A 57,671-nucleotide genomic window follows, 5' to 3' on the forward strand; every position below is an offset into this window, starting at 1 on the left:
ATTACCATCTCCATCCTGGAAAAGTGGGTGCTGCGTACGTAGAAATGTTGGACGAACGTGTACACGGATTCCGACTGGCTTTACGGTCCAGTAATCCAAGGAATCCAGCGTTCGTTTTGTAGCCTTGCGGGTGCTACTGGATCGCAGGCTCGCCATGACGATGAACATCATCGGGCGATCTGTTGGGGCTGTTACCTGAGGTTGCCAAAGCCGTATGCCTTGACGATTGCAGCGATTGCCGCGTGGAACAGGCTTGCCATCGGGCAGCCTGGCAGTCGGCAAAAACCGGTGTTACGCCGCCGAAGCGGTGATGGAGGGGGTCCCGGGATCGGGCCTTCAGCGAGGTGTCTGGGTCCAGGTTTATTGCCCATCGGGCAAAAGCTTTCATGACCCGGTCGCACATTCCATCAGCAATGGAAAAGCGACTCTCTTGCGAATAACCATGCATGAGCGAAATCATCCTTGAACATCATTTTCTTCCCTGAGACGCAGGTACCCGAACTCCGCGAGTGCCCTGCGACGCCACATCGATAGCAAGCTCTTCAATGTGGCTTTAGGTTTAGACCATGGTCGCTGACACCGCCACGTTATCTTCTAGACCAAGTATTCATATAGATCCGGTGAATACCAACCAATAGATTCTTATGATCCGCAATGCAAAAGGCCCCGAAGGTCATGATGACTTTCGGGGCCTCTTGAATTTAGAGAATTAAAACTGTCGCTGACATGCCCGAATTTACGCGCCCCCATCTAGTGGCGAAGGAAACGCAAAACTGTCGCAATCGTCCAAATCGCCCTTGGCACCACATGCTCTAGAGAATTAAAACTGTCGCAGCCAAACACGCCGCGGCCTTCCGTCCGGTCATGAGCATTCGTCGAGGGAGAGGCTAACCTAAGGTGTCGGCTAGGCGATACGTCCAAATCTGACAGCAAGGTCTGGCGTTAAGTCAAAGCCCTTCTCCACATAGGCCTCGAGCGCAGAAAGCGTTCTTTCCCGGAAACTGCTGCGGTTCAGTGCTTGAATCTCCAACTGGCGCTTCACAGGTTCTTCAACGTCCAGCGCCCAGATTTCGCTAAGCGCTTCATCCACGCGACCACATACTGCTAGCCCTACGTGAGCCAGCACTGGCGCTTTGGTCGGCGCTGGCTATATTCATTTTGCGTCCAAAGCATTTTTCCGAAGTACAGATCAACCTTGGCCCAACAGGGGTACCCCCATGTCCGTGCATACCGCCATGGCCGGCAGCCTGGGATTACTCCTGTGCATGCCGGGTTGTACTGTCGTGAATGTCTATGAAGATGGAATCCGCACCGAGCGGCAGGTCGGGTTGCTCAGCAGTAATCCTGCCAAGGCCTTGTCCGGTGCCCCCGCCTACATCGAAACCCGAGGTTTTGGCGTCGTCCCCGGCGCCAAGGGCCTTTCGATCGGCTATATGGAGGAAACCACCATCAGCCTCGCGGATACGCGCTGTGTCGCCGTGTTTATAAAGCCGACGCGTGAAACGATGGATGCGCTCACCGCCGCCTCTGTCGACTTGACGCGGCTCTGCACTTATCCCTGAATGAGGGTTGGTCCATGTATAGAAAACTGGGTATCGCTTGCGTGCTAGTTTCCGGGTGCTCGCCGTTGCAGCAGGCGCCGTTGATGTATACGTCGAAGCAGACGCTGGGGATTGATTTGACGACGCCGACGGCCGAGTCCCCGAGCCTGACGTTCAATCTGGGGTTCATGAACCTGGACGCGGTATATATTCCGTTGGCGGTATCGAAGAGGCCGGAAAGTACGATGCACTTCGGCATTGAACAGATTTTTGCGACGCATGGGAGTGGGGGCACGGAGGCTGAGGTCAATGCACAACCGACCCCAGCAACCGATAAAGTAGTGGTTAACAACACTCAGAAGGCTGCGGACGTCAAAGCGGCCACTGAAGAATTGCTACGAGCAACGCAGGAGGAGGCCAAAACCACGGCCCAAGTAAATGCCTTGCCGAGCAACTTGCAAGAATACTCCGCTACCGTCCAGTCAGCGGGAGTAAATACTGCACGCATAAAACCGATCGCCGAGAGGCTACTCGCCAATCTCAATGCATTGAAAGTTCCCTCCGCTATCATCCAGAAAGTTGAGACTGGCAAGCCGCTGACTTCAGTCGACAAAGAGGCCAGCATTAGCAAGGCACAGGAGCAACAGTGGTTGGCAGCCGCCGACACGAGCGTAGCGCAAGCCAACTATGGCCAGGTCTACGCTGATATGCAGAAGGACTCCATGTCCGTCTTCAGCACCTTCGGCACAACCTTCGGTCACACGACTGGCGATTCAGGCCTGTCCAACCGCATCGGCAAAGTCTTCTCCACCGGCATCGCCGCACAGAACCTGACCCGGCACCTCGAAACGTCGAGCCTGCTGGAGCAGTGCGCAAAATTACTGGCCCTCGCGAAGAACGAGACCCAGCAAGGCCAAGTCCTCACCCTCTGCACCGCACAGTCGACCAAGCCAGCAGCAGTCGAATAGCCTACTAACCAGCGATGCGGGCCAACGTCAATACTCAATCTGCCCTTGCGCAACAGGCGGCCCCATTGAGTCGATCGGCACTGACCCCATCGCTGTTCTGCCTCTTGCTCGCCATGCTCTGCGGCCCCGCCAAGGCAGAGCCGTACCGGGTCATCAACGAGGAATGGGGGTCGCGGTAGGAATGGCAGTCACCTGCCACCCCCTCCCACAGATCCGTACGTGCAGAATTACCGCATACGGCTCCCGCCTTGGGTTTTGACGCCGAATTGGGTCATGGGTATTGCGGCTGATGCAGAATTGACCCAACTGCCGAAATTTACCTGACCCAAGCTTCTACTTCGTAAAGCGCTAGCAGGTATGACTTTAGGCTGAATGCTTATGGGGCAACGCCAAGTCGGCAGCAGGGTCATCCTAATTTTTAAGAATTGAATCTGTCGCAACCAATGGTGACGCTGTTTTGGGGTTGGATGAGCCCCACGCTCAGTATGCTCCTGCATCTGAAGCATGCAGCCTATCGATGCCGGGATTCAGTGCGGCAGGGCCATAGACGCCAAGTGCCAACGCTTTCTTCGTGGCAGTCTATCGAGACACGAGCTCCAGTTAGTTTGGGCACGAGTATCTATCAGCTTAGAGTGCTTGGGAAACTCACGCTTACCAGTTACGACTAAGCCATGCGCTCCCCTATACTGAGTTCAGCCGATCCAGCGAGAGCCCCTGCGAGGGCATTCTCCTATGCTCGCGATTGACTAGGTGTGGCAGCGCCCGGTTTTCTGTTTTTTCCGCTCAAGGAGGTAGATATGGTGAAATCGCCAGAAACACATTGCTGGGAGCTAAAAATCAAAACGATCCACGACGAATGGATTGAACTGATTCCTTGTAGGAGCAAGCCGGCAGTGCAGCATTTGTATTCAAACCCAGATCGGCAGTTCACATGGGTACGAGATTTATGGCTGCCACTACATGACCTGACTGACGCAGACTATTCACCCGTTTTTCACTTTGAGTATGCCAACCAGGTGTGGAGCTTTGGTCAGAGCTACCACAGCTACGAATACCTTATGACCAATTACAGTGGGGTCTTGAGCGAATACCATGAGGCACGCCGGAAAGAGGCGGAGGATCACGGTTATTACGAGTAACAATCCCGATTTTTAAAATTTGGTTCGGATAACTTGACGTTGGCTCTCGCATACCCGCTATCGTCCACCGGGTATGTTGTCACTTCGCTCCCCTTGTTGACGTTTATGCCGAATTGCCCCGTGTGCCGACGCCGGATTAACCACCTCCAGCTCGGCAAAACCCAGCACAGGCAAGGTTCCGGGAAGAATCAGACTGGGTCAGGGGCATCTCGGCAACAAGGTCAATACGACATTGGCGCCAACAGCGATTTATTAAACTGTCGCGCAGACTGCGCAACTGCCAAACAACATTAGAGTCTTAACTCCACGTTCATGTTGATAGGCGGACACGATTTACAACCAATTCTCATAGTGCCCCGCTAGCGTTTCGGCGCCGATGCCGAGACTTACCTCCCATGTCTGGCTCCTAGTGAATCATTGTCTGTGCTGGATTTTTGCAACTTTGGAGATGGTGCATTCTTGCGTCGGTAGCTAGGTCAATCCAAGGACAGCGCCAACAGTCTACGAAACTAGGGGCAATTTACTTTATAGTTTTAATCACACTACAGGATGTAAGCCAATGGACCATTTAAGCTGACCAAACCTCTTAAATCATCGAGGCTCAGTCGTACAGTTACAATACCATTTGCACCGGCAGCAGCTTCATATTCGGAAAAACACAAATATAAGTAACTGCTGTCGAAATAGTAACATTGATTGTCGGACACCGTCTCAAACCAGTTTCCAGGTATCATCTTCGCCAGTTCAGTGCTAGCCATAGTGTTTATTTGTTTGATATAGCCTGAGCGAAATAAATCTTTAAATTCGACAGGCTCACCGTTTCTTATGTTTATATTTAGACTAACAACTTCATTGTGTGCACCAGCGGCATTGTGACCATAAAAATATCCTTCCGCCACAACACTTAAAATCCCCCCATCAATCATTGCACTTTTTACATGCATGATACGATCCTCAGTGCCGTCGAAGCTATCATTTACGCCTATTCGACGTTGAATTTGAGAATTGATTTTTTTCTCTAAATAGGCATCGCCTAGCCCAGACACCTCAACGTATTCTAATTCAATAGTGGCGACGTCTACATTTGTATCAGGCCTATAATCCTTTATATGTTTACTGACCTTGCGATACTCAAGCTTGGGTTGATAAGGCACAGGAGGAGGCGCAGGCACATGTTGTGCCGGAACAGACTCTTCGGGTTTTATACTCATTATCTTTTCTGCAGGATTCGTCCAGAAAACAGCCGCAAATACAGCCAGTGCGCCACCTGCTCGTAGCCAACTGCCAAATTTTATTTCTATGAAACCAGACATTACAGCTACAACCCCTGCGGCAGACAGCGACGCAACAAGGCGAAAAATTATGTATTGGAAATCGGTCGGGTTCGGTAAAAAAATCGCAATCGCAATAATCGCAATCAGAAACACGACGCCAAAGCCGAAGGAAATCATTATTCGGACGCCAGAAGTCAACGTAAATCCCTCTCTATTATCAAAGCCGTAGGTTGGCAAACTATTTTCGACTAGGCTTTGACGCAGCGAACGAATGAGTGGCGCCTTCAAGTACTTTTTGCAGAGCCGCTGCATATTCGCGTATTCGGTACTGGACGGTCTGTAGCTACCCTCAATATTCAGTCTCTCAAAGCCCGCCTGTAAAAGGCTAAAATGTTGCGGCATGGTTTGTAGTATCGCATAACAATCTTCAGCGAAACCCTGTGCCCACAAACCGTCACCATGAGCGCCTAGCAAACTGCTATTACCAACAAACTCCTCGCAGAAATTATAGTATTCAGAACCTTTACGCTGAATCTCTAAGAGGTTTGAGGTTGCCGGCCCCGGATCCCACTCGCCTTGGGTTTTAATCACATACTGAGTGATAGCATCAACGTAACTTGACTTAAATTCCGCCAGTCTATTTTTGGCGAGAACAACATCTTGCTCTCTCGTACTCAATTGTTCTGCCTACTTGAGACGGTCATCGTCTAGTTTGCTGCAAGGCCAAAGTTAACAGCATCGAGATATCTTTATTATCCACGCCAGCGGTAACAAAAAATTGAGTGCCAGGACATTGCCGAGCAACGATCAATGCGATATCGGTCGATGTGATGATTCTTTTTGACGCCTTTAGAGCTCCTAACTGGCTCTCTATTCTTGCTAGGTCCATCGTACTAGGGGCCCAGCTCCGTATTTTTGCTGTCCGCTCGAGAAACTCCCTGAAATTCCCAGCAATCATTCCGCCCGCCCTTCTGTGACTTGGATGGCCAACGCAAGCAAGGTTCTGATATCGGAGTTATCAAGCCCCTTATAGATCCACTGGCCGGCGGAGGGACAATGTTTTTTTACCAGTTCAGTCCATTTGGCCGCATCCAAAACATTTCCGGATCTAGCGTATCTAACGGCTTCGGACGATATATTGAATGCTTGTGGACGGTTGGGTTCCTGAGGTGAAGTGCCAAATGTCATCCTGATCCTGTAAGCAAAATCCATTAGTCGGTCCCTGGTGAGCAAGTGCCATCATGATAGCACTGGGCCTTCTTCCGATTGAATCCTCTCCGGAGAATCTCTTCCATATCCGGATCTACTTGATTAGCCCCACCGACAGCTGGCTTTGCGCATGGGCCATAGAACGACTAGGGCTGGAGCCAGTTTCGCCGAGAACCTTAAGCGTGGCGTCCCGGGTGGCTACTATCGAGTTAGCTGGTTTACTCTACCAAGTCGGTAAGATGGCCCGAGGGGCGTTCAGGTCGTGCATAGGGACGTTCATGCCCATTACACTCCCGGTGTTAATGGCGAAAGGTTTCCTAATTTCCGGCCACCGGGCTCACACACTGAGAATCCTGGCACCCAGCATCAGCGGTGTGACTCCTGCTGTTCATGTGCTGGAGGCCCCGCAGTAGGTTGCTGTGCATTGAAAGGTTAAGGAGCTGGATTGGAGCTCAGGGATATGAAAGACCTGTGGAACGTTGTGAAGCATTGGCTTGCCAACCTACGAAAGATACCGAGCGTAGTTCCTCTAGCACCTCCGCCGATGGAAATAGGTACAGACGCTCCTATCCGTACTAAGGGCGAAGACCGTCTGCGCAGAGTAGGTTATGCATATCGCATCGCGGACGTGCTGTCGGAGCTTAGCCCTCGTGAAGGGCGTGTTTTTGCTATCCGTGGTGGCTGGGGCTTTGGCAAATCATCCCTCAAGCACCTCGTCATTGAACAGCTTGAGGCCAGAGACAAGCACTCCAATTGGCTGGATTTCAACCCGTGGCAGTGGGGTGACGGAAACGCCATCAGCCGAGCACTTTTCGGTCAGATCGCGGACAGACTGGGCGGCGATAACTCCCAGGAAGCGCTGAAGCGCGCCGCGACCCTTCGGAAATACGGCGCGATACTGTCAGGCGCAAGTGCACCGCTCAAGCAGGCTGGAGGTTTGCAGCAAAAGTTTACGACGATACTCACGAATGCATCTTTGATTTCCATTGCCTCCTCCATCGGCTTCGACTTGCCCTCGGCAGCGACGGTCGCTGGTGTTCTGGCTGGGATAGCTATTGCCATATCACTACTCGGCCGCTGGTTAAGTCACCTAGGACAGGACCGTAGCAACGAATCACTCGATCAAGTCCGCAAAGCCCTAGAGGAGCGCCTCCGCGAATTGAAACGGCCGCTAATCGTCTTTGTCGACGACATAGATCGGCTCGAACAAGACCAGATTCGAGTGCTGCTTCGTCAGGTTAAAGCCAATGCGAACCTCCCCAACATCGTTTTCGTTTTGCTGTTCCAGCCGAGCATCGTGGAGAGCGCACTGAACCCAGTAGCAGACGGGGATGGTCGAGCCTTTCTTGAGAAAATCGTCCAAGCGAGCTTCGATCTTCCCATGGTGCCAACACATATGGTGCATAGGATTTTCACTGAAAATTTGTCGCAATTGGCGCACTCCTACGCCACAGAGAAAAACGGTTTTGATCAGACCCGCTGGGGCAATGCATTAATTGGCTCCATTCAACCACGGCTTCGTAACATGCGGGATGCCCATCGGTTGGTCTCCTCCGTGGCGGTCCATTTACCGCTGCATGCGTCTGGTGATTTGCTCGAAGTGAATATCGTGGATTTCCTAGTTTTGGAAACACTTCGGGTTTTCGAGCCGGATCTGCACGAAACGATTTTTCTGGAAAAATCTCTGCTGCTGCAGGGCGGTCGGCACCTGGGAGACGGCAAAAGGCCGATAGAGAAAGCAGCCATTAAGGATCTACTCAACACCGTGACGGAGGAACGCCGCGAGCTGGCCAAGGAAACTTTAAAGCTGCTGTTCCCTCAGGTCGAGTGGGCAATGGGCGGCCCCCGTTACGACCATGGTTTTCAACAGCAATGGGCTGAAGCGAAGCAAGTGTGCAGTTCTCGATTTTTCCCGCGGTATTTCGAACTGCAGACCGCACTCGGTGAAATTTCAGAACGCCGCTTCACTCAGTTCATCAATGCAGCGCTGACGGAAGAGCAACTGGCCGCTTCGATCGCGGCAATCGAGAAAGACGGGCTGCTCCCTGCGCTCGTGGCGAGGCTCGACGAATCGGTCAATCGGCTGCCGGTCGAAAATGCTGCAGTGCTGCTTCCAGGACTATTTACCATCGCACAAAAATTCGTTGGCGATGACGGTGATCCATTTAGCTCGCCATGGGTTCGCGCATGGAGGACGACATCATGGTTTTTGAAGGCCATCCCCGAGGACAAGCGCGGTAGCCTGGCAGTCGAAGCTTTTCGGGAGACCAAAGCTTTGTCCGTGGCCGCGATCCTCGTTCATCTCAGTGACCCTGCAGATCATAAAGACAAGGCTGACTTCAAGCCTACGCTTGATGTACCGACGGTCGAAGCAATGAAGGCTATCTGGTTGCAGTTGGTTCGGAGTCGAGCAGCAGACAATAACGCCCTGTTGTTAGAGCCAGACCTTGCTTCACTGCTTTATCGATGGAAGAACTACTCCGGATCGGTTGATGAGCCACGAAGGTGGTTACAGGGTGCGATCGGTACGGATCAGAAATTCACGATCATGGCCTCAAATCTGATGAGCTCTGGGACCAGCCACGTACTCGGCGATAGAGTGGGCAAAGTGCAGTACATGTTCAGCAGAGATACGATTGAAACATTCGTCGGACTAGACATCGCCATCGCACGGTGCGAGTCAATCAATCCAGCCGACTTCCCCGGTTACGAACTCCCGCTCACAACGCTGCGACGTCACCTTGAGGCCTGGGTGCAAAACAAAGACGAGCTATTGGATTGGTAAGCCCCTGCTAAGCGGCACAAAGTCGTGCCGCTTTTCACTTCTCCCTGGCGTAGGGCGTACTCACCCACTCACGTGCAGGCAGGATGTATTGGTCAACTAATCTCGGACGCCGCGTTAAGTTTTTCCTCGGCCACAGCGGGCGCCAGCTCGCTGTTCGTTGATGGGTATCTGGAAGCGTCTGGCTGGAAGCAAGCAGATCAGGGCTAATGCCCTTCGGGCCCATCAAACGACTGCTCTGCCAAGCTCTTCACCTTTCCGGCTCGGAAGCTTCTCGGTATCGATGCGTTTCCGATACGAAATCGATAAATGCCACTGCTGCGGCAACCGCAAGCCGAGCATGCCTGGGCTGCAGACCGCGATGTTGGCCATCCTTGCCATGCCCGGTACCGTACAAACCTCTCAACTGCGTGAGATTGCTGGTCAACTGAGTGAGATTGCGGAGAATATTCTTGATGTTTTCCGAGCCCTTAGCTGCTTCACTGACTCCGTCGGGAACCAGCTGCAATGCTTTGGTAACCTTCTTTGTCAGATTGCCTAGGTCATCGGCCTTGGTGAACGGAATTTCTCGTTTCGTGAGAATGGACTTGCAGCAGCTTTCCACCAGTTCTTTGGCTGTCCCGATCGCCAATTCGGGGTCCGAATCGACTGCATATTCCAGACGTTCAATTTGCTTCGCCATCCATCCGGCGCTCAGCGCCTCGACAACAACTCTCGCTCGCATGACCGACCTGGTTGCGTTCGCTTCTGTCGAAGCGCTGCTTATCAACCGGTAGGAAAAGCGCGGGCGGCCGGCGATTTGCTGCTCCTGGTACAACTCCCAGCCGGCATTCTGGAGTTGATCGTTGAAATGCTCAACGAGCTTAATCGCTTCTTCTCGTTGGGGGCGAACTACGGGGTGCACCGTTTCGCAGAGAAACCGGAGAAATGCCTCAGCGCTCCCATCGAAGAGGTTGAATCGGGAGTCGCTGAAGACCCAGTCATCCTCCCAGTCATCGTTGTTGTAGCGATGTTGCCAAATGTCGCCGACGGCGTCTTTGTAGCGATTGTCCGTGGAAGGAAGGGTTTCGAGCTCATACAGGCGACTCAGAAACTCAACATCATTGAGCTCCCCATACCACTTTACGTTCTCTAGACGTAGCCCATCCGTGATGTTTTGCCGCACCGATTTCGGTAGGTTGGAAGACTTCCCGGAACGCCAATCCACCTGATACTCACGTGCAGGCACGATCAGCGCCGAGTACGCATCGCTTTGCTCGTGCTCAGTTACTGTCCTTAGCGCGGTTGTGATCCTTTCCTGGAGCTGGACCCGTTTGACCCCGAGCTTGGCGTACTCCAAAGCAGGAATGATGAAGTGAATTTCCCAATAGTTGGTGCCGCCATTCCAGTTGTCGTTGCCTGTCAGTTCCGCATTCGCAGGATGACCGCGGACTACCTCCGCCGCCTCATCAGCACCCTCTGCGCGGAGAACCGCGTATACCGTCGCCAAAAGCGGCTCAATTTCGGTTTGCTCCATACGGCCCCCTAATCCAGATAACTGAGAGTCATCGTAGCTAGCAGGACGGGCCATCTGCTATCAAAAACTAGATACGTTGGTGAAAAAGCTAAACTCGAGGTATGCCCAGCAAGCCAGGGGCCAATTACATGCCTTTCACTTTTCAGCCCTTTCCATACATTCCCTGAACCTGCAGGCGTGCCTTGATGCCCATCTGAGCAATGCCGCTTGATCCTGGCTACTTGCGGGCAGGAAACTCTTCAAAACCAGCGGCAATCAGATTCGGGCGAAGTGCTTTCAAGCAAGTATGTGGCACGGCCAGCCAGAACAGGTTCCGCGCTCTGGTCACGGCGACATAGCCGATGCGACCTTCCTCGGTAAGGGTGCCGGCAAGCAAGGCGTCAACGTTCGGCTTTTTGGTTACGTACAGAACCGCACCGATAGACTCGCCCTTCACCTGGTGGATGGTTTCCACTCTAATCCCGGGGCCCCGATCTTTCTCCTCTACCGCACCAGTTAGGGGAAGATCCAACAACCCGGTTTTAGCCAGCTTGTTGCCCAGCTTGTCTGCAGCCTTCAACCCAAATTGCCCTTCGGTGGTCGAGAGAAGCTTTTTGAGATTGGTCAGTAATTGGGGATGCCACTCGGTTTTAGCCAAAAGCGTAGATGAAGGTAGCCCGGCCTCAGCGTCGCGGATGAAACCCCACAGCAGTCGTCTAAGCCCAAACATCCATGCATCCTGCGGGGCACCCTGAAGGTGAGTGCTGAGGCCATGCGGTGGCTTATCCATCAAACCCTCCACCGCTCGGCACACAAGCTTGAAGCAATCTTGATAGCGGCCTTGCTGGTCTCGGACCAATGCTGCTTTGGTGAAAAGAGCGACCGTACCTTGACCCGGGGGAGCAGCTTTGCCGGATAGCACTGCCGCCCGGTCAGTCCCCCGGCTGAGGATCACCGCATCTTGATATTGCATGCCCAAGTCATCAATTTGCGCTTTGAACGATTCAAAAAGCTTAGGAAGCTCGGAGTCCTTGTATCCGACGAAGTACGCCCCCCCGTTTTCAGGCTCCCGATCGGCCTCGTCCTCGCGGCCACAGAGTGAATTAGCGATGCTGATGATTGGAGGCAGTGAGCGATAATTGCGCGAGAGCTTGTAGTCATTCACCCCCGCACGGCTGTAATAGGTGCCCAGGAATGAACCGTCAGCTCCTGCGAAGCCGTAAATGCCCTGGTTCACGTCACCAATGAGCGAGACATGGACTCCAGCCTTGATGAGCAATTCCAAAATAGCTTGATGCAAGGTGCCCAGATCCTGGGACTCATCTACCAAAATCTGCGGGTAGCGGGCGGCAAGCGCTCGCAAGACTGCTGGTTGCCCGATCAACGTACGGTACACCCAATACCGGCCAAGCTCGTGCGTGTAGGCCCCAATGCGGCCCAGACGCTTGATCGCATCTAATGCCTTAGCGGTATCGAGCTTCACCAAATCATCGAGGGTACCGGTAAAGAAGTAGAAGTTCCCATGCTCCAGCCCCACTTTGACGTCCTTGATGTGGGTCGGACGTCCTTCCTCAGGCCAGTATTTAAAGTTTGCTAGGAACGGCTCGGTACCGGATACAAGGTACGCAGCTTGGTCTGAGGACATTGTCCGGTAAGCGTGGGGACGCAGCACATGCTGGGTGAAGAAGCCGTCTAGCGTGTCCACTTCCACGCGTTTGCGGTTGGCATCATCTGGAAGGTCTGAAGCGAGCGTGGCGTAGCCTTTGTTGAAGGTATTGACCGCAACATTCGAGAACGACAAAAGTACAACCCGACCCCGACTATTTTCCATTTTTTGCCGGACGGCAATCAGCCGCCTGATCGCTGTGGCCGTCTTGCCGCTACCGGCGCAGGCTGTAACAGCGATAGGTCCAAGAGGCGCATTGATTATTTCCTTCTGCTCATCGGAGAGCTTCATGGCTTGATCGCTCCCTGACAAACATGCTCAATCGCCTTGCGAAGATAGTCAGGTACTTCACACGTTGGCGTGCTGGAAATCTGTTCAGCCAAAGCCTGGGCAAACCGGCCCTTCTGCAGGTTACCGCTACTCGCTTTACGCTCGAACATACCGCAAAACAGCGCTTTCGCCTTCGCAGTGTTGTCTGGCTGAGCATCGACGATCTTGCGTAGCGCTGCCGAAATGATCGGATGAGGGTCTGCCAAAGCCTTGAGCATCGGGTCGCGGTTCGCCTCAAGCAATGCAAGGTCGTATTCCAGCGTTTTCAAACCGTGGAACACTTTGACGAAAGCGTCTTCCGATTCCTTCATCTTGACGGTGTTGCTCGACAGCCTCACTTCGTCTCCCAGCGACGGGTAGACTTCTTTCCGTTTTAGCTTCTTCTTTTTCTTCGCAGGCTCAGCCAACGGATCATCCGCGTCAGGACCGTCGGCGACAGGGGCATCCATTTCTTCGAGATACGCAGCCTCGGCGAGAATGTCTTCGATGTCACCTGCATCCAGCGCACCTTCCGCAAGCCCTTTGGCCTCTTCCTCCTCGAAAGGATCGGCGTCGGTTACGACGGCAACCGGGATCCGAAGTCCGTTTTCACCGAACAAGGGTAGGAAAGAATCGAAATTGAGTCCTTCGACACTGATCAGGCTGATCCCGAACTCTCGCAGGTCCAGCCCCATGAGCGTGGCCAGAGCATCGACGAGCATGAGCTCGGCGGCGCCTTCCACGAATATTACCCGGCGAGCAAAAAAAAGTTCGGCTCGGGTCACGTCCAGATAGCGCTCCAGCTTTTCGCGTTTTCCCTTACCGAACTTGATGTCGCGCGGGAAGAAGGTCTCTACGCCGGCATCGTTCTCAACCAAACACACCAGGGATTCGAGCTTGGAGTTGCTGGCAAAATTGGGGGAATGACTGGTGACGAACAGCTGCACCGCCTTTTCACCTTCGCTCGTTGGCACGCCTGCGAGGTAGCGCAACAACACGCGCTGCAGCTGAGGATGCAAATGGGCTTCCGGCTCTTCAACAATCAAGCTGCGATACGCGGCGTCCGGATTCTTGGCCAGCTCGCTTAGCACTACCGCCATGAAAATCAGGTTGTTGAAACCCAGGCCATTCTGCTCAATGTCCATTGCTTGAGCCGTGAGGGAGAGCCGAGCAGATAACCGCTGAAAGTCCGTCGCGCTAAGCCCAACAGCGAGTGTCTGTGCCAATTGATCGCCCATCATAAGACCGTGTCGGGACGAAATCGCGGTATGGGTGTTCTGGATCGCTTCGGTCTGTTGGAGCTTTTCGTCCAGTTCCTTCAATGCTTGGTTAATCGCGTCACGGCCAGGTTCATCCGTGAGCAAGTGAAGCAGATGTGCCAGCTGGCTGTTGCGGCTGGGTCGAAGTCCCTGAGCGGCATCTCGTAGGGGTTGGAGATAAACGCCCCTAAGGTTTTCCATCATGTCTGAGGTAAGCGCCACGTCTTGATGATCGCCACACCAACGCTTCACCCTGAAGCGTCCTGTCTGATCTGCGTCGGTATAGCGGACATGGATATGGGCGTCCATGGTCTTATCAGCAGTAGGCTTGAGCGCAGCGATAAAGTCCGCTTCATCATCGTGGCTTAAATCACGAAAGACAAAATGGAAGGAAATGTCACCACCCGGCTCGCCCTTAAGCGGACGGTGCCGGTCGGCGATATCAAGGCGGGGATACGGTTCGTCATGACCGGCGAGAAGGGTCCGAAGCGCATCCACTACAGCGCTTTTGCCAACATTGTTTGGACCTACCAGCACATTCAACCCAGGCTGAAATTTCAGCTTGGCGTCACGTAGCTTGCGGAAATTCTTAATAGTCAGCTCAGCGAGGTACATGAAAATCTCCATCCTTGTTGTTCGGATGAAAGCCTATATGAGCTGAAGTGCGCAATAGGGTTTCCTCTCTCCGACTTCGAAGGTCCGCTATTGATGAAGGCGATCGTGCCTTCAGGTGCGAAAAATGGACGCATCCCTACCTCGCCATGCCCCTCTTCCCACACCCTATACCCTGCAGCACGGCGAGCACACTGAGTACGCCGAGCACATTCAGCACATAAGAGCACCGAAAAACAAAAATAAAAATATGAAATTCAGCACGTTATAAATATTCTCTGCGCGATATCACGCAATTCGAATATCTGAACTAGCGTCATATCAGGAATTTGATGGGTCTGTATCGTTCGTTCATGTGCGTAGAAATGCGCGATATGAGCGTGTAATGACGGTTTGCCATCGTCAACAGATGCCCGGAAACTGGACCTAACAGAAAACGGATAAGGGCTGCACAATGGCCAACGCAAAACAATCAGCAAAACGCCGCTTAACGATGGCGGAACGTGCTCAGCAACTGATGCTGGTCCACTTTCCCAACATTCCCGATGCGTTGAAATGGACGCGAAAAACCCACGACGGCTTTAGCACGATTCCTCGAACCCTGCCCATTGCCATGCAAATTATTGACGCCGATTCGAAGGGGCAGCCTGCCGGGCACGTGCTGTTTTGTCTATGGGCGCGTATGCCCGATCATCCGGTCATAACGATCGAGAACCCAAGCACGTTTGCGGCTGAAGCCGGTTTTCTCGGGGAGCGGGCCGTGGACACCTGGCGTCGCCGGATGAAGAAGCTCCGGGAGCTGAACTTCATCACGACCAAGCCAGGCGCATCCGGCGAATTTCACTACGTGATGCTCACCAATCCTAACGCTGCGGTCGAGTGGATGCGCAACCACGGCAAGGTTCAGGATGGCCTGTATAGCCGCTTCATCGAGCGACTTCCGGAGATCGGTGCCTATGGCGACATAGAGGCGCTCCATGCCTATTGGGCCGCGCTCAAAGAAGCAGAGAAGGCGGCTGTGGCTGCTGAAGTTGCTAAGCAGGCATCGAGCCCCTCCGTATTGGACGAGCCGGCCCCAGCTCCACCCACCAAACCCAAGCGGATCAGGAGGACAAATGCTAATGCGTAGGAGAGTACGGAGCGCTAAGTGCTAATTCACCCATCGGCGTCCTCAAAAATAAAGCCCTGGACCAGCTGAGGGTCGAGTCTTGACTGGTCATGGCTGTGGTGGTGCAACGCTTAGCTCATCGATACAACCTAAAGGAGGCCGAAAATGCAGTTACATACGAGAAGAGTCGCGGGCGTCGAGTGCTAATCCACCCACCTCGGCGCCCTCAAAAATAAAGCCCTGGACCAGCTGAGGGTCGAGTCTTGACTGGTCAGGGCTGTGGTGGTGCAACGCTTAGCTCATCGATACAACCTAGAGGAGGCCGAAAATGCAGTTACTTACGAGAAGAGTCGCGGGCGTCGAGTGCTAATCCACCCACCTCGGCGCCCTCAAAAATAAAGCCCTAGACCAGCTGAGGGTCGAGTCTTGACTGGTCAGGGCTGTGGTGGTGCAAGGTTAGGGGTGCTAGATCTCGCAATGAGTCTAGCACCCCTTTACCTTTTTGCTTTGACGCCGGAGCGAGAAGAATCACTCAGAGATTCGTATGGGTACGGCTGAATAACGTTGCTTCAGCATCCGGTCGATTTCGGCTACGTATTTCTCAGGAGCCATGCCGCAAGGCTCGTTTCGAAGCTGGTGCACGGCGAGCACCGTTTCCGCACGGATTTTTTGGGGTCAGGCGATACCGAAGCAGCTCTTGACTGAATCAAAGTGCGAGGCAAAGCAGGTGGCGATCGAAACGATAATGGCGGCCACAGCTAGCCATGCCGTAAGAGGTACTTTGTCTCTCCAAAAACTAAAATTTTTCTGGTTTGCTACCCAGTCAATTTGATACTGCCAGAAGAATTTGTAGTGAGCGTACCAGTCGCTGAAGAGGATCTGTTTGCTGATAGAGGCACTATAGTATTGCGATTCAAATGCCGCCAAGCGCGCCCAGTAAAGGGAAATGTCTGCATTCGGCGCCAGCGCTTCAACCTCTCGGTACAGGTCTCGTAGACCGTTGAAAATCTTGGTTATCTCCACGGCGGACTTTTCATAGTCTGATTTTTTTGAATCGTAAACCGAGATATAAATACCGATAACCCCCAAAACGGCCAGTGCAGCGGAGACGTCTTTGGCTGACAGAGAATCGTAAACTAGAGAAAAAATACCTATGGCTGTGCCAATGAATCCAATCAACCCCGGGATCTTTTCTACGATGTCATAAGTGGCCCAGTGCTTGCGGCCCCCGAAACCAACGTTGTAGCCCGTTTCTGCGATGCTTTTGAGTAAAGACACTTGGCTCATATGCTTTCACTAATAGGTACGGTTATTTCGCTGCGGGCTACGACAACATCATCCTTCAGGATGTAGCACTCAACCAAGTGGTCGCCTTTGAAGCTCGTGGATTCCTGAATTGTCTCATGTCCCTGGTCGGCGGTTATGTAGCCGCGGACGCAATCGCGCTTCTCAGCTTCTTGCCCGATATTGAGCACCTTCCATTTAACGGTGTACGGCTTTGGAACGTCGTTTCGAGTGATTTTAAATTTGAGCGTTTTGCGCGCCTGGAGGGGCAGTCCTAGTGAAATCAACTCACTCAGCAACCGTTCCCGAAAGCCTTTCTGCTCGACGTCACAGTCGACTACCAAGGGGTAGCGAACATCGACAGGTGCGAGATCCTCGATAAACTCCTCGGTGTCCTTGAAGGCATAAAGGGAGTTGGCCAGCGACTCCATAGCGGCACGTGCGACTGTGCGTGTTGTCGGAAAATCGCGACCAAATACTTTCCTCCAGCGCTCGCCCTCAGTTTCCTTACCCGCAGCTTCAATGGCCTTCAGGGAAAGCTCGTATGCTCGCTTGGCCGGCTTTTGAAACTTCTGTTTCACCTTGACGTGCTGGCGACTGCCCAGCGCCGCGTAGCGTTCCTGTTGTGGAAGGTTTGACGCGTAGTGAAAGAAATCCCTGACCATGCAGTCGTAGGAGGCGAAACTTTTGTCAGCGTAATCGTCCGTCTGCGTGAGGAAATTATGCGCCAACGTATCGATCAGCAGCCCCCCAATCCCGATGCCATGTTTGTTCTTCCACGCCCGTAGCATTTTGCAGAGGCGACGCAGGTTTCCATTCTGGTCATCATCGACCTCGCTGGTAGCCTTGATTTCATCTTTGGGTTTGGTGATCTTCCACGATCCGCCGTTGTACGTATCAGGGTAATTGAAGCTGCCGTCGTCTTGCTTAAAAACGGGCTGAACCTCAACGTTGAAGTTCAGGAACTTGACGCAAACCACCAGACGGTCAACCGTAATCGCGGTCGTAGAGTACCGTTCTTGGATGGCGGTTTTGGTGTCTGAAAGTAGCTTCGACTGCCCGCCTTCCTTGTTGTACCTGTCCCAGTCACTGTTGGGCATGATGTACAACATATCGAGGTCGGAAACGCCTTTGATGGCTGTCCATCGGCCATAGGAGCCTACTTGGAGGTTATTGGCGGTCGAGTCCAGCGTCCGAAAATATTTATTGAGCGAGCGCGTGATACCGGAGTAACGATCTTCAATCGTCACGTGATTGGTGATGCGCAAATTGGAGACAAAATCCTTGAAAATAGTAGCAGTTGACATTGTTATCCCTACTCGTCATTTCCCCAATCACGCTCTGTTGGAGTCTCCGCATAGTAGCCGACGGCTATCATCAAGGTCTATCGCCTGACACTTAGTTGTGCTCAGATTAAAAGCGGCCGCAACCGAACGGTCTATGCGTGCGAGCGGCAAAAAACCGATGGCCAAGCGTTCCTACGTCAAACGGAACTTGTTTGATAGCGGGATTTCGATAGACACCGGGGAGAGCAGCATCTACGAGATTTTTCGAGACCTTGCCAGCAGTAGCACAACCATGTCGGCTAAGTTCTTGGCGTCATCGATTCCTCGGTGGTACTGGCCGCTCCAATTTAGCCCAAGTGCTTCTACAGCAGCCCTCAATCCTATTGACGGGCATGCAAATATTTCGCGATAGCTTCGTTCAATATCCAAGTGTTGAACTCCACGTAGCATCGGCGTGCAATTGGCCCTCAGTGCGTCAGCTGCGAGCTGATCAGCGTCGTAATCTCCCCACGATCCCCACAGTGCGTTGGGGTATTTCTGAAGGAATGCAGTGAACTCCGTTGCTACCACCGGGAATGATTGGGCAGCATCCACATCGGCTTGCTTAATGGAGGTCAGATTGGTGCAGAAGTCAGTCAGGGTAGGGTGGAGGACTGGGCGGACATAGCGCTGAAACACTTCTACGGTTTCCATTTTTCGTAGATCAATTACGGCTAGGCCTATCTCGATGGTTTCCATCTCATCTGGGATAACGATCAGAGCTCGAAGATTTTCGGCCTCCATGAGCTCGTCGCATGTCGCCTCAAGGTCGATGCACAACATAAAATCAAAAGACTTTATTGATGTTCCGAACGCCTGCAATAATTGGATATTGGGGATATTTTTCATCTAACCCTCCTGAAGCTCGGACGTCGCCACTACGTTGGCGTAGAGAGTGGCAAGTAGAGTCTTGAAGCGAAGGACTGCTGAATGGCAGAAAAAAGATGACTCATCTGCCAACGTTATTATTGATTAAGACCTCTCCGCGAGCCATTCGTTTACCCCCTTGGAGAAAATGGCGCAATTGAAGTTTTGGAAATTTGCTCATCGACGGAAGGATCGCGGTTAAAACGGAACCAATTTTAGATACTTGCAGCCTGCCAATTGATGTTGATGTTGATGTTGATGTTGATGTTGATGTTGATGTTGATGTTGATGTTGAGGTTGATGTCTCACACATGTAAGGAACGGCTTTCACAGATCCTTAATTTTTTGAGCTTATGTGCGTCTAAGTCGGGTTTTTTGAATTATTCTCCGTCGTAACACCACGAAGTTGGACTTTTTTACCAGTAGAATCAGCTATCGATTGTGGTCTAGTGATGAAAATTATATAGCTACCTCCTTCCATTTGATATGTACATGCCTTGAGACCATCACCGTGAAGTTATCCGCTCAGCACGGGCACATATAACACTGTAGCTCGCGTCTCAATCTTCTAGTGAGCTTGAACTTCGTTTGACGGCTATCCCCTATCCTAGCAAGTTCACGAAATGCGTAGATGGCGCTAAAATGATGTTAAGAATCGCAGCGGAGCTGCACGCTATGGCTTCCCCCAAAACACGTCGTGGTAAGGCGACACCGGTTACGGAGCTCCTCCTCGGTGGTGACGCTGGGCAGTTCAGCCTTGTCGCGGTCTACAAGCTCATTGCTAAAGGCTTTGATCTGGAAGACGTGAAAACGATGCTTTCGATGTCTAGTCTCTACTCAAAGAAAAACATCTTAAGCCGCCTTATGGGTAAGTCCCTGAGGAGCGTCCGTCGCCAGAGCGGCGTTAAGCAACCGGTTCGACTCAACGCCCAGCAGAGCGCTGTAGCCTTTCAGTACGCTTGTGTATTGGAGCACGCGATTAGAGTTTTCGGCGCTCAGCGGTTGGCTGAAGAATGGCTGGAACGGCCTTGCAGATATCTGGAAGGCGACGCGCCTCTTGACGTTGTCGACAACGCTTTAGGATTCCAGGCAGTGAAGGACTATCTGAACCGTATTGAGTTTGCGCTCTATCATTGAACCCATTCAACCGGCCTTGGCTAGTAATGGCAATGGCGCCTAAATTCTGTGGTCTGAAGGGTACTGGCACGGTAGCGTCGAAAAGCTGAAGCTGCAACGCTCTAATGCCGTTTGACAAATAGCTACGCCGCGTAAGGAGGCAGTATGTCTATCAAGTATCTCATCGCACAGAGAGTCAAGCGTCTTGAGAAGGGGCGGCCCTTTTTTATTACAAAATTTTCCTCCGCCGGCTCCCGGTCCGCAGTCAATAAAGCAATTTCGGAACTGGTACTGGCAGGCCTGCTAGAGCGCGTGGCACGAGGCGTGTACATGCGGCCCAAATCAAACAGCTACATCGGTCCGATACGTCCCAATTCACTCACGGTTATGAGGGTAATCACCTCAGCTAAAGGTGAAACGACACAGATACATGGCGCGGAAGCAGTTCGTAGGTTAGGCCTCAGTACACAAATGCAAATACTCCCAACGTTCTATACCAGCGGCTCCACACGGGAAATTCAGATCGGACTTTCCATTGTGCGCCTCAAGCATGTCTCTAAAGACCGGCTTCAGCACGCCGGTACTAAAGTTGGGCTGGTGCTTACAGCTCTTCATTACGTTGGGAAGCAGGGATTGACCAAAGAAATTTTATCGAAAGTCACTGATCAATTAAGTAAAGATGAGTTGCGTGAGCTTCTGGACTGCAGGATGCCAAAATGGATGAGGTCAGTCCTCATGTCCTGGCCCATCAATTGAGGCGCGGTGAACAGTTGAGCTTGAGAAAGATCCTCACCCTAAAATTTACTCTGAAGTGCTACTGGGAGATCAAAAATGACTATGCCGGAAGAGCGCACTCGCGCAGTGATTCAAACTCATGATTTTTTGGTTGAGCTATCTCGCGATAAATCTCTCCCAGAAAAAATTAGGCGCGATGCTAAATTTCTTTTACGACATTACCCAGTTAAAACTGACATGCTGCTAGCTGCGCGACTCGAAGAACAACCGGCATTGTTAACTGAGCTTGTGGGGCCTGTTTTCGGCCTACCTATCGATCTTTAACGCTTAACTATGTGGGCTCTCCTCGCAAAAATAAACAGGCTGGTCTGCACCAATCTCTTCGAATTTATATCTCTCGCGGCCCAATCCACATGAGTGGAATTCCGCGCATGCGCGGGTTTTGGCTTCGCGGCTGCTTGAGAACGCTAGCCAGGTTCGGTCATTTCGATAAAGCCAGGCGAAGGTCGCTGGAGAGCATGTCCTTAGGGCTTTTGGCCCCCTTTTCAGGATGCCGGGAGCCGAGAGCACTCCAAACTCCTCGCTGAACATTCAATTGCAGCTGGAACTGAGCCCTTTCCCAAACAGCTTTGAGCTCAGGCTCAGCACGACGCAGCTTGTTAACGGTTGATATGGTCATTCACTTCGGCTTTTTGGGGATGGATGACGGCGACTCCATGTACTGAAGGAAGGATCGCATTAACTCCTCGTCGGTCGCCTTTGGGACAGACGCACGCCGGGCGGATTTGGCTGGGGTTTTCTCCTCTGGCAAGGCGATATGCTTTAGCACTGAGCGCTCTGTCTCGGTAGCCGACGAATCAAAAACCCTCGCCTGCACACGCTGGTCACGATCTGCCCGGGTGAAGCTCACCACGTTCGACTTGAACTCAACGGGTAAGTCGAACGGACAACGCAGGTCCAAGCTCGTTCTGCTGGATCCTTTGTTGATTGCCTCCAGCTGCAGGTCTTCGACATCCCTCGCGTTGCTGGTGTAAGCGCTGGACCGGTAGGCCTTGTGCAGGTCTTCGACCTCTATCCGATTTCTGCCGGCAGCACGACATTCGATGTAAGCAAGCTTCAGCAACTGCACAGCGAGCCGCTTGATACCGAAGGTAGAGCGGTAAAGCTCAGTCGCAAATTCATCTTTTCCTGCTTTGACACGGCCGCCGCTGACCCTCACGCACTCGTCCACAAAGTCAGCCCAATCCTGGCTCTTGGGATCATCGGGCAGCATGATCCGTGGCTCGGAAAGCAGCCTTTGCTTGTCTTCACTGTTACGACGAAGCAGCTTATGCACGAGACTGTAGTTGGACACAAAGATCATCGGGGGTCCGATGACTGCCATCGTCAGCAGGATGTCGGTCACTTTAGACGCGCCCTCACCGGTGTTGATGTGCTGGGTTTCATCCAGAACGACCAGCGTGACGCCGTCCCGGTTGGCCAGCCGGCGGCACTCCACGAGCAGTTTCTTCAGATTGCCACCTCGACCGTCGTGGCCGTTACCATGAACGAAATCTAGGAGAAGTTGCTTACCACCCGCTTTGCCGCGGGCGCTCGCATACCACAGGGAGGTCAGCTCGACGGTGCCCTGGTATAGGTCACAAGTGAGCTCTACCGGTGGAGGTAGAGCCCTCCACAGAGCAGCAATCGTCTGGCTCTTACCAACCCCCGCCAGGCCGGTAAGGCAGATCGGTGAAACCTCCACCTCTGGAGGTTTGAAGATTCTGGCAGCGTACCCAGCCTCACTGCTGAACACTTTGAGGTTGTGCAGATACGCCAAACCGGTCATTTCATGAATAAAGTTGAGAGAGAATTCGTTAGGGAGGTACATCTCCATCAGCCTCTCAGCGAGGAGATGAGCGCCAACCGAGGGGTGAAGCGTCTCCAAATCCGGCACAGGCTCTGGTCGCACGACAACTCGTTTACGGATGCTTTCAATGTCCATATAACCGTCGAAACGAGATTCGATGGTTTTGTTCATTTCGTTGCACCTCTGAAGCGATTGTAATCGGCAGTGTCGCGCAGTGCAGCGCCGCCTTTCGAGGGCCGTCCTATTTTCCGCTCACCAGCGTCCCAATCCTCGCCTGTGTTCAGTTTGAATCTGTCTTCGAAATGTTGATCATGGGCAGGCCGCTCTTCTCTAAGATCAGCAGCGGCGTCTCGGCGCATCTGGTCAATTTCCTGCAGTTGGCGTAGTGAGATATCGATGGTGCCCAGAGACGTACGCGCCGATCTCACAAAATCTAACTCATACAAAATCCCTTTAACTTCTATCCATATGTGGCGAACGCACATGACCAGAACATATGCTGAAGTGTTGATAACCCCTTGCCGAGCTACCAAGTCAAACACTCCCGTTTCTTCCAGAGCACGGGATCTATATTTCCGTCCGTAGAAATAGACGCCATCTTTTCTTATCGCAGCTGATCGCACATCAAGAAACTGCCTTACAGCCGTATCGAAAGGAACGCCGATCGAGGAGTCTCGACCACGCATGCTCCAGTAGCTGTAGATGTCATGTGGCGTCGGCTTAATTCCGGCCAGAATCATTTCCTCGTCCATACGCAGTCGAGCGTCAGAAGTGTGGTTATCCTTTAGAACCCGCAGGATCTCGCGCTTGGCCATCTGCACAAAATCCAGCCTGCTGTGAAAATAAGTCGGCTGCCCGAGCGTCTTCTTGTCCCTCGGATGAGAAGACTCGACAGTGGCCTTGGATTGGCCAGCATAGACAGGTGTCAGCTCTACCGACTTCAACCAGTGAATCTCTGGCTCTACCTCGTAGCCTGCAGCGGGGCCTCTATCCAGTACCATTCCACCTGACAAGCCGGTACTAGGCCATTCTTCCGCGCTGATCTCCACACCATACTGCTCGCAGAATTTGACCTTGTCGCACGCCATGGAATAGATCGCCATGCGATAAGCGGCCATATTTTCTCTGCCTTCCGAAAAGCCAATCCCTAGCACCATCCCTGACAGCGCACAGACAGCTCGGACAACACAGAAGCTTTCTACAGCACTACCTTCAGTCAGACCAGAAAGCTTCTCGGATATATAGTAGCCATCAAACTCAATGCGCTGATTAACGTTGATGAGATTGTCGGCAAAACTTCCTTCAGAGCCTGATTGTGCACGAGCGCCATGCTTTCCTTTTAAAGCGATACGAAGCTCTTTCGCACTGATCATTTTGGATACCCAATACTTAAACTGGGGGAAGGAAGGGAAAGGCTTACCTTGCGAATGTCTATATTCCACTGGTGCGCCGCTCTGTTTGGCTGAAACACAACCAAACACACCCGTGAGGATTTCACTGTAAATCTTGTTTTGAGTCTTGTGGGGAGATTTATAAGTGAGAAAGCCTTTCAAAATCTGTTGCTGCATGACTGCATCACAACGGTAGCCATGCCTTTTCCCCTTACGAGAGGGTCGGCCAAGCTTCTTCGTTCGACCAGGTCCTTCTCGATTCCAGGCCCCGATTCGGTGAAGAGGTGGCAACAGGGACCATTTGGTCTGGCCGAACACCACATAGGAATAGAACCAGAGCCTCATCCTGGCAGCGTTCTGATGGGGGCGCTGGGCTTTAGCGTGAGCGTTGATGAGAGCGTCAGGATCAGCGCTCGCAAAAATCTCATCCCGGCGAGCGACCAGGCTTGAGATTGCAGCAAAACGCTTGTTCACCTTCTGCTCATAACTCTCTTTCGATGAGGCCCGACGGTTTTCCAGATGGTCGATGGCCACACCTTCGAGGGGTATCAGCCAAGGAGGAGTTGAATCGGCCGCGCCATCCTCCACCAACCATCCATTCTCGACCGCTTCCTCAAAATCGATCTGACTCAGTTGAACCAGATGAGTACTGATGTTTTTCCCGTCGTCCTTGAATTCGACAAGACGAACTCGGTTTCGCCGGCCATCGCTGACGAGGAAGTGGTAGACAGTGCCTTGTGCGAGGCTGAGAAATCCCTCTGGGGCGATGATCCGTGAACCCGCCCTCATGATGCCACCTCTTGGAAAAACGAGCCGAATTCCTGAAGCAGATCGCAGCCACCGGTAACGAGCGGGCGATCGATCAGGATAGATTCGCTGAAGTCGACGAGTAGCTTTCTATCCCAAATATCCTGGTAAATCTTCGCGATGAATTGATCGCGAAAGCCCCATCTAGCGCTGTGTTCGATCGCCACATAGGCCACAGGCTTTCCGATTTGCACGGCATCAGACACTGCGCCACTGAAGTCCTCCAGCAGAGCCGCCTCAAGCGAGAAATCAAGATCGTGCATGCCAAACAAGAGATCCAGATTCGCTTGGATCGTAGGCGATACCAGATCGCGAGAAACCTCAACGGTTCGGATGCCGGCGCTTGCGTAGTACCGCCGCTCCAACTCGCCCCTTAGTTCGGCATGCTCACGGTCTTTCCTCTGTTGGACAGGGGTCTTCGGCGACGAGCTTCGCCGTTCACGAAAAGCTACGGCCCGGTCCTTGACGGTCCAGTTAACGGCGTAGGGTTCTCCTCGGCTGTTGAGGAGATACAGCAGAAGGTCCCCCTGATAGGGATACGGGATTTTGCGCCTATTACCGCTAGCATCTTCCACTACGATTTCATGATGCTTAAAACCGATCTCCCTCGCGATATCGACAGTACCGCGCAGAGGGGGCGGGAAGGTCCCCTTCGTCAGCGGGTGCCCTCGTAGTGGATGGCCTGCATTAACGGGCCAGAGCATTTTCTGCTCGTGCAACTCAAACAGATCAGGGTGGTAAAGCGCTAGTTGCGCAAATACCTTCTCTGGCCCGGAAAGGAGATGAACCGTACGTCTCAGCTTTCGGCTGTGCAGTCTGCTGATTCGAGACCCCTTTGGCGCCTCACGGGGAACCGCCAGCGTGGATGGTACGTATTCCCCACCCCAATCGAACCGGCTCTGGCGGTTCAAGATGAGGGCAAATCTTTCCTGCGGTTTCATCCAAGTATTCCAATCTCATCGGAATTTCGCGACGCGAGCTTGTTGGGGATAACAACAAGAAGCGCGCCGACGAACCCCTTATCCTGCGGGCAGATCACCGCGCGTCCGACTGTGGATAACACGCAGTTTCTTGTGGATGAGCGAGTCCGTGCGAGACTTGACGTCTCACATGCAAGGGATAGACAATGGAAAAGTCAGGGTGATTATCTGGCTTATCCACAGGGGCCCAAGGTCACACTTGGGCCCTTGTCTAACTGACTTCCAGCGCTCTCGTTTAGCTAGATGTCATCTGAAATTCTTTCGATCGGGCCTACCTTAGGCGTCGCCGCCAATTGTGAATCCGCCCACCCTCACGAAGCTTGATTAAGGCCTTGCGTGCGCAGTGCGTTCTTCGCTACCAGTTCGGTTAAAAAGAATATGTTAACGCCGGAAATTCCCGGCTGACAACAAGTTTGCACACCAACCATGGTTTAGTCTTCACAGACTCCTGAGAACGAATTTCCTATTATATGGAGCGCACACAAGATTCCGGTCCTCCCATGGATTCTAGGGCCTTGAGTCCACGCAGGTGGCACTAGCTGCTGACTATTAAACGAATCAACTAAGGACCCGCGTTCTAATAATGTTTAGGACTTTCAACGTCTTAGATTTCGGTTTATGGTTATGTTCTTTGAGGGTCACTCAAATGAACCTCACCTGCAAGCAGACTCCTTTTCTTCATTGGTTACCGGACGAATGCTTTTACAGCCTTTGTAGCCGGCAGCATTTTTTTTGGTGCAACCAATCGCCTGAGGAGACGTTAAATTCGCTATTTGGAAACAGCGTCAAGTCGTTCACACACGATTTCCCCAAAAACCTCAACCTTTTGAATAAGTACGCAAAGTCTATGTGGGGTACTCCGGAGGACATAATCTGTGAACACACCATCGCGGCTATATTCTTTCCATTCCAGTCACCTGAAAATGTGCATGCACTTAAGCAAGCACTGAGTGGACCGCGATTGAGCTCTTTTAAATATAGGTTTGGACTTGTCACTGGCAGGTTCGGTGGGGCACATCCCTTAAAGGCCTGTGTTGAATGCATGACTGCTGATCGATCAGTCTATGGGACCGCATACTGGCATCTATCTCATCAGTTTCCCGGAGTAACTACATGTCCAATGCATGGTAGATTACTTATGGAATCTAAAGAAAACAGACAGTGGTCCAGGGGCTTCCAGTGGCTTCTTCCCGATGAGCCCGCTCTGGTGGCGACTTGCCAACCAGCCGTTAGCCCTTCAACGCTCACAGCACTCCACGCCATGTCAAACTCAGCGGTGACTCTATCCAAATTGGGCATCACCAATCAGTTTGATCTCAGTACAGTTGCCCAAATGTATAAAGAAGCTGTCAGTAACTTGGGGGCTCCCCAGAAGTGGCGCGAGGCTTCTGCCGACTGCTTTGCTCAATATTGCTCGTTACTTCAACCTTTCCCACCATTCTCCGCCTTACCGAGCTCTCGGCGGTGTGCAATAGAATTCATTTCCCAAATGACACGCAAGCCCCGTGGCTACTGCCATCCGTTGAAGCATTTGACGCTAATTTCGTGGTTATTCGGAAGCTTAGAATCCTTCGTGGACGCCTATCAACAGCTGAAGAAACAGTCAAAAATTTCAGGGGCTGGTAATATTCAAGCGTTAAGCCTATCTCAAATTATCGAGGTTCAGCTCTCAAAGATAACAAGAAAAACCGGCACTCCGAGACCCAAAAAAATCTTCAGTGACTTGAAAGAAAAAATTCTTGATGCACTGATAACAGGCACCAGTCAAAAAGAGGTTTGCTCAAGGTTTGATATATCTATAAGTACAGTAAATCGGCTGCTGCGCATGAATCCAATAGCTGAACAGCAAATCATTAATAAGTTATTCCTCAAGAAGCGTGAGAAACAACGAAATGCATGGGATACTTTAGTGGACCAAACTCCAAACTCTAGCGCTAATATTATTAAGCGCTTAGCTCCAAATGTCTACGCTTGGCTTTATCGGAACGACCGCTCGTGGCTATTATCAAAAACTGGTTCATTACCAAGTGGCAGAGGCGGTAATTATGTGACCGTTGACTGGGATGCCCGCGATGAAAACTTATGCACCCTGATTAAAAAAGTACTGATAGAATTTCCTACCGATTCAAAGATCCGTAAGCGTGACCTGTATCAGCTTGTGCCCAATCTCTTTTCCTCGCTTGAGAAAAGGTCACACTATCCAAAAACGAGAAGGCTCCTCTCCGAAATCGCGTAATAGCTTTTTTCGAATAGGGAGACCTGCAGTCTATAGAACTGACACGACCAGTCGTATGTATGGCCTCTCATTGGAAAATACTGAAGCTTTAGGGGCGCTGCAGTAAGTTTCGTAAATACTTTCTATGAATTTACGAGTTAACCGATTCACTAGCTATCTGAGTTCAGCGGACACCCCTGTCCTGTAGTGAAAGATAGTCCCTTACCAAATCAGGACATTCCTATCAGTGCGTGCAATCACCCGGTATCGAACGGTTGTGGATGCAGCTCCCCATAGCCTCAATAAACCCCATATTCGATCCTCATCAGCTGATCGCGGACTTGGCGATAGCCCTGGGCATCCTCCAGAAGGCTACAGGGAATACGCTTGTCCAAGCCAAGAGCCGGCCGTGTTAGCCATTCAGACGCTAGTCGGTCGTTGCCCGGAACGTAAGCAGCCTGATTCTGAACCTAATCCCGACGAGCTACGAAACAACGATAGTGGCTGCTCCAGCAACAGAGACGTGCTGAAGGACAGGGGCCAAGTAGATATATTGTTAGCATATGCACCTCCAGTACCACCTTTTGCCCTCGGGTAAGGCTTACCTTACTGCAACAGCCAGTCAGGAGCCTCGCAGAGGGATGACTGGTAGCTTCACGCCCAGAGCGGGGATCTGCTCGCGATGACTGGAGCCCAACCGGTCGCTCCAAGCCGAGGGACCTTGGGGAGTGCTTCCTCTACCTAAACTGGCTCAAATCGATGACCATTGCGCCGGGGATGGGGTAGGTTGCAGCAGGGATAGATTTTTCGCCGGGGGCTTTGTCAGCCTAAGCTGTCAAATAGATTTCTCATTTCCTCGTCGTCTATATAGTACTCAGACGCATGCCCGTCAGTGCGATAAGAATTCCAGTAAGAATCAATCGGTGCAGGTTCAGCGTCACGACGTAAATTATCGCTCAAAAAAGCTTCGAAGCTTTCATATACATATGCTATCCACTCAAGCAATTCATGTAGTTGCTCTCGTTGCACTAGAAACTTGAGCGCTCGATGGTCAGCCAATTCATTACCATACAGGATGATCTTTGCGCGTTTCTCCCTAGATTTTCGATCATAAGATCCATTGTCGATGGCTTCTGTAAGTTTTTCTTCAAGTGCGTGCAAAGCCGTTTCGGCGGAGAGGTGATGTTGAAGGGAAGTGAGGTTTTTGAAAAATTGAGCCAGTCGCAGTGCCCCAGGGTCCATATTTACCGTGGGCTCCGCGTCGCATAGGCTGCGCCCTGCGCATCCGCTCCACATCACGTGTAAAGCGTGGCCATGACGGGAGAACGGCTTCTCGCAGAACTGGCAATGCGAAAGCAAATTGACGTTATGCTTAGCGCATACAGATATTCGAGAATGAATACGCTTCCAATATGAATACCCTCGCACATGAGAGTCTTCTTTGGCGCACAATGGGCAATAGGAGCGTGTTTCTGAGAAGTTATCAAAGCAGTAGGACTTGGATACAAACTCAGACGCCGAGTACGAGAAGCTGCTCTTTGATTTTAAGACACCATGAACAGGGTAGTCGGTATGCGAATGCACTAATTTGTTAAATCCGTAACAACCATCCCATCCGAACATATTAGCGATGGAGATTACTTGTTTACTACGCCAGCGGCAGTAGCGGAATTCCGGTGCCCTAAAAATCTCTAAAGCAGGACTGTGCGGTTGTAAGAACAGATTTCGCTCCACATACGAACGGAGCGATTCATCGGGTTGGATTTGCAACAGCATGGAGCGGCCCGTTGAGGGTATGGGAAGGGGGTAGCAGGCGAAGGGCCGGGGCATCGCAGGAGACGAGAGGACAGACCTCACCGGCTCTTGCGACAGTTTTAATTCTCCCGCGACAGTTTTAATTCTCTAAAACCACTCTTGAGGAGCAGTCGCTGCGGGCTTATTCCACCGTTACCGACTTCGCCAGGTTGCGCGGCTGGTCAACGTCGGTGCCTTTGAGCACAGCCACGTAGTAAGACAGCAGTTGCAGCGGGATGGTGTAGAGGATCGGCGACAGGATGTCGTGGATGTGCGGCATGTGCACAACGTGGGTGCCTTCGCCGTTAGTCATGCCAGCCTGTTCGTCAGCGAAGACGATCAGCTCGCCGCCACGGGCGCGGACTTCCTGGAGGTTGGATTTCAATTTCTCCAGCAGTTCGTTGTTCGGCGCCACGGTGACCACCGGCATATCGTTATCCACAAGTGCCAACGGGCCGTGTTTCAGCTCGCCGGCCGGATAGGCTTCGGCGTGGATGTAGGAGATTTCCTTGAGTTTCAAAGCCCCTTCCATTGCAACCGGGTATTGCGCGCCGCGACCCAGGAACAAGGTGTGGTTCTTGTCGGCGAACAGCTCGGCGATTTTTTCCACGGTACTGTCCATCGCCAGGGCTTCACCCAGACGGGTTGGCAGGCGACGCAGTTCTTCGACCAGGGTCGCTTCGATGCCTGGGGCCAACGTACCGCGCACCTGGCCGAGGGACAGGGTCAGCAACAGCAAGCCGACCAACTGAGTGGTGAACGCTTTGGTCGAGGCCACGCCGATTTCGCGACCGGCCTGGGTCAACAGGGTCAGGTCGGATTCACGCACCAGCGAGCTGATGCCGACGTTGCAGATTGCCAGGCTGCCGAGGAAACCCAGCTCCTTGGCGTTACGCAGGGCGGCCAGGGTGTCGGCGGTTTCGCCGGACTGGGAGATGGTCACGAACAGGGTGTCAGGCTGAACGACGACTTTGCGGTAGCGGAATTCGCTGGCGACTTCGACCTGGCACGGGATCCCGGCCAACTCTTCGAGCCAGTAACGGGCAACCATACCGGCGTGGTAGCTGGTGCCGCAGGCAACGATCTGCACGTTGCGAACCTTGGCGAACAATTCGGCGGCCTGTGGACCGAACGCTTGCACCAGCACTTGTTGCTGGCTCAGACGCCCTTCCAGGGTGCGTTGCACCACCGAAGGCTGCTCGTGGATTTCCTTGAGCATGTAGTGACGGAACTCGCCCTTTTCGGCGGATTCGGCGCTGTCGCGGTATTGCACGGCTTCGCGCTCAACGACTTTGCCGTCAACGTCCCAGATTTGCACGCTGTCACGGCGGATCTCGGCGATATCACCTTCTTCCAGGTACATGAAGCGGTCAGTGACCTGACGCAGGGCCAGTTGATCGGAAGCGAGGAAGTTTTCCCCCAGGCCCAGACCGATCACCAACGGGCTGCCACTGCGGGCTGCAACCAGACGATCCGGTTGATCGGCGCTGATCACCGCCAGACCGTAAGCACCGTGCAGCTCTTTGACGGTCGCCTTGAGGGCAACGGTCAGGTCGTGCAGATCCTTGAGTTTATGCGCCAACAGGTGGGCAATGACTTCAGTGTCAGTGTCGGAGGTGAACACGTAACCCTGGGCCTTCAACTGTTCGCGCAGGGCTTCGTGGTTTTCGATGATGCCGTTGTGCACGACGGCCAGGTTCTGCCCGGAGAAATGCGGGTGGGCGTTGCGTTCGCACGGCGCGCCATGGGTTGCCCAACGGGTGTGGGCGATGCCCAGGCGACCGATCAGCGGCGCGGCGGCCAAGGCTTGATCCAATTCACTGACCTTACCCGGGCGACGGACGCGATCAAGGATCCCGTCATTGGTGAAGACCGCCACACCGGCGCTGTCATAGCCACGGTATTCCAGGCGCTTGAGGCCTTCGACAAGGATGGCGGTGATGTTACGTTCTGCGACTGCGCCGACAATTCCACACATGCTATTTCTCCTGACTGACAGCCGCGAGGATCAAGTTGATACCGCGGGCCTGAATCTGATCCCGTGCCTCTATTGGCAGGCGATCATCGGTAATAAGGGTATGGACGCTGCTCCAGGGCAGCTCCAGGTTGGGAATCTTGCGGCCGATCTTGTCGGCCTCGACCATCACGACCACTTCCCGGGCGACTTGCGCCATAACCCGGCTCAATCCCAGCAGTTCGTTGAAGGTTGTGGTGCCGCGGACCAGATCAATGCCATCGGCACCGATGAACAACTGGTCGAAGTCGTAAGAGCGTAGTACCTGCTCCGCCACCTGCCCCTGAAAGGACTCGGAATGGGGGTCCCAGGTACCGCCGGTCATTAACAGCACCGGTTCGTGTTCCAGTTCGCTCAAGGCACTGGCCACGTTCAAGGAGTTGGTCATCACCACCAGGCCGGGTTGCTGGCCGAGTTCCGGGATCATGGCGGCGGTGGTACTGCCGCTGTCGATGATGATCCGCGCGTGCTCCCGAATCCGCGTGACCGCGGCGCGAGCGATGGCTTGCTTGTACTTGGAAACCGGTTGACCGAGGTCAGCGACCAATTCCTGAGGCATGGTGATCGCGCCACCGTAGCGGCGTAGCAACAGGCCATTGCTCTCAAGCGCTGCCAGATCCTTGCGAATCGTCACTTCCGACGTTTCGAAACGCTTGGCCAACTCATCCACACTCACTTCTCCCTGCTCATTGAGCAAGGCGAGGATGTTGTGGCGACGTTGTGGTGTATTGCGCTTCGACATGAGCTGGTAAGTTTCGATTCGAAAGATAACGGAAGCAATCAGAACCTATTGGCGAAACTTCGTCAAGGGGGCTTTTAGAGGTTGAGGGGTCAGCAGGAGCATGACCACTCATCGCAACTGTTATTTCTGACAGTTTAAACTTCCGGGCAATCGCGTTTTTAATCTCTGTAGACATGGGCACCGCCATGACAGAGAGCCTCCCATCAATGAACACTCGCGTTAAACACGGACTGAAAAACGCCTTGAGCGCGCTGCTGGATAAACAGCAACCCGACGGCCATTGGGTATTCGAATTCGAAGCCGATGCAGGGATGACCGCCGAATATGTGTTGCTGATGCATTTCCTTGGCGAACCCATTGAGCAAACCTTGCAAGGCAGGCTCGCGCGTTATCTGCGAGACCAGCAACAGCCCCAAGGCGGATGGCCGTTACTGCGAGGGGGCAGTTTTAACCTCAATGTCAGTGTCAAAACCTACTTTGCGCTCAAGCTGCTCGGCGATGCGCCGGACGACCCGCACTTGCAACGTGCTTGCGCGCTGATTCGCCAGCACGGCGGGGCCGCGAACTGCAACGTGGTAACCCGCATCTGGCTGGCCTTGTACAACGTCATTCCATGGCGTGTATTGCCCGTGATTCCCGTGGAAGTGATTTTGCTGCCGCGCTGGTTTCCGTTTCATCTGTCGAAGATTTTCTGCATCCCTCGCCTGTTCACGGTGGCTTTTTCCGTGTTGCAGGTCTTGCGGCCCACAGCGTGTAATCCCCAAGACGTCGGCATCACCGAACTGTTTATCCACCCGGCCAGCGAAACCACCCCATTGCCCCGAGCGCCCCACCAACACCGGGCCTGGTTTGTCTGTTTTTCTGCGATCGATCGTTTTTTGCACCGCATCGATCCGTGGCGTTCTAAGGGCCGACGCGAAAAAGCGCTGGAGATAGCGGTGGGGTACGTCACCGGACAGCTCAATGGCGAAGATGGCTACGGCGCGGCATTGCCAACCATCGCGATCAGCTTGGTCGTGCTTCAGGCCCTGGGTTATCCCCGTGATCATTGCGCTATGCAAACAGCGCGTAGAGCCTGCGAAAAACTGCTGGTGGTGTCAGAGCGCCAGGCTTACTGCCAACCTTGCGTGTCGCCCATTTGGGACACGGCATGGGCCTGCCGGGCATTGCTGGAATCCGGTCATCCGCAAGGGTTGGAAGCGGCGTTGCGCGGCCTCGACTGGCTCAAACAACGGCAGATACTCGATGTGTATGGAGGCTGGGCGGTGGCCAGGCCTCACCTGCGCCCTGGCGGTTGGGCTTTTCAATACGTGTTGCCCAATCATCCCGATGTCGACGACACCGCACTGGTCGCGACCGTCATGCACAGGGCAATGCGGGTCCATCCCGGCGCTCACTACGGCGAGTCGATTGCCAGGGCGCAGGAATGGGTACAGGGAATGCAAGGTCGTCAGGGGGGATGGGGCGCCTATGAGGCTGACAACACCCAGTATTACCTCAACAGCATTCCCTTCGCCGAACACGGCATGATGATTGATCACCCCACTGCCGATGTCAGCGCCCGTTGCCTGGCCATGCTCGGGCAATTGGGCGCAACGCCGGTCTCAGAGGGCGCTACTGGCGATGCACTGCGTTACCTGTTGGCAGAGCAAGAAACAGATGGCAGTTGGTATGGTCGCTGGGGCATCAACTTCATTTATGGCACCTGGTCCGCCCTGGAAGGGCTTGCCGCCACGGGTTACGACCCCTTTTCCGAAGCCGTTCAAAAGGCTCGCCACTGGTTGATCCTGAGGCAAAACGAGGACGGGGGCTGGGGCGAAGATACCCATGGCTACTCCCTGGAATACCCACGTCACCGCCCTTCTGCCAGCACCCCCTCGCAAACAGCATGGGCCTTGTTAGGGTTAATGGCGGCCGGTGCCGTGGAGCATCCCGTCACGGCAAAAGGGATTGACTACTTGCTCCGGTCGCAAAAATACGACGGAACCTGGACTGACCCACATGCCACCGGCACCGGCGTACCTCGAGTGCTTTATATGAAGTATCACGGCTATGGGTTGTACTTTCCGATGCTGGCTCTGGCACGCTACTGCACATTGAGCCAGGCCCGGATATCAGCGACTGAGGTGGTTTGAAGCATGGAAGAATCACTGATACTGGTGGATCACAATGATCAACAAATAGGCACCGGACTCAAGTTGCCGGTCCACCGTGAAGGGCTACTGCATCGCGCATTTTCGCTCTTCATCTTTGATCGTCACGAGCGCTTGCTGCTGCAACAACGGGCGCAGACCAAATACCATTCGGCAGGCTTGTGGACCAACTCATGTTGTGGTCACCCGCGTCCCGGCGAAAGTACCGCGCAAGCCGCACACCGCCGGCTCGAAGAAGAAATGGGCTTCGATTGTCCGCTGGAGAAAGTCGCGACGCTTATTTACAAGGCACCGGTGCCGGGCGATTTGGTCGAGCACGAATTCGATCATATTTACGTCGGCCGGTTTGACGGTGATCCCCAGGTAAACCCCGAGGAAGCCTCTCACTGGCGATGGATTGAAACATCCGAGTTATTGCAATGGATCGACGCCGAGCCCGACGCTTTTACTACCTGGTTCAAAACCATCCTCAACGCCCCAGCCTGTAAGCTCGAACAATGGAAGTCACAAGAACACTCCAGTCTCCACATCGACCCTGTCCGCTATCAGGATCAAATCCTCGCTCAAGTGTCGCGCACCTTTGCCTTGACCATCCCCCAACTGCCCGCCGAGCTTTATCCAGCCGTCACCAACGCCTACTTGCTCTGTCGGATAGCCGATACCATCGAAGATGAACCGGGACTTACTGCCGGTCAAAAACGTCATTACGAAAACGCCTACCTGGAGGTCATATCAGGCCGCGCAGATGCGCAGGATTTCAGTGACGACTTGAGCCTTTGGTTGACGGATCAGACCCTTCAGGCTGAACGTGACCTGGTCCGGCACCTGCCGCAGGTGCTGGCCGTCCATCACGCACTCAAACCCTCTCAGCGGGCGGCAATTGTGCAATGCCTGAGTGTAATGAGCCGAGGAATGAGCGAGTTCCAGGAAAATGCCGGCTTGCGGGGTTTGGCCACACACCAGGCGCTGGATCGTTATTGCTACTGTGTGGCTGGCGTCGTTGGAACGCTGCTGACGGAGCTTTTCATCGATTTTGATCCCACCCTGTTATCCCAGCGAGAGAACCTGCATCGGTTGGCCCTTTCCTTCGGCACGGGTTTGCAGTTGACCAACATCGTCAAGGATCAGTGGGACGACCGTCAGCGGGGTGCTTGTTGGTTGCCTCAGGACCTGCTTGCCAAACATGGCGTCCAACTCGCGCAGCTAAACGCAGGGCAAGATGACCCGCACTATGCACAGGCGCTTGCAGAACTGATCGGCACCGCCCACTCCCACTTGCAACGGGCGCTGCAATACACCCTGCTCATCCCGGCCAGGCATACGGGCATTCGGCGATTCAATCTGTGGACCATTGGCCTGGCATTACTGACGTTGCGTCACGTCCACAAAAATCCCGCCAGAACGGTCAAGGTGTCGCGCGCCGAGGTGGCGTGGATCATGCGCCTGACGCGAATGTCCCAGCGCTCGGACCTGGGTTTGCGCATGTTGTACAAAATAGCTTCACGCAAATTGCCAATAACCCCGTTGGGAGCCGAGTGGCAATCACCGCCGGTGTAGAAAAGGCGGCTGTGGATAACTCATAAAAAAGATCGCAGCTTCGGCAGCTTCTACAGACGATTTGTGTTCACTCTGTAGGGACTGCCGAAGGCTGCGATCTTTTGATCTTACGGACTGTGGATAACTCAGCTCTTCTTGATCTTCACCGGCCGCTTCCAGCCGTCGATGTTCTTCTGCCGCGCCCGGCCTACGGCCAGTTGTGCGTTATCCACATTCTGCGTAATGGTCGAACCGGCCGCCGTGGTTGCACCGGAGGAGATATCCACAGGCGCCACCAACGAGTTGTTGGAGCCGATGAACACATCTTCACCCAGCACGGTTTTCCACTTGTTGGCGCCGTCATAGTTGCAGGTGATGGTGCCTGCGCCAATGTTGGTCCGCGCGCCGATTTCGGCATCGCCCAGGTACGTCAGGTGACCGGCCTTGGCGCCCTCGCCCAGGTGGGCGTTTTTCAGTTCGACAAAGTTACCCACATGCGCCCGCGCCTCTAGCACGGTACCTGGACGCAAACGAGCAAACGGACCGGCATCGCTGCCTTCGCCCAGAATCGCGCCCTCGATATGACTGTTAGCCTTGATCACCACGCCTTTGCGCAGGGTGCTGTCCTTGATCACACAGTTCGGACCGATGACCACGTCATCTTCGATAACAACCTTGCCTTCGAGAATCACGTTGATGTCGATCAGCACATCGCGACCGACAGTGACTTCACCGCGTACATCGAAGCGAGCCGGATCGCGCAGGGTCACACCCTGAGCCATCAAACGACGACCCGCGCGCAACTGATAGTGACGCTCAAGCTCCGAGAGTTGCTTGCGATCGTTGGCGCCCTGCACTTCCATCGCGTCGTGGGGCTGTTCGGTCGCCACCACCAGACCATCGCTGACCGCCATCGCGATCACGTCGGTCAGGTAATACTCGCCTTGGGCATTATTGTTGGAGAGCCGGCTCATCCAGTCGCCCAAACGTGCAAACGGCACCGCCAGAATGCCGGTGTTGCCTTCGGTGATCGCCCGCTCGGCTTCATTGGCGTCTTTCTGCTCGACGATGGCTGTGACCTTGCCGTCGGCATCACGAACGATACGGCCGTAACCGGTCGGGTCATCCAGCTCGACGGTGAGCAGGCCCAGTTGCTGCGGCGCAACCTGCTTGAGCAGGCGTTGCAGGGTTTCGACTTCGATCAGCGGCACGTCACCGTAGAGAATCAACACGGTATCAGAGGTGATGAAGGGGACGGCCTGGGCCACTGCGTGACCGGTGCCCAGCTGCTTGTCCTGCAGGACAAAATTCAGGTCATCCGCCGCCAGACGTTCACGCACCGCGTCGGCACCGTGACCGATCACGACATGAATACGCTGTGGATCAAGTTGCCGGGCGCTGTGGATAACATGGCCAAGCATCGAGTTGCCGGCAATCGGGTGCAGGACCTTGGGCAACGCCGAACGCATACGGGTGCCTTGGCCGGCAGCGAGGATAACGATTTCAAGAGACATGACTGGCTACCAATCCTGGGTGGTCAGCAACTGCGACCGGGTTATGAACATCGGAAAAGAAAAAAGGGTAGCCGAGGCTACCCTTTTTAATCAATCGCACAACAAGTCGATGACGAATTAACCGCCGAACTTCTTGCGGATCTGCTGGACGGTGCGCAGCTGAGCTGCAGCCTCGGCCAGACGTGCGGCAGCAGAACCGTAATCGAATTCTGCGCCACGTTCATGCAAGGCCTTCTCGGCAGCCTTAACGGCTTCCTGAGCGGAGGCTTCATCCAGGTCGGCAGCACGTTGCACGGTGTCGGCAAGAACCTTGACCATGTTCGGCTGAACCTCGAGGAAACCACCGGAGATGTAAAACACCTCGGTTTCCCCGCCCTGCTTGATCAGGCGGATCGGACCTGGTTTCAGATTAGTGATCAGCGGCGCGTGACCCAGGGCGATACCAAGATCACCCAGTGCACCGTGCGCAATCACCATCTCGACCAGGCCGGAAAAGATTTCCCCTTCCGCGCTGACGATATCGCAATGGACTGTCATAGCCATCTGATTGCCTCAACCTAAATTAGCGCCCGTTGCCGGGCGCCGGGATTACAGTTTCTTGGCTTTCTCGATCGCTTCTTCGATGCCGCCGACCATGTAGAACGCTTGTTCTGGCAGGTGGTCGTAGTCACCGTTGAGGATGCCTTTGAAGCCAGCAATGGTGTCTTTCAGGGAAACGTATTTACCCGAGGCACCGGTGAAGACTTCAGCCACGAAGAACGGTTGCGACAAGAAGCGCTGGATCTTACGAGCACGGTTTACCAACTGCTTGTCGGCTTCCGACAGCTCGTCCATACCCAGGATCGCAATGATGTCCTTCAGTTCTTTGTAACGCTGCAGAACATACTGAACGCCGCGAGCGGTGTCGTAGTGGTCCTGGCCGATCACGTTCGGATCCAGCTGGCGCGAAGTCGAGTCGAGTGGATCGACCGCCGGGTAGATACCCAGGGAAGCGATGTCACGGGACAGAACGACGGTGGCGTCCAAGTGGGCGAAAGTGGTCGCTGGCGACGGGTCAGTCAAGTCATCCGCAGGTACGTATACCGCTTGGATCGAGGTGATCGAACCGTTTTTGGTCGAAGTGATACGCTCTTGCAGAGTACCCATCTCTTCGGCCAGGGTCGGCTGGTAACCTACTGCGGAAGGCATACGGCCCAGCAGTGCGGATACTTCAGTACCGGCCAGGGTGTAACGATAGATGTTGTCGACGAACAGCAGAACGTCGTTACCTTCGTCACGGAACTTCTCGGCCATGGTCAGGCCGGTCAGTGCTACGCGCAGACGGTTACCCGGCGGCTCGTTCATCTGACCGTAAACCAGTGCCACTTTGTCCAGAACGTTGGAATCCTTCATCTCGTGGTAGAAGTCGTTACCCTCACGAGTACGCTCACCCACACCGGCGAACACGGAATAACCGCTGTGCTCGATGGCGATGTTACGGATCAGTTCCATCATGTTTACGGTTTTACCTACACCGGCACCACCGAACAGACCGACTTTACCACCCTTGGCGAACGGGCAAACCAGGTCGATAACCTTGATGCCGGTTTCCAGCAGGTCGTTGCCGCCCGCTTGTTCAGCGAAGGTTGGCGCAGGACGGTGAATGCCCCAGCGCTCTTCGGTGTCGATCGGGCCAGCTTCGTCGATCGGGTTACCGAGGACGTCCATGATCCGGCCCAGGGTCGCTTTACCGACCGGTACGGAGATGGCTGCGCCAGAGTCGGTGACTTCCAGACCGCGCTTCAAGCCCTCGGTGGAACCCATCGCAATGGTACGAACCACGCCGTCGCCCAGCTGCTGCTGAACTTCCAGAGTGGTGCCGGCATCGCTTTGTACTTTCAACGCGTTGTAGATGCTCGGTACGCTGTCGCGTGGAAATTCCACGTCGATAACGGCGCCGATGATTTGAACGATACGTCCGCTACTCATAGCTGGATCCTCTGAATATTTGAACCGTTAAACCGCGGCAGCGCCGCCGACGATTTCCGAGATCTCTTGGGTGATCGCAGCCTGACGCGCCTTGTTGTAGATCAGCTGCAAATCGCTGATCAAATCACCGGCGTTGTCGGTAGCGTTCTTCATCGCGATCATCCGCGCAGCTTGTTCAGCCGCGTTGTTCTCGACCACCGCCTGGTAAACCTGCGACTCCACGTAGCGAACCATCAAGCCGTCAAGCAGCTCTTTGGCATCCGGTTCGTAGAGATAGTCCCAGTGGTGCTTGAGTTCTTTATCCGGGGTCGCCACCAGTGGAATCAACTGCTCCACGGTAGGCTGTTGCGTCATGGTGTTGATGAACTTGTTGGACACAACGCTCAGACGGTCGATACGACCATCGAGGTAGGCATCCAGCATCACCTTGACGCTGCCAATCAGATCATTGATCGATGGCTCTTCACCCAGGTGGCTGATAGCGGCTACGACGTTACCGCCGAAGTTGCGGAAGAAAGCCGCACCCTTGCTACCAACTACACACAGATCGATCTCGACGCCGTTTTCACGGTTTTTCGCCATGTCCTTGACCAGGGCCTTGAACAGGTTGGTGTTCAAGCCACCACACAGACCACGGTCACTGCTCACCACAACATAACCGACGCGCTTGATTTCACGGTCGATCATGAACGGGTGGCGATATTCCGGGTTAGCGTTGGCCAAATGACCAATAACCTGGCGGATGCGCTCCGCATAAGGACGGCTAGCAGCCATGCGCATTTGTGCCTTGCGCATTTTACTGACCGCCACTTTTTCCATGGCGCTGGTAATCTTTTGCGTGCTTTTGATGCTCGCAATCTTACTGCGAATCTCTTTTGCGCCTGCCATGTAACACCTATCAGGTTAGCAAGCGGGAGCCTTGCGGCTCCCGCTGCGGCTTACCAGGTTTGGGTGGCCTTGAACTTCTCGATACCGGCTTTCATGCCAGCGTCGATTTCGTCATTGAAGTCACCCTTCACGTTGATCTTCGCCATCAAATCGGCGTGATCGCGGTTGAAGAAAGCAATCAGCGCTTGTTCGAAGCTGCCGATCTTGGCGATTTCAATGTCAGTCAGGAACCCACGCTCAGCGGCATACAGCGACAGCGCCATGTCAGCAATCGACATTGGTGCGTATTGCTTCTGCTTCATCAGCTCGGTAACGCGCTGACCATGCTCAAGTTGCTTACGGGTCGCTTCGTCCAGGTCAGAAGCGAACTGGGCGAATGCCGCCAGTTCACGGTACTGAGCCAGAGCGGTACGGATACCACCGGAGAGCTTCTTGATGATCTTGGTCTGAGCGGCACCACCCACACGGGATACCGAAACACCGGCGTTCACAGCAGGACGGATCCCGGAGTTGAACATGGCCGATTCCAGGAAGATCTGACCGTCGGTGATGGAAATCACGTTGGTCGGAACGAACGCGGAAACGTCGCCAGCCTGGGTTTCGATGATCGGCAGTGCGGTCAGGGAACCGGTTTTGCCGGTCACTGCGCCGTTGGTGAACTTCTCTACGTATTCTTCCGAAACGCGGGATGCGCGCTCCAGCAGACGGGAGTGGAGATAGAACACGTCGCCTGGGTAAGCTTCACGGCCTGGTGGACGGCGCAGCAGCAGGGAAATCTGGCGGTAAGCCACTGCTTGCTTGGACAGATCGTCATAAACGATCAGTGCGTCTTCACCGCGGTCGCGGAAGAATTCACCCATGGTGCAACCGGAGTACGGTGCCAGGAATTGCAGTGCTGCAGATTCCGAAGCGCTCGCGGCCACGACGATGGTGTTAGCCAGTGCGCCGTTTTCTTCCAGCTTGCGAACAACGTTAGCGATGGTCGATTGTTTCTGACCGATCGCTACGTATACGCAGAAAATGCCGCTGTCTTTCTGATTGATGATCGCGTCGATCGCCAGAGCGGTTTTACCGATCTGACGGTCACCGATGATCAGCTCACGCTGGCCACGGCCGACAGGAATCATGGCATCGACAGCCTTGTAGCCAGTCTGTACAGGCTGGTCTACCGACTTACGCCAGATCACGCCTGGAGCAACTTTCTCGACCGCGTCGGTCTCGGTGTTGCCCAGTGGACCTTTGCCGTCAACAGGGTTACCCAGTGCGTCGACTACGCGACCCAGCAGTTCCTTACCAACCGGAACTTCGAGGATGCGGCCAGTGCACTTGGCGCTCATGCCTTCAGCCAGAGACTGGTAGGAGCCCAATACAACGGCGCCTACAGAGTCTTGCTCAAGGTTGAGGGCCATACCGAAGACGCCGCCCGGAAACTCGATCATCTCGCCGTACATTACGTCGGCCAGACCGTGAATCCGCACGATACCGTCAGATACGCTGACGACTGTGCCTTCGTTACGGGCTTGGGAGGTCACATCGAGTTTGTCGATGCGGCCCTTGATAATTTCACTTATTTCGGAAGGATTGAGTTGCTGCATTGCTCTGCTGCCCCTTCAAACTCAAGATTTCAATGCTTCGGCAAGGGTCGCGAGTTTTCCGCGAACCGAGCCATCGATAACCAGGTCGCCGGCGCGGATGACAATGCCCCCAATAAGGGATTTGTCTTCCTCGACTTGCAGGCGCACTTCCCGGTTGAGTCGTGCACTGAGAACCTTGGCGAGTTTGTCTTGCTGTTCTTGGTTCAATGCAAAAGCACTGGTCACTTCAACGTCTACCGATTTCTCTTGTTCGGCCTTGTACAGGTCGAACAGAGCGGAAATCTCCGGCAAAAGCGGGAGACGGTCGTTTTCGGCAACGACGTGAATGAAATTCTGTGCCTTGGCATCGAACTTGTCGCCACACACGTCAATAAACGTGGTGGCCTTGTCTGCGCTCGTCAGTCGCGGGGCCTTGAGCACGCGCTGCATGGTGTCGTCTTGCGACACTGCTGCAGCCAGGCCGAGCATGGCTGACCAAGAGGCCAGTTGCTGGTGGGCCTGGGCGTGCTCGAAGGCTGCCTTAGCGTAAGGTCGGGCCAACGTGGTCAATTCTGCCATGATCGCCCTCGCTTAAATTTCAGCAGCCAGTTTGTTTACCAGCTCCGCGTGCGCGTTTTGATCGATTGTGGCACCCAGGATCTTCTCTGCGCCGCCGACAGCCAGTGCACCCAGTTGGGCACGCAGCGCGTCTTTGACACTGTTCAGTTCCTGCTCGATCTCGGCCTGAGCCTGGACCTTCACACGGTCAGCGTCGATACGGGCTTTTTCAACAGCCTCTTCAACAATCTGGTTACCGCGTTTCTTGGCTTGCTCAATGATTTCGGCTGCCTGAGCCTTAGCTTCGCGCAGTTGCTGACCCGCTTTATCTTGGGCCAACTCCAGGTCGCGAGCTGCTCGGGCGGCAGCGTCCAGTCCATCCGCGATCTTCTTCTGACGTTCGTGCAAAGCCGCGATGACCGGAGGCCACACGAACTTCATGCAAAACAGTACAAAAATGAAGAACGCAACGGACTGGCCAATCAGGGTTGCATTAATGTTCACGCCAACACCTCGCTCGTTCGTTGCACATCAAACCAATCACTCGAAGGTTCGAGTGATTAGCCAGCGAGTTGACCAACGAATGGGTTCGCGAAGGTGAAGAACAGAGCGATACCAACACCGATCATGGTTACGGCGTCGAGCAGACCGGCAACGATGAACATTTTGACTTGCAGCATTGGAACCATTTCTGGCTGACGCGCTGCGCCTTCCAGGAACTTGCCGCCCAACAGGCCGAAACCAATTGCGGTACCCAGTGCGCCCAGGCCGATCAACAGTGCAACAGCGATAGCGGTTAGACCAACTACAGTTTCCATCTTTCCTCCCGACTTTTACGTCGTATGGTTTAGGTTTTTTAGATTTTAAAGCGGTAAAACAAATCGTTTCATAAGCCCTGTTCGGGCACCCACTCGTTTGACCGAGTGGGACATCAGACTAGTCGAGACTGGTCTTAATGGTTCTCTTCGTGCGCCATCGACAAGTAAACGATGGTCAGCATCATGAAGATAAACGCCTGCAGGGTAATGATCAGGATGTGGAACACAGCCCACGCCCACTGCAGAACTACGCCCAGGCCGCTAAGCCAGAGCAGACCGCTGCCGAACATCACAGCAATCAGAATGAAGACCAGCTCGCCGGCGTACATGTTGCCGAACAGACGCAGAGCCAGGGAAATCGGCTTGGCGATCAGGGTGACGAATTCCAGCAGGAAGTTCACCGGGATCAGCAGCGCTTGCAGGAAAATGTTCTTGCTGCCGAACGGGTGCAGGGTCAGTTCGCCGATGAAGCCGCCGATGCCCTTGACCTTGATGCTGTAGAAAATGATCAACGCGAACACCGACAGGGCCATGCCCAGGGTAGCGTTCGGGTCAGTGGTCGATACGGCACGGAACGGAATGTGCGAATCGCCAGTGATCAGGATGGCCAAATGAGGAATCCAGTCGACCGGGATCAGGTCGACGGCGTTCATCAGGAAGACCCAGACGAAGATGGTCAGTGCCAGCGGTGCAATCACCGGGCTACGACCATGGAAGCTGTCTTTCACGCTGCCATCGACGAATTCGACCAATACTTCAACGAAGTTCTGCAAAGCACCTGGTTGACCGGAAGTCGCCTTCTTCGCCGCCATGCGGAAAATCAGAACGAAGATCAGACCCAACGCGACCGACCAGCCGAGAGTATCGACGTGGAAAGCCCAGAAGCCCATCTCTTTGGCTTCTGCTGCGGTGTGGGCAAAGCCCCAGCCGCCGGTAGGATGCTGACCAAAAGTCAGGTTCTGCAAGTGGTGCTGGATATAGCCCGAAGCGGTTGTCTCTGCCATGGTTGCCTCAAACGCCCTAAGGTCTCGAAAGTCTTGTTCTCATCAGCAGGGGCGCGAACCAGCTGACCAGTTGGGTCAACACGAAGACGCCGAATACAGCCAGCGGCGCCAATGGCTTCACACCTGCAAACGTCAATGCAAAGAGCACTGCCGTCAGAATTAATTTGCCCGCCTCGCCGGCATAAAAAGACCGGACGATGGCTTGAGCTGCTCGGGCGCCGGAAAACCGAAATGCCCTGTGAGCGAAATAAACATTGGGTAACAAGGCTATCAGGCCTCCGCAGAGTCCTGAGTACCCGGCAACGACTCCGTACCATTGCCACAGCGCCAAAGCGGCAATGAGCAAAACGATAAATTGAGCCATTAACACCGGAAAAACTGCCAGGCGATGGAACGGCAAGCGGTTTGGCGTGCGTGTTTCCATCACTTTTACTCCCCAATGGTCGGCTGCCAGAATTCAATAACTTGGCATAATTTGTGCCGACAAAATGCGCGCAGAGTATAGGGGCGGTTCAGCCCCTATTCAACTGTCAGGTAGTGATTTCCGACTGCGCGCTACATGAGGAAATGTTTCAGCGGATGTGTGCAAGCACGCCTTGAAGCTCGTCGAGAGAGTTGTAACCAATTACTAACTGCCCTTTGCCTTTCTTTCCGTGGCGAATCTGCACCGCAGAGCCTAGGCGCTCGGCCAGGCGCTGCTCGAGACGGGCAATATCCGGGTCCGGTTTTGCAGGTTCCACAGGCTCCGGTTTGCCACTCAACCACTGGCGAACCAGTGCCTCAGTTTGGCGCACGGTCAGCCCACGTGCGACAACATGTCGCGCCCCTTCAACCTGTTGATTCTCCGGCAAACCCAGCAATGCACGTGCGTGACCCATTTCCAGGTCGCCGTGGGACAGCATGGTTTTGATGACTTCCGGCAACGCGATCAAGCGTAGCAGGTTCGCCACGGTTACCCGGGACTTACCCACAGCTTCGGCCACTTGTTGCTGGGTCAGCTGGAATTCCTGCTGCAAACGCTGCAGAGCAACCGCTTCTTCGATCGGGTTGAGGTCTTCACGCTGGATGTTTTCGATCAGCGCCATGGCGATGGCGGTTTCATCCGGCACATCGCGAACCATCGCCGGGATGGTTTCCTGGCCAGCCTGTTGGCTGGCACGCCAGCGACGTTCGCCGGCGATGATTTCGAAACGACCGTTGCCAATCGGGCGAACCACGATCGGCTGCATCACGCCCTGGGCCTTGATCGACAACGCCAGCTCTTCGAGCGCCTGAGGATCCATGTCCCGACGCGGCTGATACTTGCCACGCTGGATCAGGTCCAGGGGCAGGTGTTGCAGCTCACGCTGATCGGCTTGTACCGCTTGCTCTTCGAGCGAGCTGACAGTCGGACCACTCAGCAGTGCATCCAGTCCACGTCCGAGACCTCGTTTCTTGACGGCCATGGGGATTCCTTAAGTTGCCTGGGCGGCGGCGGTGCGTGAGTTTTTGCGTTGACGGCGAACCAGTTCGCCCGCCAATGCCAGATAGGCGATGGCGCCCCGCGATGTTTTGTCGTACGCCAGCGCCGGCATGCCATAGCTTGGCGCTTCGGCCAGGCGGATGTTGCGTGGAATCACGGTGTCGTAGAGCTGCTCGCCGAAGTGCTCCTTGAGCTGCGCCGAAACATCGTTCATCAGGCTCAGGCGCGGATCGTACATGGTGCGCAACAGGCCTTCGACTTTCAGGTTCGGGTTCAGCAGTTCGGCGATGCGCTTGATGTTATCCACAAGGTCGCTCAAACCTTCGAGCGCAAAGTACTCGCACTGCATGGGGATAATTACCCCATCAGCGGCGACCAATGCGTTCAGGGTGAGCATCGACAACGACGGTGGACAGTCGATCAAAATGTAATCGTAGTTTTCACGGATCGGCGCCAACGCGCTGCGCAGACGGCTTTCCTTCATCTGCATTTCCAGCAGCACCACTTCAGCCGCCGTCAGATCGCGGTTGGCTGGCAACAACTGGTAACCACCGTGCTCGGAGAAGTGCATGGCCTGGGCCAGGTCGCATTCACCGATCAGCAGGTCGTAGACCGAGTTTTCCAGGCCGTGTTTATCCACACCGCTACCCATGGTGGCGTTGCCCTGTGGATCGAGATCGATCAACAGCACCCGACGCTTGGTAGCGACCAGGGAAGCTGCGAGGTTGATGCAGGTGGTGGTCTTGCCCACACCACCCTTTTGGTTCGCTATCGCGAATACCTTAGCCATTCTTGCTTGTGTTCCCAATCATGCCGTGCGGCGCAGTATCAGCAGATGGCGTTGGCCTTGGCAACCGGGTACGGCCAGGGCGTGTTCGCTATCGAGGTGGAAGTCTGCCGGCAATGCTACCAGCTCATCGGCGGGATGAACGCCCTTCATTGCCAGCCAACGTGTATCGCGGTCGCCGAGGTGGCGCGTCCAGTTGCTGAAGTTTTCCATGCTGCTGAACGCCCGGGAGATGATCCCGTTGAACGGCTGCTCTGGCTGGAAACTTTCAACGCGACTGTGGATAACTTGCAGGTTATCCAGTTTGAGTTCGAGTTTGACCTGGGTCAGGAAGCGGGTTTTCTTGCCGTTGCTGTCCAGGCAGGTGACCTGGGACTCTGGAAACAGGATGGCCAACGGGATACCTGGCATGCCGCCACCGCTGCCCACGTCCAGCCAACGACCGTTTTCCACAAACGACATCACGCTCAAGCTGTCGAGCAAATGACGGGACACCATTTCGTCCGGATCGCGCACGGCGGTCAGGTTGTAGGCCTTGTTCCATTTGATCAACAGGGCCAGATAACCCAGCAGCAACGCGTGCTGGGTTTCTGTCAGGGTGACACCGAGTTGGCGAGCACCTGTGGATAACTCTTCGGCATGTTGCGAGGTGACCAACGAACTCAAGCGCTTTGCTCCAACTGACGGCCCGCGCCGCGTTTTTTCAAATGAATCATCAACAGCGAAATGGCTGCCGGGGTCACGCCCGGGATACGCGACGCCTGGCCCAAGGTTTCCGGACGGGTCGCACCGAGCTTGCTCTGGATCTCTTTCGAGAGACCGGAGATGTTCGTGTAATCGATATCCACAGGCAGTTTTGTATCTTCGCTGGCCCGCAGACGCACGATTTCATCCTGCTGGCGATCGATGTAGCCGGCATATTTGGTCTTGATTTCGACCTGCTCGGCGACCTGTGGATCTTCTGCACCACCGCCAGTCACGGCGATCAGACCAGCGTAGTCGATTTCCGGACGGCTCAAGAGGTTGAGCAAGTTGTATTCGTGGGTCAGCGGTGTGCCGAACTTTTCGGAAATCGCATCGCCCTGCTCGGTGCCCGGGCGAACCCAGGTACTTTTCAGGCGCTGTTCTTCCAGATCGATGCTTTCGCGTTTCTTGCAGAACGCTGCCCAACGGGCGTCATCGATCAAACCTAGTTCGCGACCTTTTTCGGTCAGACGCAGGTCAGCGTTGTCTTCGCGCAGGATCAGGCGATATTCGGCCCGGGACGTAAACATCCGGTACGGTTCCTGGGTACCCAAGGTAATCAGGTCATCGACCAACACCCCGATGTACGCCTCGTCGCGACGTGGGCACCACGCGTCTTTGCCCTGTGCACGCAGTGCGGCGTTGGCCCCGGCCAGCAAACCCTGGGCGCCGGCTTCTTCGTAACCGGTGGTGCCGTTGATTTGCCCTGCGAAAAACAGACCGGCAATGACTTTGGTTTCCAGGCTGTACTTCAGGTCACGCGGGTCGAAGTAGTCGTATTCGATGGCGTAGCCCGGACGAACGATGTGCGCGTTTTCCATGCCGCGGATCGATTGCACGATCTGCAATTGCACGTCGAACGGCAAGGATGTGGATATCCCGTTCGGGTACAGCTCGTGGGTCGTCAAACCTTCCGGTTCGATAAAGACCTGATGGCTTTCCTTGTCGGCAAAGCGGTGGATCTTGTCTTCGATCGACGGGCAATAACGCGGGCCAATGCCTTCGATCAACCCGGCATCGGAATACATCGGCGAACGATCGAGGTTCGCGGCAATGATTTCGTGGGTCCGGGCGTTGGTGTGGGTAATCCAGCAGCTCACCTGTTTCGGGTGCTGCTCTTTGGAACCCATGAACGACATCACCGGAATCGGCGTATCGCCTGCTTGCTCGGTCATCACCGAGAAATCCACAGAACGACCGTCGATACGCGGCGGTGTACCGGTTTTCAAGCGACCAACGCGCAATGGCAATTCACGCAAACGGTGAGCCAGGGCAATCGATGGCGGATCACCGGCGCGGCCACCGGAATAATTCTGCATTCCGATGTGGATAAGTCCACCGAGGAACGTGCCAGTGGTCAATACCACGGAATCAGCGAAGAAACGCAGACCCATTTGGGTGACAACACCGCGCACAGTTTCCTGTTCGACGATCAGGTCATCGGCGGCTTGTTGAAATATCCACAGGTTCGGTTGGTTTTCCAGGGCTTCGCGGACAGCGGCCTTGTACAGAACCCGGTCGGCTTGAGCGCGAGTCGCTCGCACGGCCGGGCCTTTGCGGCTGTTCAACACGCGAAACTGAATACCACCCTTATCGGTAGCCATGGCCATCGCACCGCCGAGGGCGTCGATTTCCTTGACCAGGTGGCTTTTGCCGATCCCGCCAATGGCAGGGTTGCAACTCATGGCACCGAGGGTTTCCACGTTATGCGTCAGCAACAGGGTTTTTGCCCCCATACGTGCTGACGCCAGTGCTGCCTCGGTACCGGCATGACCGCCGCCGATGACGATCACTTCAAAACGGGAAGGGAAATCCACCACGCACCTCGTGCCTGCTTCAGTTAGGTAATTCGGAATAGGTTGATCTCAGGTTTTTGGACCTGGTCGGCAAGTATAGGGACTTCGCCCTTCCTAAAGAACCCTTTGCACAAAATTTAACCAGCTGTGGAGAAGTCGGAGTTATAGAAATTAAAAAGAGAGAAATTTATTAAATCTTTGTTTTTATGTTTATTTTTACTGAGCACCATTTCTGTGGATAGATCGCTACAGACCTTTATATTCAATATGTACAGAGATTCAAAACCCTGTGGTCATGTGCCAGGGAGGCCCTTGGATAACCGGTGTAAGCCTGTGGATGAAAGGGGTGGTTATCCACAGAGGGGTTTATCTTCAGTTTTCAGGCCCTGTTATCAACTGCCCTTAGTGGCAGTTATTCACAGGGCTTAATCCACAGAAAAGCTGCAAATGAGCGAATCCCGGGTATGGGAAAACCGCTCAAGCAAAAAGAATCTGCTCGGCACTGGGGGAAGTTTTCAGAAAAGGAGGGAACAGACAGGCACGAATGGCCTGTCTGGGAACAACGGAGGGGGCTATTTACCGATGCAGAAGCTGGAAAAGATCCGCCCCAGCAGGTCATCGGAGCTGAAAGCACCGGTGATTTCGCCCAAAGAGTGCTGCGCCTGACGCAGATCTTCAGCCAATAACTCGCCGGCACCTGCCAACGTCAGCTGCGCACGACCATGCTCGAGGGATGCGCTGGCGTGTCGCAAGGCCTCCAGGTGACGCCGGCGAGCGCTGAAGCTGCTCTCGGAGGTCTGCTCATAGCCCATGCAGGTCTTGAGGTGTTCACGCAGTAACTCAAGGCCCTCGCCGGCAGACTTGGCACTCAAGCTGATGGTGACATGGCCATCGTCGCTGACGTCCAGGGCAATCGGTTCGCCCGTCAGGTCTGCCTTGTTGCGGATCAGCGTGACTTTGGCCGGATCCGGGCGGGTTTCCAGGAATTCTGGCCACAGGGCAAACGGATCAAGGGCTTCAGGGGCGGTGGCATCGACCACCAACAACACCCGATCCGCTTCGCCGATGGCTTTCAACGCGCGCTCAACGCCGATTTTTTCCACCTGGTCATCGGTATCGCGCAGGCCGGCAGTGTCGACCACGTGCAACGGCATGCCGTCGATGTGGATATGTTCGCGAAGAATGTCCCGGGTGGTGCCGGCGATTTCGGTGACGATCGCTGCTTCGCGACCGGCCAAGGCATTCAACAGGCTGGATTTGCCAGCATTCGGCCGTCCGGCAATCACCACGTTCATCCCGTCCCGCAACAAGGCGCCCTGCCCGGCTTCGCGAAGGACTGTGGATAATTCCTCGCGAACCTTGTCGAGCATGCTCAGCACGTGGCCATCGGCGAGGAAGTCGATTTCTTCTTCCGGGAAGTCGATGGCCGCCTCAACGTAGATACGCAGGCCGATCAATTGCTCGGTGAGGTTATGCACACGCTGGGAAAACGCGCCTTGCAAGGAACGCAGAGCGTTGCGAGCCGCCTGTGCAGAACTCGCCTCGATCAGATCGGCAATCGCCTCGGCCTGGGCCAGGTCGAGTTTGTCGTTGAGGAAGGCTCGCTCACTGAATTCACCCGGCCGGGCCAAGCGGCAACCGAGCTCCAGGCAACGCTTGAGCAGCATATCCAGCACGATCGGGCCGCCGTGGCCCTGGAGTTCCAGCACATCTTCGCCGGTGAACGAGTTCGGGCCCGGGAAATACAGGGCGATGCCTTCGTCCAGAACCTCTTCGTTTTCACTGAGGAACGGGCCGTAATGGGCATACCGCGGTTTCAGTTCGCGACCGCTGATGGCTTTGGCTGCCGCACTCGCCAGCGGCCCGGAAATACGGACGATGCCCACACCGCCGCGACCTTGAGCGGTAGCGACGGCAGCGATGGTTTCACGAGGAACGCTCATAAACCGGTATCCAGACAAAAGTGACAGATAGCAAAACGCCCCACTAGGGGGCGTTTTGAGTGGTTATCCACAGAGTAAGTTACGCAGCGGCTTTTTTGGTAGCAGCTTCGATCTTACGGGTGATGTACCACTGTTGGCTGATGGACAGGCAGTTGTTGACCACCCAGTACAGCACCAGACCCGCCGGGAACCACAGGAAGAAGAAGGTGAAGATGATTGGCATCAGCTTCATCACCTTGGCCTGCATCGGATCCGGAGGCGTTGGGTTCAACCGCTGCTGGATGAACATGGTTGCACCCATGATGATCGGCAGAATGAAGAACGGATCCTTGATCGACAGGTCAGTAATCCACAGCATGAACGGCGCTTGACGCATTTCCACGCTTTCCAGCAGAACCCAGTACAGCGAAAGGAAAACCGGCATCTGCACCAGGATTGGCAAGCAGCCGCCCAGTGGATTGATCTTCTCTTTCTTGTACAGCTCCATCATGGCTTGGGACATTTTCTGCCGGTCGTCGCCATGTTGCTCTTTCAGCAACGCCAGCTTCGGTGCCACTGCACGCATGCGTGCCATCGATTTGTAACTGGCTGCCGACAGAGGGAAGAAAAGACCCTTGATCAGCATGGTCAGGAAGATGATCGACCAGCCCCAGTTACCGACAATGGCGTGGATGTGTTGCAGCAGCCAGAAGATTGGCTGGGCAATGAACCACAGAATGCCGTAGTCGACGGTCAATTCCAGACCTGGGGACAACTCTTTCAGCACAGCCTGGCTTTTCGGGCCGGCGTAAAGAACAGCGCTGACTTCACCTTTGGCACCTGGCGCAACGGTCACGGCCGGAGCGGTGTAACCGATGATGTAGTTGCCTTTGCTGTCTTTACGGGTCTGGACGACATTGTTTTCGCCCTTCGCCGGAATCCACGCGGTCACGAAGTAGTGTTGCAACCAGGCAACCCAACCACCGTTAACGGTTTCTTTCAGCTGAGCCTTGTCCATGTCCTTCATCGACACTTTCTTGTACGGCTCGTTACTTGTCCACAGGGCGGCGCCCAGGTAAGTCGCGGTGCCGGTGGCAGTGCTGGAAGAAGGATCGGAACTGGCGTCACGCTTCAGTTGCGCAAACATCGCGCCGGACCAAGGCTTGGCGCTTTCGTTGTCGATCAGGTAGGAAACGGTTACGTCATACAAGCCGCGTTTCACGGTGAAACGCTTGATGTAGTTGACGCCGTCCTTGCTGAACTTCAGGTCCACGACCAATTGGTCCTGACCGTCAGCCAGTTGGTAGATCTTCTTCTCCGAGGCGTAAACCGGGCGACCGGTTGGACTGGCGTCCGGACCGTCGGTACCGATCAAACCGCTCTGGGCCAGATAAGTCCGCTCGTTGCCGTTATCGAACAGCTGGAATGGAATTTCCGGATGGTCCTGGCGACGTGGATACAGCGGCAACGTCAGTTGGGCAACATCACCACCTTGTGGATCGATGGCCAGGTTGAGCACATCCGTCTTGATCTGGATGAGGTCTTTGCTTACAGCTACTGGCGTTTCAGCAGGTGCAGTGGCACTGGTATCGCTTGCGGCGCGTGGAATGTCGTCACTGACAGAAGCATTATTGCCAGTCGCCGTGTCCGGTAGGCCCGGTGCGGTAGTACTGGAAGCAACATTCTGAGTCGGCAGGGCAGCCTGGCCATAGTCCTGGTTCCATTTAAGAACCATAACGTAGGACACGATTGCCAGGGCGACGATCAGGATCGTGCGTTTGATATCCATGATTACTCGGCCATCGAAGAAGAACGGGAGGTAGGGATAGGCGGAACCGGGTCATAACCACCGGGATTCCACGGATGACAGCGACCTAAACGACGAAAGGCCAGCCAGCCACCGCGCAGAAGGCCATGATTTTCTATGGCTTCATACGCGTAGCAGGAACAACTGGGGTAGAAACGACAGTGACTGGCCATCAGGGGACTAATGGCATAGCGATAAAACTGGATCGGAACGAGTGCCAGTTTACGCATCGGTACTGTCTACCCCTACAGTTTCGGTTTTGACTGCTGGTACTGGCGTGCTGCGTGCCAGACGTTTCCAGAGCTTGCCGAAATGCTGAATCAATTCGGGGTTTTCTACGTCCCCCAAACCTTTGCGCGCGACGATAACAATGTCCCAACCGACCAGTGAATCCTGGTTCAGGCGAAACGATTCGCGCATCAGACGTTTGAGGCGATTGCGCTCGACGGAGAGCTTTACGCTCTTTTTCCCGATAACCAACCCGAGACGGGGGTGATCAAGATCGTTGTTGCGCGCAAGGAGCAGGAGGTTTTTCCCCGGAACCTTGCCGGTAGGGGAGTCAAAGACTGCTTTGAAATGCCGGGGCGTTAGCAAACGCTTGTCCCGACTGAAGTCCTGACTCACCTCCAGTGCCGGATTATCAAACTGCCAGACGCGCACGACCTTTGGCGCGACGACGCGACAGGACGGCACGACCGTTTTTGGTAGCCATGCGAGCACGGAAACCGTGGGTACGAGCGCGTTTGATAGTGCTTGGTTGGAAAGTACGTTTCATTGTCGTGTTACCTGGTTCGTCCACAACGGGCCGGAATGGCCCCCGTTTTAAGAGACCGGGGATTCTAGAGAAAGCAAGCCTCTAGGTCAATTTCCAACCAACGTTTCCTTATAAATAGATCTCCAGAGGTTTTCTCGGCAGACGCTCGTTCGCTAGATATAGAAATAAAGAAGGGAATTATTTAAAGCTTTTCTGTAAAGCTTATAAAAGCTAGGGGCACGATCATCTGTGGATAACTGCCTTCAGGCCTTCTAAACCGAGCTGTACAGAGAATGACAACTACAGTGGAAAACGGTGGTCAGCCTGTGCTGCGCTATCGGATAAGCTGTGTGTGGAATGCTCAGTTATCCACAGGCCAGTTATCCACCGAGTTTGCCCCCCACTTGTCCAGTGCCCTCATGGGTGGTTATCCACAGAGCTTATGCACATACCGCTGGTCGTCTTTTTGTCAGTTAACGCATTGATAAATCATGGCCTGTGCGCAACCTGCATGTGGATAAGTGGGCGTCTGGCCGCTACAATGGCCGCTTGTTTTTGCCTCACCGGCTTTCAACTTAGGGGATATCCGTGTCAGTGGAACTTTGGCAGCAGTGCGTGGAGCTTTTGCGCGATGAGCTGCCTGCCCAACAATTCAACACTTGGATCCGTCCACTACAGGTCGAAGCCGAAGGCGACGAGTTGCGTGTCTACGCACCGAATCGTTTTGTTCTCGACTGGGTCAACGAAAAGTACCTGGGCCGCGTCCTTGAACTGCTGGATGAGCATGGCAATGGCATAGCGCCGGTGCTTTCCTTATTAATAGGCAGCAAACGCAGTTCGGCGCCGCGCGCGGCACCCAATGCTCCGCTGGCTGCTGCCGCCTCCCAGGCTCAGGCCGCTCAAGCACCGGTCAGCGCACCAGCGCCAGTCCCGGCCGCCACCCAAACCAAGCGTGCAACGCAAAAGGTTGCTGAAGTCAGCGAAGAGCCGTCCCGCGACAGCTTCGACCCGATGGCCGGCGCCAGTTCGCAGCAGGCTCCGGTCCGCGCCGAACAACGCACCGTGCAGGTTGAAGGTGCGCTCAAGCACACCAGCTACCTGAACCGCACGTTTACCTTCGAGAACTTCGTCGAAGGTAAGTCCAACCAGCTGGCCCGGGCTGCGGCCTGGCAAGTGGCGGACAACCCCAAGCACGGTTACAACCCGCTCTTCCTTTATGGTGGCGTTGGCTTGGGTAAGACTCACTTGATGCACGCGGTGGGTAACCACCTATTAAAGAAGAATCCGAATGCCAAGGTCGTGTACCTGCATTCCGAGCGTTTCGTGGCCGACATGGTCAAGGCGCTGCAACTGAACGCCATCAACGAATTCAAGCGCTTCTACCGTTCGGTGGATGCGTTGCTGATCGATGACATTCAGTTCTTCGCCCGCAAGGAACGTTCCCAGGAAGAATTTTTCCACACCTTCAACGCCCTGCTTGAAGGTGGCCAGCAGGTCATTCTCACCAGTGACCGCTACCCGAAAGAAATCGAAGGCCTCGAAGAGCGCCTCAAGTCCCGCTTCGGCTGGGGCCTGACGGTGGCCGTCGAGCCGCCGGAGCTGGAAACCCGCGTGGCGATCCTGATGAAAAAGGCCGACCAGGCCAAAGTCGATCTGCCACACGATGCGGCGTTCTTCATTGCCCAGCGTATTCGCTCCAACGTCCGTGAGCTGGAAGGTGCGCTTAAACGCGTGATCGCCCACTCGCACTTCATGGGTCGCGACATCACCATCGAGCTGATTCGCGAATCCCTGAAAGACTTGTTGGCGCTGCAAGACAAACTGGTCTCTGTGGATAACATTCAGCGCACCGTCGCCGAGTACTACAAGATCAAGATCTCCGACTTGCTGTCCAAGCGTCGTTCACGCTCGGTCGCACGTCCGCGTCAGGTTGCAATGGCACTCTCCAAAGAGTTGACTAACCACAGCCTGCCGGAAATCGGCGATGTGTTTGGCGGCCGCGACCATACGACTGTTTTGCACGCCTGCCGCAAGATCAACGAACTTAAGGAATCCGACGCGGACATCCGCGAGGACTACAAGAACCTGCTGCGTACACTGACCACTTGATGAACACCAGCGCAGCTTATTAAGGCAAGGGACTAGACCATGCATTTCACCATTCAACGCGAAGCCCTGTTGAAACCCCTGCAACTGGTCGCAGGCGTCGTCGAGCGCCGACAGACCTTGCCGGTGCTCTCCAACGTGCTGCTGGTTGTCGAAGGCCAGCAACTGTCGCTGACCGGTACCGACCTGGAAGTCGAGCTGGTCGGTCGTGTGCAACTCGAAGAGCCGGCTGATCCAGGTTCCATCACCGTGCCTGCGCGCAAGCTGATGGACATCTGCAAGAGCCTGCCAAACGATGCGCTGATCGACATCAAGGTCGATGAGCAGAAACTCGTGGTGAAGGCTGGCCGTAGCCGCTTCACCCTGTCGACCCTGCCGGCCACCGATTTCCCGACGGTTGAAGAAGGCCCGGGTTCGCTGACCTGTAGCCTGGAGCAAAGCAAACTGCGTCGTTTGATCGAACGCACCAGCTTCGCCATGGCCCAGCAGGACGTGCGTTATTACCTCAACGGCATGCTGCTGGAAGTGTCCGAAGGCATCATCCGCGCCGTGGCCACCGACGGTCACCGTCTGGCCATGTGCTCGATGAAGGCCGATATCGGTCAACCGGATCGTCACCAGGTGATCGTGCCGCGCAAGGGTATCCTTGAGCTGGCGCGCCTGCTGACAGAGCCGGACGGCCTTGTCAGCATCGTGCTGGGTCAGCACCACATCCGTGCGACCACTGGCGAGTTCACCTTCACCTCTAAACTGGTCGACGGCAAATTCCCGGACTACGAGCGCGTTCTGCCTAAGGGCGGCGACAAGCTGGTCCTCGGCGATCGCCAGGCCCTGCGTGAAGCCTTCAGCCGTACCGCGATTCTGTCCAACGAGAAGTACCGCGGCATTCGTCTGCAATTGGCCAACGGTCAGTTGAAGATCCAGGCGAACAACCCGGAGCAGGAAGAAGCGGAAGAAGAAGTGGGCGTCGAGTACAACGGCGGCAATCTGGAAATCGGCTTCAACGTGAGCTACTTGCTCGACGTGCTGGGCGTGATGACCACCGAGCAGGTTCGCCTGATCCTGTCTGACTCCAATAGCAGCGCGCTGGTGCAAGAGTCTGACAACGACGACTCGGCCTACGTTGTCATGCCGATGCGTCTGTAATCATGCTCAGCAGAAGCTAGATGTCCTTAAGTCGCGTCTCGGTCACCGCGGTGCGCAATTTGCACCCGGTGACCTTCTCCCCCTCTCCCCGAATCAATATTCTTTACGGCGCTAACGGCAGCGGCAAAACCAGTGTTCTGGAAGCCATTCATCTGCTGGGGCTTGCCCGTTCGTTTCGTAGCAGCCGTCTATTACCCGTCATTCAGTACGAGCAATTGGCGTGCACGGTGTTCGGTCAGGTGGAATTGGCCGAAGGCGGGCACAGCGCGCTGGGGATATCTCGGGACCGCCAGGGTGAGTTCCAGATCCGTATCGACGGGCAGAACGCCCGTAGCGCGGCGCAGTTGGCAGAGATCCTGCCATTGCAGCTTATCAACCCCGACAGCTTCCGGCTGTTGGAGGGGGCGCCAAAAATTCGGAGGCAGTTTCTGGATTGGGGTGTGTTCCACGTGGAACCGCGCTTCATGTCCACCTGGCAGCGCTTGCAGAAGGCCCTGCGCCAGAGAAACTCTTGGCTGCGGCATGGTACACTTGACGCCGTTTCGCAAGCGGTTTGGGACAGGGAACTGTGCCAGGCCAGCGCAGAAATTGATGAATACCGCCGCGCTTATATCAAAGCCTTGAAACCAGTCTTTGAACAGACCTTGAGTGAA

The 57,671-nt window shown here is 54.6% G+C and carries 48 protein-coding genes and 2 pseudogenes (2 of these 50 running past the window's edge); 15 read left to right on the forward strand and 35 right to left on the reverse strand.

The window, feature by feature from the left end; translation table 11 throughout:
- Window positions 1-2, reverse strand: partial view of a Gfo/Idh/MocA family protein gene (locus BK667_RS10970; protein WP_123597599.1) — a 2-nt sliver only. It extends 1,060 nt beyond the left edge of the window; just 2 of its 1,062 coding nucleotides fall inside the window; its start codon straddles the left edge of the window (only 2 of its three bases are visible, at window positions 1-2); its stop codon lies beyond the left edge, outside the window.
- Window positions 3-904: 902 nt separating this feature from the next.
- Window positions 905-1,090: a hypothetical protein gene (locus BK667_RS10975; RefSeq protein WP_084375796.1), complete on the reverse strand. Its 186-nt coding sequence runs from the start codon at window positions 1,088-1,090 to the stop codon at window positions 905-907.
- Between the two features lie 127 nt (window positions 1,091-1,217).
- Between BK667_RS10975 and BK667_RS10980 the strand changes: the two genes are divergently transcribed.
- The 3 genes from BK667_RS10980 to BK667_RS10990 all read left to right on the forward strand — a co-directional run bounded on the left by BK667_RS10980 (window position 1,218) and on the right by BK667_RS10990 (window position 3,648).
- Window positions 1,218-1,562 (forward strand): hypothetical protein, encoded by a 345-nt coding sequence (locus tag BK667_RS10980; protein WP_123597600.1) that lies wholly within the window; start codon window positions 1,218-1,220, stop codon window positions 1,560-1,562.
- A 14-nt stretch (window positions 1,563-1,576) separates the two neighbouring features.
- Window positions 1,577-2,509: a hypothetical protein gene (locus tag BK667_RS10985; protein WP_123597601.1), complete on the forward strand. Its 933-nt coding sequence runs from the start codon at window positions 1,577-1,579 to the stop codon at window positions 2,507-2,509.
- Between the two features lie 797 nt (window positions 2,510-3,306).
- Window positions 3,307-3,648 carry a hypothetical protein gene (locus tag BK667_RS10990; protein WP_123597602.1) on the forward strand — a complete coding sequence of 114 codons (342 nt, stop codon included), beginning with the start codon at window positions 3,307-3,309 and terminating at the stop codon, window positions 3,646-3,648.
- 542 nt (window positions 3,649-4,190) lie between these two features.
- On the opposite strand, the gene BK667_RS10995 is transcribed toward BK667_RS10990, so the two are convergent.
- Window positions 4,191-5,600 carry a DUF3298 domain-containing protein gene (locus BK667_RS10995; RefSeq protein WP_123597603.1) on the reverse strand — a complete coding sequence of 470 codons (1,410 nt, stop codon included), beginning with the start codon at window positions 5,598-5,600 and terminating at the stop codon, window positions 4,191-4,193.
- Window positions 5,601-6,591: 991 nt separating this feature from the next.
- Here BK667_RS10995 and BK667_RS11005 point away from each other — a divergent pair.
- Complete coding sequence (locus tag BK667_RS11005) at window positions 6,592-8,916, forward strand: KAP family P-loop NTPase fold protein (protein ID WP_123597680.1); 2,325 nt, start codon at window positions 6,592-6,594, stop codon at window positions 8,914-8,916.
- A gap of 247 nt (window positions 8,917-9,163) precedes the next feature.
- Here BK667_RS11005 and BK667_RS11010 read toward each other — a convergent pair whose 3' ends face one another.
- From BK667_RS11010 to BK667_RS11020, 3 genes are all read right to left on the reverse strand, one after another.
- Window positions 9,164-10,429 carry an abortive infection family protein gene (locus BK667_RS11010; protein ID WP_123597605.1) on the reverse strand — a complete coding sequence of 422 codons (1,266 nt, stop codon included), beginning with the start codon at window positions 10,427-10,429 and terminating at the stop codon, window positions 9,164-9,166.
- A gap of 217 nt (window positions 10,430-10,646) precedes the next feature.
- Window positions 10,647-12,365 carry a UvrD-helicase domain-containing protein gene (locus tag BK667_RS11015; protein ID WP_123597606.1) on the reverse strand — a complete coding sequence of 573 codons (1,719 nt, stop codon included), beginning with the start codon at window positions 12,363-12,365 and terminating at the stop codon, window positions 10,647-10,649.
- Complete coding sequence (locus tag BK667_RS11020; protein WP_123597607.1) at window positions 12,362-14,257, reverse strand: ATP-dependent nuclease; 1,896 nt, start codon at window positions 14,255-14,257, stop codon at window positions 12,362-12,364. The genes BK667_RS11015 and BK667_RS11020 overlap by 4 nt, the downstream gene beginning before the upstream one ends.
- A 451-nt stretch (window positions 14,258-14,708) precedes the next feature.
- Here BK667_RS11020 and BK667_RS11025 point away from each other — a divergent pair, with 451 nt between their 5' ends.
- Complete coding sequence (locus BK667_RS11025; RefSeq protein WP_221179159.1) at window positions 14,709-15,383, forward strand: hypothetical protein; 675 nt, start codon at window positions 14,709-14,711, stop codon at window positions 15,381-15,383.
- Between the two features lie 654 nt (window positions 15,384-16,037).
- Here BK667_RS11025 and BK667_RS11030 read toward each other — a convergent pair.
- The 3 genes from BK667_RS11030 to BK667_RS11040 form a co-directional block, all read right to left on the reverse strand.
- Window positions 16,038-16,649, reverse strand: coding sequence for an SLATT domain-containing protein (locus BK667_RS11030; RefSeq protein ID WP_123597608.1), 612 nt, complete (start codon window positions 16,647-16,649; stop codon window positions 16,038-16,040).
- Window positions 16,646-17,953: a nucleotide-binding domain-containing protein gene (locus BK667_RS11035; protein WP_185058197.1), complete on the reverse strand. Its 1,308-nt coding sequence runs from the start codon at window positions 17,951-17,953 to the stop codon at window positions 16,646-16,648. Before BK667_RS11035 ends, BK667_RS11030 begins: the two co-directional genes overlap by 4 nt.
- Before the next feature lie 231 nt (window positions 17,954-18,184).
- Window positions 18,185-18,820 (reverse strand): 3'-5' exonuclease, encoded by a 636-nt coding sequence (locus BK667_RS11040; protein WP_123597609.1) that lies wholly within the window; start codon window positions 18,818-18,820, stop codon window positions 18,185-18,187.
- Between the two features lie 693 nt (window positions 18,821-19,513).
- Here BK667_RS11040 and BK667_RS11045 point away from each other — a divergent pair.
- The 3 genes from BK667_RS11045 to BK667_RS11055 all read left to right on the forward strand — a co-directional run bounded on the left by BK667_RS11045 (window position 19,514) and on the right by BK667_RS11055 (window position 21,013).
- Window positions 19,514-19,975 (forward strand): antitoxin Xre/MbcA/ParS toxin-binding domain-containing protein, encoded by a 462-nt coding sequence (locus BK667_RS11045; protein WP_123597682.1) that lies wholly within the window; start codon window positions 19,514-19,516, stop codon window positions 19,973-19,975.
- Between the two features lie 144 nt (window positions 19,976-20,119).
- Complete coding sequence (locus tag BK667_RS11050; protein ID WP_123597610.1) at window positions 20,120-20,710, forward strand: DUF6088 family protein; 591 nt, start codon at window positions 20,120-20,122, stop codon at window positions 20,708-20,710.
- A 75-nt stretch (window positions 20,711-20,785) separates the two neighbouring features.
- Entirely contained in the window at window positions 20,786-21,013 is a 228-nt protein-coding gene (locus tag BK667_RS11055; RefSeq protein WP_123597611.1) for a BPSL0761 family protein, read from the forward strand.
- 355 nt (window positions 21,014-21,368) lie between these two features.
- Here BK667_RS11055 and BK667_RS11065 read toward each other — a convergent pair whose 3' ends face one another.
- Genes BK667_RS11065 through BK667_RS11075 form a run of 3 tightly spaced genes read right to left on the reverse strand, consistent with a single transcriptional unit; the run spans window position 21,369 to window position 25,677 of the window.
- Entirely contained in the window at window positions 21,369-22,709 is a 1,341-nt protein-coding gene (locus BK667_RS11065; RefSeq protein ID WP_123597613.1) for an AAA family ATPase, read from the reverse strand.
- On the reverse strand, window positions 22,706-24,718 hold the full coding sequence (locus tag BK667_RS33525; RefSeq protein ID WP_123597614.1) for a TnsB C-terminal domain-containing protein: 2,013 nt from the start codon (window positions 24,716-24,718) through the stop codon (window positions 22,706-22,708). Before BK667_RS33525 ends, BK667_RS11065 begins: the two co-directional genes overlap by 4 nt.
- The gene (locus tag BK667_RS11075) at window positions 24,715-25,677 is read right to left on the reverse strand and encodes a PDDEXK family nuclease (protein ID WP_123597615.1); all 963 of its coding nucleotides are present in this window, start codon (window positions 25,675-25,677) and stop codon (window positions 24,715-24,717) included. The genes BK667_RS33525 and BK667_RS11075 overlap by 4 nt, the downstream gene beginning before the upstream one ends.
- A gap of 685 nt (window positions 25,678-26,362) precedes the next feature.
- Between BK667_RS11075 and BK667_RS33945 the strand changes: the two are divergent.
- Together BK667_RS33945 and BK667_RS11080 are read left to right on the forward strand one after the other, a co-directional pair.
- A pseudogene (locus tag BK667_RS33945) lies at window positions 26,363-26,842 on the forward strand (TniQ family protein); the annotation flags it as partial.
- 12 nt (window positions 26,843-26,854) lie between these two features.
- Window positions 26,855-27,952 carry a TnsD family Tn7-like transposition protein gene (locus tag BK667_RS11080; protein WP_259698000.1) on the forward strand — a complete coding sequence of 366 codons (1,098 nt, stop codon included), beginning with the start codon at window positions 26,855-26,857 and terminating at the stop codon, window positions 27,950-27,952.
- Between the two features lie 278 nt (window positions 27,953-28,230).
- Here the strand turns inward: BK667_RS11080 and BK667_RS33950 are convergent.
- The 4 genes and pseudogenes from BK667_RS33950 to BK667_RS11100 form a co-directional block, all read right to left on the reverse strand.
- Window positions 28,231-28,374 (reverse strand): annotated as a pseudogene (locus BK667_RS33950) (antitoxin Xre/MbcA/ParS toxin-binding domain-containing protein); the annotation flags it as partial.
- A gap of 379 nt (window positions 28,375-28,753) precedes the next feature.
- Window positions 28,754-29,707: a hypothetical protein gene (locus BK667_RS33045; protein WP_148060133.1), complete on the reverse strand. Its 954-nt coding sequence runs from the start codon at window positions 29,705-29,707 to the stop codon at window positions 28,754-28,756.
- 160 nt (window positions 29,708-29,867) lie between these two features.
- A complete protein-coding gene (gene glmS / locus BK667_RS11095; protein ID WP_123515507.1) occupies window positions 29,868-31,703 on the reverse strand; it encodes a glutamine--fructose-6-phosphate transaminase (isomerizing) in 1,836 nt (611 codons plus the stop codon).
- A 1-nt stretch (window position 31,704) separates the two neighbouring features.
- Complete coding sequence (locus BK667_RS11100; RefSeq protein WP_123515505.1) at window positions 31,705-32,481, reverse strand: DeoR/GlpR family DNA-binding transcription regulator; 777 nt, start codon at window positions 32,479-32,481, stop codon at window positions 31,705-31,707.
- A 206-nt stretch (window positions 32,482-32,687) separates the two neighbouring features.
- On the opposite strand from BK667_RS11100, the gene shc reads away from it, so the two are divergent.
- Together shc and idi are read left to right on the forward strand one after the other, a co-directional pair.
- Complete coding sequence (gene shc, locus BK667_RS11105) at window positions 32,688-34,616, forward strand: squalene--hopene cyclase (RefSeq protein WP_259698006.1); 1,929 nt, start codon at window positions 32,688-32,690, stop codon at window positions 34,614-34,616.
- Window positions 34,617-34,619: 3 nt separating this feature from the next.
- Window positions 34,620-36,191, forward strand: coding sequence for an isopentenyl-diphosphate Delta-isomerase (gene idi, locus BK667_RS11115; protein ID WP_259698001.1), 1,572 nt, complete (start codon window positions 34,620-34,622; stop codon window positions 36,189-36,191).
- 125 nt (window positions 36,192-36,316) lie between these two features.
- Here idi and glmU read toward each other — a convergent pair whose 3' ends face one another.
- From glmU to rpmH, 19 genes are all read right to left on the reverse strand, one after another.
- The gene (gene glmU / locus BK667_RS11120) at window positions 36,317-37,684 is read right to left on the reverse strand and encodes a bifunctional UDP-N-acetylglucosamine diphosphorylase/glucosamine-1-phosphate N-acetyltransferase GlmU (RefSeq protein WP_123515503.1); all 1,368 of its coding nucleotides are present in this window, start codon (window positions 37,682-37,684) and stop codon (window positions 36,317-36,319) included.
- A gap of 117 nt (window positions 37,685-37,801) precedes the next feature.
- A complete protein-coding gene (locus tag BK667_RS11125; RefSeq protein ID WP_123515501.1) occupies window positions 37,802-38,227 on the reverse strand; it encodes a F0F1 ATP synthase subunit epsilon in 426 nt (141 codons plus the stop codon).
- Window positions 38,228-38,272: 45 nt separating this feature from the next.
- A complete protein-coding gene (gene atpD, locus BK667_RS11130) occupies window positions 38,273-39,652 on the reverse strand; it encodes a F0F1 ATP synthase subunit beta (protein ID WP_123408561.1) in 1,380 nt (459 codons plus the stop codon).
- A gap of 27 nt (window positions 39,653-39,679) precedes the next feature.
- Window positions 39,680-40,540 carry a F0F1 ATP synthase subunit gamma gene (gene atpG / locus BK667_RS11135; protein ID WP_123515499.1) on the reverse strand — a complete coding sequence of 287 codons (861 nt, stop codon included), beginning with the start codon at window positions 40,538-40,540 and terminating at the stop codon, window positions 39,680-39,682.
- A 50-nt stretch (window positions 40,541-40,590) separates the two neighbouring features.
- Entirely contained in the window at window positions 40,591-42,135 is a 1,545-nt protein-coding gene (gene atpA, locus BK667_RS11140) for a F0F1 ATP synthase subunit alpha (protein ID WP_121732610.1), read from the reverse strand.
- 21 nt (window positions 42,136-42,156) lie between these two features.
- Entirely contained in the window at window positions 42,157-42,693 is a 537-nt protein-coding gene (locus BK667_RS11145) for a F0F1 ATP synthase subunit delta (protein WP_123515497.1), read from the reverse strand.
- A 12-nt stretch (window positions 42,694-42,705) separates the two neighbouring features.
- A complete protein-coding gene (locus BK667_RS11150; protein WP_008027535.1) occupies window positions 42,706-43,176 on the reverse strand; it encodes a F0F1 ATP synthase subunit B in 471 nt (156 codons plus the stop codon).
- Between the two features lie 56 nt (window positions 43,177-43,232).
- A complete protein-coding gene (atpE, locus tag BK667_RS11155) occupies window positions 43,233-43,490 on the reverse strand; it encodes a F0F1 ATP synthase subunit C (RefSeq protein WP_002555987.1) in 258 nt (85 codons plus the stop codon).
- Between the two features lie 134 nt (window positions 43,491-43,624).
- A complete protein-coding gene (gene atpB / locus BK667_RS11160) occupies window positions 43,625-44,494 on the reverse strand; it encodes a F0F1 ATP synthase subunit A (protein ID WP_123515495.1) in 870 nt (289 codons plus the stop codon).
- A 16-nt stretch (window positions 44,495-44,510) separates the two neighbouring features.
- The gene (locus BK667_RS11165) at window positions 44,511-44,918 is read right to left on the reverse strand and encodes a F0F1 ATP synthase subunit I (RefSeq protein ID WP_054048155.1); all 408 of its coding nucleotides are present in this window, start codon (window positions 44,916-44,918) and stop codon (window positions 44,511-44,513) included.
- A gap of 148 nt (window positions 44,919-45,066) precedes the next feature.
- Window positions 45,067-45,939 (reverse strand): ParB/RepB/Spo0J family partition protein, encoded by an 873-nt coding sequence (locus tag BK667_RS11170; RefSeq protein WP_123515493.1) that lies wholly within the window; start codon window positions 45,937-45,939, stop codon window positions 45,067-45,069.
- Window positions 45,940-45,948: 9 nt separating this feature from the next.
- The gene (locus BK667_RS11175; protein ID WP_123515492.1) at window positions 45,949-46,746 is read right to left on the reverse strand and encodes a ParA family protein; all 798 of its coding nucleotides are present in this window, start codon (window positions 46,744-46,746) and stop codon (window positions 45,949-45,951) included.
- A gap of 18 nt (window positions 46,747-46,764) precedes the next feature.
- Window positions 46,765-47,409 carry a 16S rRNA (guanine(527)-N(7))-methyltransferase RsmG gene (rsmG, locus tag BK667_RS11180; RefSeq protein ID WP_123515490.1) on the reverse strand — a complete coding sequence of 215 codons (645 nt, stop codon included), beginning with the start codon at window positions 47,407-47,409 and terminating at the stop codon, window positions 46,765-46,767.
- The gene (gene mnmG, locus BK667_RS11185) at window positions 47,406-49,304 is read right to left on the reverse strand and encodes a tRNA uridine-5-carboxymethylaminomethyl(34) synthesis enzyme MnmG (protein WP_123597619.1); all 1,899 of its coding nucleotides are present in this window, start codon (window positions 49,302-49,304) and stop codon (window positions 47,406-47,408) included. The genes rsmG and mnmG overlap by 4 nt, the downstream gene beginning before the upstream one ends.
- A gap of 551 nt (window positions 49,305-49,855) precedes the next feature.
- Window positions 49,856-51,226: a tRNA uridine-5-carboxymethylaminomethyl(34) synthesis GTPase MnmE gene (gene mnmE, locus BK667_RS11195; RefSeq protein ID WP_123597620.1), complete on the reverse strand. Its 1,371-nt coding sequence runs from the start codon at window positions 51,224-51,226 to the stop codon at window positions 49,856-49,858.
- 79 nt (window positions 51,227-51,305) lie between these two features.
- Complete coding sequence (gene yidC, locus BK667_RS11200; protein ID WP_123408553.1) at window positions 51,306-52,994, reverse strand: membrane protein insertase YidC; 1,689 nt, start codon at window positions 52,992-52,994, stop codon at window positions 51,306-51,308.
- A 2-nt stretch (window positions 52,995-52,996) separates the two neighbouring features.
- On the reverse strand, window positions 52,997-53,242 hold the full coding sequence (yidD, locus tag BK667_RS11205) for a membrane protein insertion efficiency factor YidD (protein ID WP_080761984.1): 246 nt from the start codon (window positions 53,240-53,242) through the stop codon (window positions 52,997-52,999).
- Window positions 53,235-53,636: a ribonuclease P protein component gene (rnpA, locus tag BK667_RS11210; protein WP_054048735.1), complete on the reverse strand. Its 402-nt coding sequence runs from the start codon at window positions 53,634-53,636 to the stop codon at window positions 53,235-53,237. Before rnpA ends, yidD begins: the two co-directional genes overlap by 8 nt.
- 16 nt (window positions 53,637-53,652) lie before the next feature.
- Window positions 53,653-53,787, reverse strand: a complete 135-nt coding sequence (rpmH, locus tag BK667_RS11215; protein ID WP_003213577.1) for a 50S ribosomal protein L34 — start codon at window positions 53,785-53,787, stop codon at window positions 53,653-53,655.
- A gap of 567 nt (window positions 53,788-54,354) precedes the next feature.
- On the opposite strand from rpmH, the gene dnaA reads away from it, so the two are divergent.
- The 3 genes in view from dnaA to recF are tightly spaced (at most 39 nt apart) and all read left to right on the forward strand, a layout consistent with a single transcriptional unit that may run on beyond the window.
- A complete protein-coding gene (dnaA, locus tag BK667_RS11220) occupies window positions 54,355-55,875 on the forward strand; it encodes a chromosomal replication initiator protein DnaA (protein ID WP_123515482.1) in 1,521 nt (506 codons plus the stop codon).
- A 39-nt stretch (window positions 55,876-55,914) separates the two neighbouring features.
- On the forward strand, window positions 55,915-57,018 hold the full coding sequence (gene dnaN, locus BK667_RS11225; RefSeq protein WP_123515480.1) for a DNA polymerase III subunit beta: 1,104 nt from the start codon (window positions 55,915-55,917) through the stop codon (window positions 57,016-57,018).
- A 20-nt stretch (window positions 57,019-57,038) separates the two neighbouring features.
- Window positions 57,039-57,671 carry the 5' portion of a DNA replication/repair protein RecF gene (gene recF, locus BK667_RS11230; protein WP_123515478.1) on the forward strand. The gene runs 471 nt beyond the window's last position, so only the first 633 of its 1,104 coding nucleotides appear in the window; its start codon is at window positions 57,039-57,041; the stop codon falls past the right edge of the window.

It is taken from the genome of Pseudomonas frederiksbergensis, from assembly GCF_003732705.1.
GTDB lineage: Bacteria > Pseudomonadota > Gammaproteobacteria > Pseudomonadales > Pseudomonadaceae > Aquipseudomonas > Aquipseudomonas frederiksbergensis_F.

Excerpts from the sequence above, each read along its gene's own strand:
- BK667_RS10980 (WP_123597600.1), top strand. The coding sequence starts at position 1,218 with ATGTCCGTGCATACCGCCATGGCCGGCAGCCTGGGATTACTCCTGTGC.
- BK667_RS10985 (WP_123597601.1), top strand. The coding sequence starts at position 1,577 with ATGTATAGAAAACTGGGTATCGCTTGCGTGCTAGTTTCCGGGTGCTCG.
- BK667_RS10990 (WP_123597602.1), top strand. The coding sequence starts at position 3,307 with ATGGTGAAATCGCCAGAAACACATTGCTGGGAGCTAAAAATCAAAACG.
- BK667_RS11005 (WP_123597680.1), top strand. The coding sequence starts at position 6,592 with ATGAAAGACCTGTGGAACGTTGTGAAGCATTGGCTTGCCAACCTACGA.
- BK667_RS11010 (WP_123597605.1), bottom strand. The coding sequence starts at position 10,429 with ATGGAGCAAACCGAAATTGAGCCGCTTTTGGCGACGGTATACGCGGTT.
- BK667_RS11015 (WP_123597606.1), bottom strand. The coding sequence starts at position 12,365 with ATGAAGCTCTCCGATGAGCAGAAGGAAATAATCAATGCGCCTCTTGGA.
- BK667_RS11020 (WP_123597607.1), bottom strand. The coding sequence starts at position 14,257 with ATGTACCTCGCTGAGCTGACTATTAAGAATTTCCGCAAGCTACGTGAC.
- BK667_RS11025 (WP_221179159.1), top strand. The coding sequence starts at position 14,709 with ATGGCCAACGCAAAACAATCAGCAAAACGCCGCTTAACGATGGCGGAA.
- BK667_RS11030 (WP_123597608.1), bottom strand. The coding sequence starts at position 16,649 with ATGAGCCAAGTGTCTTTACTCAAAAGCATCGCAGAAACGGGCTACAAC.
- BK667_RS11035 (WP_185058197.1), bottom strand. The coding sequence starts at position 17,953 with ATGTCAACTGCTACTATTTTCAAGGATTTTGTCTCCAATTTGCGCATC.
- BK667_RS11040 (WP_123597609.1), bottom strand. The coding sequence starts at position 18,820 with ATGAAAAATATCCCCAATATCCAATTATTGCAGGCGTTCGGAACATCA.
- BK667_RS11045 (WP_123597682.1), top strand. The coding sequence starts at position 19,514 with ATGGCTTCCCCCAAAACACGTCGTGGTAAGGCGACACCGGTTACGGAG.
- BK667_RS11050 (WP_123597610.1), top strand. The coding sequence starts at position 20,120 with ATGTCTATCAAGTATCTCATCGCACAGAGAGTCAAGCGTCTTGAGAAG.
- BK667_RS11055 (WP_123597611.1), top strand. The coding sequence starts at position 20,786 with ATGACTATGCCGGAAGAGCGCACTCGCGCAGTGATTCAAACTCATGAT.
- BK667_RS11065 (WP_123597613.1), bottom strand. The coding sequence starts at position 22,709 with ATGAACAAAACCATCGAATCTCGTTTCGACGGTTATATGGACATTGAA.
- BK667_RS33525 (WP_123597614.1), bottom strand. The coding sequence starts at position 24,718 with ATGAGGGCGGGTTCACGGATCATCGCCCCAGAGGGATTTCTCAGCCTC.
- BK667_RS11075 (WP_123597615.1), bottom strand. The coding sequence starts at position 25,677 with ATGAAACCGCAGGAAAGATTTGCCCTCATCTTGAACCGCCAGAGCCGG.
- BK667_RS11080 (WP_259698000.1), top strand. The coding sequence starts at position 26,855 with ATGGAATCTAAAGAAAACAGACAGTGGTCCAGGGGCTTCCAGTGGCTT.
- BK667_RS33045 (WP_148060133.1), bottom strand. The coding sequence starts at position 29,707 with ATGCTGTTGCAAATCCAACCCGATGAATCGCTCCGTTCGTATGTGGAG.
- glmS (WP_123515507.1), bottom strand. The coding sequence starts at position 31,703 with ATGTGTGGAATTGTCGGCGCAGTCGCAGAACGTAACATCACCGCCATC.
- BK667_RS11100 (WP_123515505.1), bottom strand. The coding sequence starts at position 32,481 with ATGTCGAAGCGCAATACACCACAACGTCGCCACAACATCCTCGCCTTG.
- shc (WP_259698006.1), top strand. The coding sequence starts at position 32,688 with ATGAACACTCGCGTTAAACACGGACTGAAAAACGCCTTGAGCGCGCTG.
- idi (WP_259698001.1), top strand. The coding sequence starts at position 34,620 with ATGGAAGAATCACTGATACTGGTGGATCACAATGATCAACAAATAGGC.
- glmU (WP_123515503.1), bottom strand. The coding sequence starts at position 37,684 with ATGTCTCTTGAAATCGTTATCCTCGCTGCCGGCCAAGGCACCCGTATG.
- BK667_RS11125 (WP_123515501.1), bottom strand. The coding sequence starts at position 38,227 with ATGGCTATGACAGTCCATTGCGATATCGTCAGCGCGGAAGGGGAAATC.
- atpD (WP_123408561.1), bottom strand. The coding sequence starts at position 39,652 with ATGAGTAGCGGACGTATCGTTCAAATCATCGGCGCCGTTATCGACGTG.
- atpG (WP_123515499.1), bottom strand. The coding sequence starts at position 40,540 with ATGGCAGGCGCAAAAGAGATTCGCAGTAAGATTGCGAGCATCAAAAGC.
- atpA (WP_121732610.1), bottom strand. The coding sequence starts at position 42,135 with ATGCAGCAACTCAATCCTTCCGAAATAAGTGAAATTATCAAGGGCCGC.
- BK667_RS11145 (WP_123515497.1), bottom strand. The coding sequence starts at position 42,693 with ATGGCAGAATTGACCACGTTGGCCCGACCTTACGCTAAGGCAGCCTTC.
- atpE (WP_002555987.1), bottom strand. The coding sequence starts at position 43,490 with ATGGAAACTGTAGTTGGTCTAACCGCTATCGCTGTTGCACTGTTGATC.
- atpB (WP_123515495.1), bottom strand. The coding sequence starts at position 44,494 with ATGGCAGAGACAACCGCTTCGGGCTATATCCAGCACCACTTGCAGAAC.
- BK667_RS11165 (WP_054048155.1), bottom strand. The coding sequence starts at position 44,918 with ATGGAAACACGCACGCCAAACCGCTTGCCGTTCCATCGCCTGGCAGTT.
- BK667_RS11170 (WP_123515493.1), bottom strand. The coding sequence starts at position 45,939 with ATGGCCGTCAAGAAACGAGGTCTCGGACGTGGACTGGATGCACTGCTG.
- BK667_RS11175 (WP_123515492.1), bottom strand. The coding sequence starts at position 46,746 with ATGGCTAAGGTATTCGCGATAGCGAACCAAAAGGGTGGTGTGGGCAAG.
- mnmE (WP_123597620.1), bottom strand. The coding sequence starts at position 51,226 with ATGAGCGTTCCTCGTGAAACCATCGCTGCCGTCGCTACCGCTCAAGGT.
- yidC (WP_123408553.1), bottom strand. The coding sequence starts at position 52,994 with ATGGATATCAAACGCACGATCCTGATCGTCGCCCTGGCAATCGTGTCC.
- yidD (WP_080761984.1), bottom strand. The coding sequence starts at position 53,242 with ATGCGTAAACTGGCACTCGTTCCGATCCAGTTTTATCGCTATGCCATT.
- rpmH (WP_003213577.1), bottom strand. The coding sequence starts at position 53,787 with ATGAAACGTACTTTCCAACCAAGCACTATCAAACGCGCTCGTACCCAC.
- dnaN (WP_123515480.1), top strand. The coding sequence starts at position 55,915 with ATGCATTTCACCATTCAACGCGAAGCCCTGTTGAAACCCCTGCAACTG.